This is a genomic window from Microbacterium arabinogalactanolyticum (assembly GCF_030268005.1).
GTDB lineage: Bacteria > Actinomycetota > Actinomycetes > Actinomycetales > Microbacteriaceae > Microbacterium > Microbacterium arabinogalactanolyticum.
On sequence record NZ_BRZC01000007.1, the window covers coordinates 167,470 to 224,575 of the forward strand.

At 70.4% G+C, this 57,106-nt stretch carries 50 protein-coding genes (2 of these 50 running past the window's edge); 19 read left to right on the plus strand and 31 right to left on the minus strand.

Annotation, left to right across the window (positions count from 1 at the left end):
- Positions 1–665 carry the 5' portion of a TatD family hydrolase gene (locus tag MIAR_RS12255; protein ID WP_285636246.1) on the minus strand. It extends 211 nt beyond the left edge of the window, so 665 of the gene's 876 nt are visible here — the first part of the coding sequence; the start codon lies at positions 663–665; its stop codon lies off the left edge, out of view.
- Between the two features lie 3 nt (positions 666–668).
- Complete coding sequence (gene metG, locus MIAR_RS12260; protein ID WP_285636247.1) at positions 669–2,246, minus strand: methionine--tRNA ligase; 1,578 nt, start codon at positions 2,244–2,246, stop codon at positions 669–671.
- 270 nt (positions 2,247–2,516) lie between these two features.
- On the opposite strand from metG, the gene MIAR_RS12265 reads away from it, so the two are divergent.
- The gene (locus MIAR_RS12265; protein WP_285636249.1) at positions 2,517–2,843 is read left to right on the plus strand and encodes a hypothetical protein; all 327 of its coding nucleotides are present in this window, start codon (positions 2,517–2,519) and stop codon (positions 2,841–2,843) included.
- Here the strand turns inward: MIAR_RS12265 and MIAR_RS12270 are convergent.
- Together MIAR_RS12270 and rsmI are read right to left on the minus strand one after the other, a co-directional pair.
- Positions 2,800–3,408 (minus strand): class I SAM-dependent methyltransferase, encoded by a 609-nt coding sequence (locus MIAR_RS12270; RefSeq protein WP_285636252.1) that lies wholly within the window; start codon positions 3,406–3,408, stop codon positions 2,800–2,802. The genes MIAR_RS12265 and MIAR_RS12270 overlap by 44 nt on opposite strands.
- The gene (gene rsmI / locus MIAR_RS12275; RefSeq protein WP_285636254.1) at positions 3,405–4,220 is read right to left on the minus strand and encodes a 16S rRNA (cytidine(1402)-2'-O)-methyltransferase; all 816 of its coding nucleotides are present in this window, start codon (positions 4,218–4,220) and stop codon (positions 3,405–3,407) included. The genes MIAR_RS12270 and rsmI overlap by 4 nt, the downstream gene beginning before the upstream one ends.
- 48 nt (positions 4,221–4,268) lie before the next feature.
- Between rsmI and MIAR_RS12280 the strand changes: the two genes are divergently transcribed.
- Together MIAR_RS12280 and MIAR_RS12285 are read left to right on the plus strand one after the other, a co-directional pair.
- Positions 4,269–5,834 (plus strand): dolichyl-phosphate-mannose--protein mannosyltransferase, encoded by a 1,566-nt coding sequence (locus MIAR_RS12280; protein ID WP_285636257.1) that lies wholly within the window; start codon positions 4,269–4,271, stop codon positions 5,832–5,834.
- 3 nt (positions 5,835–5,837) lie between these two features.
- Positions 5,838–6,056, plus strand: coding sequence for a hypothetical protein (locus tag MIAR_RS12285; protein ID WP_285636260.1), 219 nt, complete (start codon positions 5,838–5,840; stop codon positions 6,054–6,056).
- 12 nt (positions 6,057–6,068) lie between these two features.
- Here MIAR_RS12285 and MIAR_RS12290 read toward each other — a convergent pair whose 3' ends face one another.
- The 9 genes from MIAR_RS12290 to MIAR_RS12330 all read right to left on the minus strand — a co-directional run bounded on the left by MIAR_RS12290 (position 6,069) and on the right by MIAR_RS12330 (position 15,176).
- A complete protein-coding gene (locus tag MIAR_RS12290; protein ID WP_285636262.1) occupies positions 6,069–6,992 on the minus strand; it encodes a DUF808 family protein in 924 nt (307 codons plus the stop codon).
- A gap of 58 nt (positions 6,993–7,050) precedes the next feature.
- Entirely contained in the window at positions 7,051–8,466 is a 1,416-nt protein-coding gene (locus MIAR_RS12295; protein WP_285636265.1) for an amino acid permease, read from the minus strand.
- A 172-nt stretch (positions 8,467–8,638) separates the two neighbouring features.
- Complete coding sequence (locus MIAR_RS12300) at positions 8,639–8,986, minus strand: GntR family transcriptional regulator (protein WP_285636268.1); 348 nt, start codon at positions 8,984–8,986, stop codon at positions 8,639–8,641.
- Entirely contained in the window at positions 8,983–9,897 is a 915-nt protein-coding gene (locus MIAR_RS12305; RefSeq protein WP_285636272.1) for a hypothetical protein, read from the minus strand. Before MIAR_RS12305 ends, MIAR_RS12300 begins: the two co-directional genes overlap by 4 nt.
- A 259-nt stretch (positions 9,898–10,156) precedes the next feature.
- Entirely contained in the window at positions 10,157–11,992 is a 1,836-nt protein-coding gene (locus MIAR_RS12310; protein ID WP_285636275.1) for a thioredoxin domain-containing protein, read from the minus strand.
- Positions 11,993–12,032: 40 nt separating this feature from the next.
- Positions 12,033–12,605, minus strand: a complete 573-nt coding sequence (gene msuE, locus MIAR_RS12315; protein ID WP_285636277.1) for an FMN reductase — start codon at positions 12,603–12,605, stop codon at positions 12,033–12,035.
- Positions 12,606–12,715: 110 nt separating this feature from the next.
- Positions 12,716–13,552: an aldo/keto reductase gene (locus MIAR_RS12320; RefSeq protein WP_285636280.1), complete on the minus strand. Its 837-nt coding sequence runs from the start codon at positions 13,550–13,552 to the stop codon at positions 12,716–12,718.
- Between the two features lie 62 nt (positions 13,553–13,614).
- Complete coding sequence (locus MIAR_RS12325) at positions 13,615–14,547, minus strand: nucleoside hydrolase (RefSeq protein WP_285636283.1); 933 nt, start codon at positions 14,545–14,547, stop codon at positions 13,615–13,617.
- 26 nt (positions 14,548–14,573) lie between these two features.
- Entirely contained in the window at positions 14,574–15,176 is a 603-nt protein-coding gene (locus MIAR_RS12330; RefSeq protein ID WP_285636286.1) for a TetR family transcriptional regulator, read from the minus strand.
- A gap of 168 nt (positions 15,177–15,344) precedes the next feature.
- Between MIAR_RS12330 and MIAR_RS12335 the strand changes: the two genes are divergently transcribed.
- From MIAR_RS12335 to MIAR_RS12345, 3 genes are all read left to right on the plus strand, one after another.
- Positions 15,345–16,130 (plus strand): SDR family NAD(P)-dependent oxidoreductase, encoded by a 786-nt coding sequence (locus MIAR_RS12335; RefSeq protein WP_285636289.1) that lies wholly within the window; start codon positions 15,345–15,347, stop codon positions 16,128–16,130.
- A gap of 106 nt (positions 16,131–16,236) precedes the next feature.
- Positions 16,237–20,247 (plus strand): ATP-dependent RNA helicase HrpA, encoded by a 4,011-nt coding sequence (gene hrpA, locus MIAR_RS12340; protein WP_285636292.1) that lies wholly within the window; start codon positions 16,237–16,239, stop codon positions 20,245–20,247.
- A gap of 41 nt (positions 20,248–20,288) precedes the next feature.
- Complete coding sequence (locus MIAR_RS12345; RefSeq protein WP_285636295.1) at positions 20,289–21,233, plus strand: quinone oxidoreductase family protein; 945 nt, start codon at positions 20,289–20,291, stop codon at positions 21,231–21,233.
- 19 nt (positions 21,234–21,252) lie between these two features.
- Here the strand turns inward: MIAR_RS12345 and MIAR_RS12350 are convergent, their stop codons facing one another.
- The 6 genes from MIAR_RS12350 to MIAR_RS12375 are packed head-to-tail and all read right to left on the minus strand — an operon-like array spanning position 21,253 to position 27,575.
- Entirely contained in the window at positions 21,253–22,365 is a 1,113-nt protein-coding gene (locus MIAR_RS12350) for an LLM class flavin-dependent oxidoreductase (RefSeq protein ID WP_285636298.1), read from the minus strand.
- Position 22,366: 1 nt separating this feature from the next.
- Positions 22,367–23,188, minus strand: a complete 822-nt coding sequence (locus MIAR_RS12355; protein ID WP_285636301.1) for an ABC transporter ATP-binding protein — start codon at positions 23,186–23,188, stop codon at positions 22,367–22,369.
- The gene (locus MIAR_RS12360; RefSeq protein ID WP_285636304.1) at positions 23,188–24,126 is read right to left on the minus strand and encodes an ABC transporter ATP-binding protein; all 939 of its coding nucleotides are present in this window, start codon (positions 24,124–24,126) and stop codon (positions 23,188–23,190) included. Before MIAR_RS12360 ends, MIAR_RS12355 begins: the two co-directional genes overlap by 1 nt.
- The gene (locus MIAR_RS12365) at positions 24,119–25,003 is read right to left on the minus strand and encodes an ABC transporter permease (protein ID WP_285636306.1); all 885 of its coding nucleotides are present in this window, start codon (positions 25,001–25,003) and stop codon (positions 24,119–24,121) included. Before MIAR_RS12365 ends, MIAR_RS12360 begins: the two co-directional genes overlap by 8 nt.
- On the minus strand, positions 25,000–26,058 hold the full coding sequence (locus MIAR_RS12370) for an ABC transporter permease (protein ID WP_285636309.1): 1,059 nt from the start codon (positions 26,056–26,058) through the stop codon (positions 25,000–25,002). The genes MIAR_RS12365 and MIAR_RS12370 overlap by 4 nt, the downstream gene beginning before the upstream one ends.
- 2 nt (positions 26,059–26,060) lie before the next feature.
- Complete coding sequence (locus MIAR_RS12375; protein ID WP_285636312.1) at positions 26,061–27,575, minus strand: ABC transporter substrate-binding protein; 1,515 nt, start codon at positions 27,573–27,575, stop codon at positions 26,061–26,063.
- 120 nt (positions 27,576–27,695) lie between these two features.
- Here MIAR_RS12375 and MIAR_RS12380 point away from each other — a divergent pair, with 120 nt between their 5' ends.
- The 9 genes from MIAR_RS12380 (at position 27,696) to MIAR_RS12420 (ending at position 38,828) form a co-directional block, all read left to right on the plus strand.
- Entirely contained in the window at positions 27,696–28,406 is a 711-nt protein-coding gene (locus tag MIAR_RS12380; protein WP_285636315.1) for an alpha/beta hydrolase, read from the plus strand.
- Complete coding sequence (locus tag MIAR_RS12385) at positions 28,403–29,695, plus strand: O-acetylhomoserine aminocarboxypropyltransferase/cysteine synthase family protein (protein ID WP_285636318.1); 1,293 nt, start codon at positions 28,403–28,405, stop codon at positions 29,693–29,695. The genes MIAR_RS12380 and MIAR_RS12385 overlap by 4 nt, the downstream gene beginning before the upstream one ends.
- Positions 29,696–29,733: 38 nt before the next feature.
- Entirely contained in the window at positions 29,734–30,789 is a 1,056-nt protein-coding gene (locus MIAR_RS12390; RefSeq protein WP_285636321.1) for an LLM class flavin-dependent oxidoreductase, read from the plus strand.
- A gap of 28 nt (positions 30,790–30,817) precedes the next feature.
- Positions 30,818–31,834, plus strand: a complete 1,017-nt coding sequence (locus tag MIAR_RS12395; RefSeq protein WP_285636324.1) for a Gfo/Idh/MocA family protein — start codon at positions 30,818–30,820, stop codon at positions 31,832–31,834.
- 2 nt (positions 31,835–31,836) lie between these two features.
- Positions 31,837–32,745 (plus strand): NYN domain-containing protein, encoded by a 909-nt coding sequence (locus tag MIAR_RS12400; RefSeq protein WP_285636327.1) that lies wholly within the window; start codon positions 31,837–31,839, stop codon positions 32,743–32,745.
- Positions 32,746–32,875: 130 nt separating this feature from the next.
- Entirely contained in the window at positions 32,876–34,666 is a 1,791-nt protein-coding gene (locus MIAR_RS12405) for a glycoside hydrolase family 3 protein (RefSeq protein ID WP_285636329.1), read from the plus strand.
- 25 nt (positions 34,667–34,691) lie between these two features.
- Complete coding sequence (locus tag MIAR_RS12410) at positions 34,692–35,987, plus strand: exo-beta-N-acetylmuramidase NamZ family protein (protein WP_285636331.1); 1,296 nt, start codon at positions 34,692–34,694, stop codon at positions 35,985–35,987.
- On the plus strand, positions 35,987–37,750 hold the full coding sequence (locus MIAR_RS12415) for a serine hydrolase domain-containing protein (RefSeq protein WP_285636333.1): 1,764 nt from the start codon (positions 35,987–35,989) through the stop codon (positions 37,748–37,750). The genes MIAR_RS12410 and MIAR_RS12415 overlap by 1 nt, the downstream gene beginning before the upstream one ends.
- A gap of 103 nt (positions 37,751–37,853) precedes the next feature.
- Positions 37,854–38,828: an epimerase gene (locus MIAR_RS12420; RefSeq protein WP_285636335.1), complete on the plus strand. Its 975-nt coding sequence runs from the start codon at positions 37,854–37,856 to the stop codon at positions 38,826–38,828.
- Here the strand turns inward: MIAR_RS12420 and MIAR_RS12425 are convergent.
- From MIAR_RS12425 to MIAR_RS12440, 4 genes are read right to left on the minus strand one after another with little or no spacing between them, the layout of a single operon-like run.
- On the minus strand, positions 38,811–39,194 hold the full coding sequence (locus MIAR_RS12425; RefSeq protein WP_285636336.1) for a PLD nuclease N-terminal domain-containing protein: 384 nt from the start codon (positions 39,192–39,194) through the stop codon (positions 38,811–38,813). The genes MIAR_RS12420 and MIAR_RS12425 overlap by 18 nt on opposite strands.
- 54 nt (positions 39,195–39,248) lie before the next feature.
- Positions 39,249–40,076, minus strand: a complete 828-nt coding sequence (locus MIAR_RS12430; protein ID WP_285636341.1) for a sulfurtransferase — start codon at positions 40,074–40,076, stop codon at positions 39,249–39,251.
- Positions 40,077–40,119: 43 nt separating this feature from the next.
- Positions 40,120–41,049, minus strand: a complete 930-nt coding sequence (locus tag MIAR_RS12435) for an aldo/keto reductase (protein ID WP_285636344.1) — start codon at positions 41,047–41,049, stop codon at positions 40,120–40,122.
- A gap of 25 nt (positions 41,050–41,074) precedes the next feature.
- Positions 41,075–42,037 carry an acyltransferase family protein gene (locus MIAR_RS12440; RefSeq protein ID WP_285636347.1) on the minus strand — a complete coding sequence of 321 codons (963 nt, stop codon included), beginning with the start codon at positions 42,035–42,037 and terminating at the stop codon, positions 41,075–41,077.
- A 98-nt stretch (positions 42,038–42,135) separates the two neighbouring features.
- On the opposite strand from MIAR_RS12440, the gene pgi reads away from it, so the two are divergent.
- Complete coding sequence (gene pgi / locus MIAR_RS12445; RefSeq protein WP_285636350.1) at positions 42,136–43,815, plus strand: glucose-6-phosphate isomerase; 1,680 nt, start codon at positions 42,136–42,138, stop codon at positions 43,813–43,815.
- A 40-nt stretch (positions 43,816–43,855) separates the two neighbouring features.
- On the opposite strand, the gene MIAR_RS12450 is transcribed toward pgi, so the two are convergent.
- From MIAR_RS12450 to MIAR_RS12485, 8 genes are all read right to left on the minus strand, one after another.
- Positions 43,856–45,142 carry a serine/threonine-protein kinase gene (locus tag MIAR_RS12450; RefSeq protein ID WP_285636353.1) on the minus strand — a complete coding sequence of 429 codons (1,287 nt, stop codon included), beginning with the start codon at positions 45,140–45,142 and terminating at the stop codon, positions 43,856–43,858.
- A gap of 112 nt (positions 45,143–45,254) precedes the next feature.
- On the minus strand, positions 45,255–46,445 hold the full coding sequence (locus MIAR_RS12455; protein WP_285636356.1) for a fatty acid desaturase family protein: 1,191 nt from the start codon (positions 46,443–46,445) through the stop codon (positions 45,255–45,257).
- An 85-nt stretch (positions 46,446–46,530) separates the two neighbouring features.
- On the minus strand, positions 46,531–48,237 hold the full coding sequence (locus MIAR_RS12460) for a hydantoinase B/oxoprolinase family protein (RefSeq protein ID WP_285636359.1): 1,707 nt from the start codon (positions 48,235–48,237) through the stop codon (positions 46,531–46,533).
- A 1-nt stretch (position 48,238) separates the two neighbouring features.
- Positions 48,239–50,287, minus strand: a complete 2,049-nt coding sequence (locus tag MIAR_RS12465) for a hydantoinase/oxoprolinase family protein (protein WP_285636362.1) — start codon at positions 50,285–50,287, stop codon at positions 48,239–48,241.
- Between the two features lie 114 nt (positions 50,288–50,401).
- A complete protein-coding gene (locus tag MIAR_RS12470; protein ID WP_285636366.1) occupies positions 50,402–51,385 on the minus strand; it encodes an ABC transporter permease in 984 nt (327 codons plus the stop codon).
- Positions 51,382–52,908 (minus strand): sugar ABC transporter ATP-binding protein, encoded by a 1,527-nt coding sequence (locus MIAR_RS12475; RefSeq protein ID WP_285636369.1) that lies wholly within the window; start codon positions 52,906–52,908, stop codon positions 51,382–51,384. Before MIAR_RS12475 ends, MIAR_RS12470 begins: the two co-directional genes overlap by 4 nt.
- Positions 52,909–52,912: 4 nt before the next feature.
- Positions 52,913–53,950: a sugar ABC transporter substrate-binding protein gene (locus MIAR_RS12480; RefSeq protein ID WP_285636372.1), complete on the minus strand. Its 1,038-nt coding sequence runs from the start codon at positions 53,948–53,950 to the stop codon at positions 52,913–52,915.
- Between the two features lie 34 nt (positions 53,951–53,984).
- Complete coding sequence (locus MIAR_RS12485) at positions 53,985–54,305, minus strand: putative quinol monooxygenase (protein WP_285636375.1); 321 nt, start codon at positions 54,303–54,305, stop codon at positions 53,985–53,987.
- Positions 54,306–54,524: 219 nt separating this feature from the next.
- Here MIAR_RS12485 and MIAR_RS12490 point away from each other — a divergent pair, with 219 nt between their 5' ends.
- The 3 genes in view from MIAR_RS12490 to MIAR_RS12500 are tightly spaced (each overlapping or abutting the next) and all read left to right on the plus strand, a layout consistent with a single transcriptional unit that may run on beyond the window.
- Positions 54,525–55,814 (plus strand): hydantoinase/oxoprolinase family protein, encoded by a 1,290-nt coding sequence (locus MIAR_RS12490; RefSeq protein WP_285636378.1) that lies wholly within the window; start codon positions 54,525–54,527, stop codon positions 55,812–55,814.
- The gene (locus MIAR_RS12495) at positions 55,798–56,880 is read left to right on the plus strand and encodes a DUF917 domain-containing protein (protein ID WP_285636381.1); all 1,083 of its coding nucleotides are present in this window, start codon (positions 55,798–55,800) and stop codon (positions 56,878–56,880) included. The genes MIAR_RS12490 and MIAR_RS12495 overlap by 17 nt, the downstream gene beginning before the upstream one ends.
- A protein-coding gene (locus MIAR_RS12500) for a helix-turn-helix domain-containing protein (RefSeq protein ID WP_285636384.1) crosses the window boundary here: on the plus strand, positions 56,877–57,106 show its 5' portion. The gene runs 1,276 nt beyond the window's last position; 230 of the gene's 1,506 nt are visible here — the first part of the coding sequence; its start codon is at positions 56,877–56,879; its stop codon lies beyond the right edge, outside the window. Before MIAR_RS12495 ends, MIAR_RS12500 begins: the two co-directional genes overlap by 4 nt.

The window sequence follows — 57,106 nt, forward strand, 5'->3', positions numbered from 1 at the left end:
CGCAGGTTCTGCGCGTTCTTGAAGGTGATGTTGCCCGCGAAGGAGAGCCAGTACCCGGCGTCCGCCGCGGTCCTGGCCATCGCCTCGTCACCAGAGAAGCAGTGGAACACGGTGCGCTCCGGCGCCCCGACGCGGGCGAGGGTCTCCAGCACGTCGTCGTGCGCGTCGCGGTCGTGGATCTGCATGGCGATGCCGTGCTTCTTCGCCAGCGCGATGTGCGCCTCGAAGGACTCGTGCTGCGCGGGGCGGCCATGTTCGTCCGTGCGGAAGTAGTCCAGCCCGGTCTCGCCGATCGCCCGGGTGCGCGGGTGCGCCGCGAGCTCGTCGATCACCGCGATCGCCTCATCGAGGCGCCCGTCCTGCTGGTAGGTCGGCGCGTCGTTCGGGTGGATAGCGACGGCCGCGAGCACGCGCGGATCGGATGCCGCGGCATCCACCGCCCACCGCGAGGACTCGATGTCGCCGGAGGCCTGCACGACGCCGGCGATCCCGACGGCGCCCGCCCGATCCAGCTGCTCGCGCAGCGAGAGCGGTTCGACGCCGTCGGTGATCTCCAGGTGGCAGTGGTTGTCGTACACCGGGACCGTGAGCGGCTCCGGCGCCGCCGGGTAGCTCAGGTCCTTGCGCCCCTTCGTGGAGCGCTCGCGCACGTAGGTGTCGGCCATGCTCTACGCGGTCTGCTCCACGCGCGGGAACAGCGGCGCGAGCGCCGACACGGTGGTGCCCGGCTTCAGCGCGCCCCAGGCACCGGCCTCGCGGATCGGCTGCGCGGCGAGCGCACCCAGGGAGTCCTCGACGCCCAGCGCCTCCCACAGCTTGCCTGTCGACTGCGGCATGACCGGCGAGAGCAGCACGGCGAGCGCCCGCAGGCCCTCGGCGCAGGTGTACAGCACGGTGCCGAGGCGCGCACGCTGAGCCTCGTCGCGCGCCAGCGCCCACGGCTCGTTCTCCGTGATGTAGCCGTTCAGCGCGTCCACGATCGTCCAGATCGAGTGGATCGCCTCGTCGATGCGGAAGTGGCCGATCGCGGCATCCGCCTTCGACGCGGCATCCGCGACCGTCTTCTGGATCGCGAGGTCGGCGTCGGTGTAGTCGGATGCCTCCGGGACGACGCCATCGAAGTACTTCTCGATCATCGCGATCGTGCGCGACGCGAGGTTCCCGAAGCCGTTCGCGAGCTCTGCCTGGTAGCGGGCCGACAGGTCCTCCCACGAGAACGAGCCGTCCTGGCCGAACGCGATCGCCGAGAGGAAGTAGAAGCGGTACGCGTCCGAGCCGAACACGTCGGTGATCTCGGTGGGCGCGATGCCGGTGAGCTTGGACTTCGACATCTTCTCGCCGCCGACCAGCAGCCAGCCGTGCGCGAAGACGCCCTTGGGCACCTCGAGCCCCGCCGCCATCAGCAGCGCGGGCCAGATCACGGCGTGGAAGCGCAGGATGTCCTTGCCGACGACATGGTACGCCGGCCAGCGCCGGTCGAAGGTCGACTCGTCGGAGCCGTAGCCGACGGCGGTGACGTAGTTGAGCAGGGCGTCGACCCACACGTAGATGACGTGCGACTCGTCCCAGGGCAGCGGAATGCCCCAGTCGAACGTGGAGCGCGAGATCGACAGGTCCTTCAGCCCCTGGCTGGCGAACGACACGACCTCGTTGCGCGCCGAGTCGGGGCGCACGAAGTCGGGCTCGGTCTTGTAGAGCTCTAGCAGGCGGTCCTGGAACTCGCTGAGCTTGAAGAAGTAGTTCTTCTCCTGCAGCAGCTCGAGCGGCTTGGAGTGGATCGCGCAGACCTTCAGGCCCTCGAAGGGACCGGTGCCGTCGACGATCTCCGACTCGGGCTTGAACTCCTCACAGCCCACGCAGTACAGCGCCTCGTACTCGCCCGCGTAGATGTAGCCCGCGTCGTACAGCTTCTGGAAGAACACCTGCACGTTCTTCTCGTGCCGCTCCTGCGTGGTGCGGATGAAGTCGTCGTTCGCGACGTCGAGGGTCTTCAGCAGCGGGAACCAGCTCTCGCCGACCAGCTTGTCGACCCACTCCTGCGGGGTGACGTTGTTCGCCGCGGCGGCGCGGAGCATCTTCTGACCGTGCTCGTCGGTGCCGGTCAGCATCCAGGTGTCGTCCCCCGCCTGGCGGTGCCAGCGCGCAAGAGTGTCCACGGCGACGGACGTGTAGCCGTGGCCGATGTGCGGCACGTCGCTGGGGTAGTAGATCGGCGTGGTGATGTAGAAAGACTCGCCTGCGGGCATGGGATCGATTCTAGGCGGGAAGCGGGAGCGGGATTGTCGTGTGACCTGCTGTGCGGAGGCCGGGGGCCGGACGCGGGCATCCGGACGTTCCCTGCGCTCGCAGAGCGGGTGCCCCTCCCGCTGCGCGGGTCCCTCCCCGATGCTCGCTCCGGGAACGTCCTCCTGCCCTGTTCGTGGGGGCAGACGCTCTGGCCGGGCTGCCCTCGGCGTGCGGAGGGGGTGAGAAGGTGGGCAGCTCGCGCGGAGAAGTGCACTACGCGCGGACGGAAGGTGACGATTCGGCCGCTCCTGGTGCACATCTCCGCAGGAAGCGCACGCGGGTGGGATGCTGTGGGCATGGATGCCGGGGAGCGGACGGCGCTGTGGCTGTGGATCGTGCTGGTGATCGTGGCGCCCGTCATCGCGATCCTCACGTTCGGCGTGCAGGTCGGGCGGTGCGAGGATCCGCATCCCGGTTCGGACGCGGGCAGCTGCGCGCTCGGTCCCGCAGTGGGGATGCCCGGTGCGATCCTCATCGCTGCGGTCTGCGTGGCGCTGTTCACCCTCGCGGTGATCAGAATCGTGCTGCTGTCACTGCGCCGTGCGGGCGTGCGCTGACCTCATCGGGCATTCGACCGCGACGCTCGACGGCTGTGACCGTGAAACCCGCACCTTCGAGGAGCGCAGCCAGGGACTCGGCGCTCCAGAAGTACGCGGTCGTGACGGCGTGCGGGAAGGGCTCGCGCGAGACGCCGTCGAAGAAGCCGATCAGGATGCTGCCACCGGGGACGAGCACGCGGGCGAACTCGGCGAGGATCGCGGGGAGCTGCTCGGGCGGCGTGTGGATCAGCGAGTACCAGGCGAGGATCCCGCCGAGCGAGGCATCCGGCAGCGGAACCCGCTCGAACGATCCGTGCAGGAACTCGAGGTGCGGGTTCCGCGCCCGCGCGTGCGCGATGAACTGATCGGAGAGGTCGATGCCGAGGACCTCGTGCCCGCGATCGTGCAGGAACCGCGTCCACAGGCCCGGTCCGCAACCGGCGTCGAGGATGCGCCCGGGAACGGCATCCGCCCATCGGCCGATCTCCTCGCGATCCCGTTCTGCGAGCTGATCCACCTCGCCGATGAGCGCGATGTACTCCGCGGCCCTCGCGTCGTACGCACCCCCGATGACGTCGCTCATCGGGCGGCGAGGGCGGCCTGGTAGAGGTCGCGGGAGCTCAGGCCGGTCGCTGCGGCGACCTCGGCGCAGGCGTCCTTGAGCCGGATGCCGGATGCCACCAGTGCCTGCACCTGGGCGACGGCGGCCTCGGCGGAGACGGCGACGGGCGTCGCTCCCGACACGACCACGACGATCTCGCCCTTCACGCCCTGCTCGGCCCACTCCGCGAGCTCGGATGCCGTGCCCCGGCGCACCTCCTCGTAGAACTTGGTGAGCTCGCGGCACACTGCGATGCGCCGGTCGGCGCCGAAGGCGGCGCCCATGTCAGCGAGCGAGGAGGCGAGGCGCGACGGCGACTCGAAGAACACCATGGTGCGGGGCTCGGAGGCGAGCGCCGACAGGGTCGAGCGCCGCTCCCCCGGCTTGCGCGGCAGGAAGCCCTCGAAGGTGAAGCGGTCGGTGGGGAGTCCGGAGATCGCCAGCGCCATCAGCACCGCACTCGGCCCGGGGATGGCGGTCACCGTCACGCCCCGCTCCACGGCGGCGGCCACCAGCCCGTAGCCGGGGTCGCTCACTGCGGGCATCCCGGCATCGCTGACGACAACGATGTCCTGCTCCTCCGCAAGCGCGGCGAGCTCAGCGGCCTTGTGCTTCTCGTTGTGGTCGTGCAGGGCGATCAGCCGCGGCCGGTTGTCGATCTTCAGCGCCTGCAGCAGCCGCTGCGTGGTGCGGGTGTCCTCGGCGGCGACGATCTCGGCGTTCTCGAGAACCTCGATCAGGCGCCGGGACGCATCGCCGAGGTTGCCGATCGGGGTCGCCGCCAGGATGATCACCCGATCAGCTTATGCGGGTGGACGGACGGGATTGCCTAGGCTGATCAGGTGACATCGCCCGCATCCCTGCTGCCGCCGCTGGACGATCGTGCGACGCTCTGGGAGCGGCTGCGCGACCGCGCGATGGGGAACCCTTCGACGGCGCGGATGCTGGGCTGGCTCACGCCGCTGCTGATCACGCTGCTCGCCGGCGTGCTGCGACTGGTGAACCTCGCCCATCCGCACCAGATCATGTTCGACGAGACGTACTACGTCAAGGACGCCTGGTCGCTGTGGAACCTGGGCTACGAGGCGAAATGGGGTGACAACGCCGATGCGCATCTGCTGACCGGCGACGACTCCGCGATGCAGACCGCGGGTTCGTTCGTGGTGCATCCGCCGCTGGGCAAGTGGATCATCGCGCTGGGTATCGCCGCATTCGGCCCTGGTTCCAGTCTGGGCTGGCGGCTGACGACCGCGATCCTGGGCACGCTGACCGTGCTGCTGGTGTACCTGATCGCGCTGCTGCTGACCCGGTCCCGCACGGTCGCCGCGATCGCCGGCGGACTGCTCGCGATCGACGGGCTCGGGATCGTGATGAGCCGCATCGCGCTGCTGGACGGCATCCTCGCCTTCTTCGTCATGCTGGGCGTGCTCTTCGTGCTGCTGGACCGGCGGCGCACGATGCCGCTGCTGGCGATGATCGGCTCAGGCCGCGATCCCGACGATCCGCCGCTGATGAACGGCCCGGTGCTGTGGGCGCGACCGTGGCTGATCGCAGCCGGCGTCGCCTTCGGGGCATCCGCGGCGGTCAAGTGGTCGGGCGTGTACGCGCTGGCCGCCTTCGGTCTGTACGTGGTCGTCACCGATGCGCTCGCGCGGCGACGGGCGGGCGTCGCGCTGTGGCCGACGGATGCCGTGTTCCGGCAGGGCGCGGCCTCCTTCGTCCTCTCGGTGGGCCCTGCACTGGCGACCTACCTGGTGGCCTGGACGGGATGGCTGGTCACCTCGGGCGGGTACGGCCGGCAGGCGGATGCCGATCCGCTGGTCGCCCTGTGGAAGTACCACGAGGCGATCCTCACGTTCCACGTCGGGCTGCACAGCCCGCACCCGTACGCGAGCCCGGCGTGGCAGTGGCCGTTCCTGCTGCGACCGACCGCGATCTGGGTCGGCGACAAGCCGACGGGCTGCGGCACCGACCACTGCATCGCGGTGATCTCCTCGGTGCCGAACCCGCTGATCTGGTACGCGAGCATCGCCGCCGCGCTGTACCTGCTGTACCGGTTCGTGCGCGGGCTCATTGAGCGCAAGCCCGTCGGCCCCGCCCTGACCCTCCCGCTGGTGGGACTGGTCGCGACGTACGTGCCGTGGCTGCTGGTCGGCAACCGCACGATCTTCCAGTTCTACACGATCGCGATGGTGCCGTTCCTTGTGATCGGGCTCGCGGTCGCACTGCGAGAGCTCGCAGGCCGGAAGGATGCTCCACTGCACCGCCGGCAGGCCGGTCAGCGCACGGTCGTCGTGTATCTGTGCGTCGTCGTGCTGGTGTCGGTGTTCTACTACCCGGTGTGGACGGGCATGAGCGTGCCCTACGAGTTCTGGCTCATCCACAACTGGCTGCCGGGCTGGATCTGAGCCATGTCCGCACCTCACGGCTTCGAGCATCTGGTCCGCGGCGATGAGGTCGTGATCCTGCATCACGGCATCCGCGCGGCCACCCTCCGGGGTGCGAGGGCGGCCGACTTCCTGGCGCGGATCGACGCCGAGGATCCCCAGCTGCTGATGGCGCGCCTGACCGGGAACTACCAGCGCGGCAACGAGCGCGCCGCCCGCCGGCATCCGCGCAATCAGTCCTGAGCCGGGCAGCGCTCAGTGCGCGGCGGACGCGTCCTCCGGCGCACGGTGACCCTCGTCCAGGCGCGGCTTCTTCCCCAGCATCCGCCCGACGCCGAGCACGACGCCGACGACCACCAGGCCGAGCAGAAGACCGGCGACCGCCGACACCGCCGTGTCGCCGACCCAGGCGACGACCGCGCCCAGCGGGGCGAGTAGCTCGTCCACGCCGTGCAGCAGGTCGGCCGGCCAGTGCAGGCCGACCTCGCCGAGGTTCACGATCGCGAGGTGACCGCCCACCCAGAGCATCGCCACGGTGCCGACCACGCTGATCACGCGGAACACCGCCGGCATGGAGCGCGCGATCCGCGCCCCGGTGTGGCGCACCCGGCGTACCGGGCTCTTCGCCATGCCGAGCCCGATGTCGTCGATCTTCACCAGCAGGGCGACGGCGCCGTACACCACGCCGGTCATGATCAGCGCGATGACCGCCAGCACGCCGAGCGTCTGCCAGATGCCGAGGTTCTTGTCCAGGCTCGCCAGCGAGATGAGCATGATCTCGGTGGAGAGGATCAGGTCGGTGCGGATCGCTCCCCAGACCAGCCGGTTCTCGTCGCGCTCCCCCTCATCGCCGTGGCCGTGGCCGAATCCGAACCACTCCAGCACCTTCTCGGCGCCCTCGAAGCAGAGGTACGTGCCGCCGACGATGAGCAGGTACGGAAGCACCCCCGGCGCGAACGCGGTGAGCAGCAGCGCGATGGGGATGATCACGATGAACTTGTTCGCGATCGACCCGAGGGCGATCTTGCCGACCACCGGCAGCTCGCGCGCTGGGGTGAGCCCCTGCACGTACTGCGGTGTGACGGCGGCATCGTCGATGACGACGCCGGCCGCCTTCGCGGATGCCTTGACGGCAGCGCTGAGGATGTCGTCGACGACGGCGAGCAGGCCTACGGACATGCGGTCCCCCTGGGGATCGTGTGGGTGGCCGGCGGTCGTGCCGGTTCGACTGGCAAGGCTACCGGGTCGGCGGATGCTGCTCCGTCAGCGCCCTCGGCACGCCGGGGCGGGAGGAGCCGCGGGTCAGTCGTGCGACCACCAGCAGCACCGCAGTCAGCCCGATCGTCAGCAGCAGCTGAAGACGGGCCTTCTGGTCGATCATCGCCAGCGCGATGATCACGGCCAGCAGCACCAGGCACGCCCAGGACAGCACCGGGAAGCCCCACATGCGCATCGGCATCGCCTCGCCGTCGCGGTCCGCGCGCCGGCGCAGGATGATCTGCGAGATGGCCGTGGCCGTCCAGATGACGAGGACCGTCGAACCGACGATGTTCAGCAGCAGGGTGAGCACATCCTGCGGGATGGCCCAGTTGATGATCACCGAGACGAACCCGAAGGCGACGGAGGCCAGCACCGCCACGTACGGCACGCCCTTCGCACTGGTGCGGATCGCCGCGAGGGGCGCCAGGCCGCGCTCACCCAGCGAGTACACCATGCGGGAGGCGCCGTAGATGTTGGCGTTCATGGCCGACAGCAGCGCCAGCACCACGATCGCCGACATCAGCAGGTCGACCCCGGGCAGGTGCAGGGTGGCGAGGACCGCCGAGAACGGGCCGGCCTTCACATCTTTCGCGTCCCACGGCAGCACGGCGACGATCACGAAGATCGAGCCCATGTAGAAGATCAGGATGCGCACCATCACCTCGCGCACGATGCGGCGGATGTTGTTCGCGGGGTCGTCGGACTCGGCGGCGGCGATCGCCACGACCTCGGTCCCGCCGAAGGCGAACACCACGATGAGCAGTGCGGCCGCGATGCCGGTGATGCCGTGCGGCGCGAAACCTCCGTGGGCGACGAGGTTGCCGACACCGACTGCCGGGACGTTCGGGATGAGTCCGAGGATGGCGCAGGCGCCCACGATGAGGAACGCGATGATCGCGAAGACCTTGATCGCCGCGAACCAGAACTCGAACCGGCCGTAATTGCGCACGCCGAACAGGTTCACCGCGGTCAGCGCGGCGACGAAAACGAGCACCCACGCCCAGGCGGGGAATCCGGGAGTCCAGCCCTGCACGATGCCGGCCGCCCCTGTCGCCTCCGCAGCGATCACCACGACCAGCTGGATCCAGTACAGCCAGCCCACCGCACTACCGGCGCTGCGTCCCATGGCGCGCTGCGCGAACGAGCTGAAGGCGCCCGAACTGGGCCGCGCGGCCACCATCTCGGCGAGCATCGACATCACCAGGATGACGATCGTGCCGGCGACCAGGTACGACACGAGCACGGCGGGGCCGGCGATGCTGATCGCCTCGCCCGATCCCACGAACAGGCCGGCGCCGATCGCGCCGCCGAGGCCCATCATCGAGATCTGCCGACGCGTGAGGCCGGGATGCAGCCCCTGCGTCGTCGTCGTGATCGCGGGAACCTCGGTCATGGGGACCTCCTCGTCCGATGGCGCCACGACTCCGACAGCCGCTCGCTCCGAACGGCCACATTAGAACGATGTGCGGTCGGAAGCAATCTGCGCCGCGCTCGACGCGCACCTTGCGCGTCGCGGAGCATACCTGCCCACCCGCGCTGATCAGAATGCGAAGCGGACGGGTGGGTCAGACGGTGTGCCATGCCGCGCGGACGGCACCGAGCGCCTCATCGAGGCTGAGCCCGGCGGATGCCGCGACGAAGGCCTGCGCGGCGGCCCGCACGGCCTGCGGATAGGCGTGCCCGGCCCGTACCCGGGTGCCGCGGGCGCGGCTGGTCTCGACGAGACCCTCCTCCTCGAGCAGCGCGTAGGCCTTCGCGACGGTGCCGGCGGCGACTCGCAGGTCGCCCGCCAACTGACGGATCGACGGCAGCCGGTGGCCGTCGGCGAGCTCGCCGGAGCGGATGCCGTCGGCCAGCTGCGAGCGGATCTGCTCGAACGGCGCGAGGGGACCGGAGGGGTCGACCGTGATCATCGCACCGGCTCCGGAGCGCGGGTGAGCCTCTCGCCGATCGTGAAGGCGGTGAGCGCCGCGAGGGTCACGCTGATCAGGCTGAGGACGAGGAACAGGACGCCCAGGATAGACATCGCATTGCTGATGACCGACCAGACCACGGGCGTCACGTCCTCGATGACGGCGTTGCCCATCGTGGTGCCCGCCATCAGCATGATCCCGCCGAGTGTGAACAGCATGGCCCCCATCGCCAGCTTGAGGATGACGGACGCCGACGCCTGCCTCCACTGCACGTCGGCGTTCGCGTCTTCGGGTGCGGGGAACGCCGCCGCCGAGCCGATGCGATGCAGCGCCAGGACCACCGCTGCGGCGAGCACGCCGAGCCCGACGAGCGCGGGAATCCCGTAGAACCAGCCCGGATACGGGCTGGCGAGGCTGGACACGCCCTGGTCGCCGAATCCGATCGCCCGGGATCGGCCTTGATCATCCGCAACCGCGGTGAGTCCGCAGAACGCGACGACGGCGACGAACACCGCGCCGAGCTCAGCGAAGCCGTGCAGCCACCCCTTCGGGATCACCGTCAGCCAGGAGCGGCGCTCCAGTCCCGCCGAGCGGGACGCCCCGACAGGCACCTCGGCGACGCGCGGCGGTGTGAGGGCGTACAGCAGCAGCCCGGCAGCGCCGGCGACCGTGGACGCGGCGGCGAACGGCCAGCCCAGCAGTCCAGGGATGCTCAGGCCGCCGACCGCCACCGCGAAGAAGACCACGAGCGCGCAGGCGATGGCGAGCAGTGCCCGGCGGCGGGAGGCTGCGACCACCGGCACGATGTGCTCGGGCATCCGAGCCGTGCGTCGCCGGTGGGTGATGACCCACACGATGACGACGGCGACGACGACGCCGAGCGCATAGAGATTGACTGCGAAGCCTGCCATGACCCCACCTTTCGTGTACTACCGAGAAAGTACACGAAAGGTGCAGCGTGTAGCAACCTTCTGATACACGCGATCGTGCCCGCATCCGAGAACAGGCCGATTGCTGAAGACAGGACCGATCAGGCGGCAATCATCCTGTTCTCGGCAATCCTCCTGTTCTCGAGTGGGCTCGGCGGGCCGGCCTGGTCGGCGGGCTGGAGTGCCGGGCGGGGCCGGTTGCGCGACCTCGCACCGGGGTCAGCGCCCGGAGCTCGGTTCCTCAGCGCCCGGAGCCCGGTTCCTGCGCGCCCTTCGTCTCGCTGCGCTCGCTCAGGAGCCGCGGAGCGAGACGAAGGGCGGCGGGATCCGAGGTCGGCAGCCGGCACACGAAGTCCCGGCAGTCGTAGACCAGCCCGTCGGCAGCGTCCTTGCCCTCGAACAGCATGAATCCGGCATCCGCGAACGCCGCCGCCTGCGCCGGACTCACCACGGTCAACACATCCGCATCCGTCGCGCGCGCCGCGTCCGCGAGGGCGCCGTCGCGCGACGCGACGACGGCCACGACCTGCCGCGGCGGCTGAGCGAGACCCGCCGCGACGCGCAGGATGGCGCCGTGGGCGATCGGATGCTGCAGGGCGCGGCCCGCGACGCTCGCCACGAGCTGCTCGGCCTGCGCACGGTGCGCCTCGCCGGCGCCCAGCCGCCAGGCGGTGAGATGAGCGGATGCCAGGGCCGCGGGCCCCGAGGGGAGATCGCCGTCGCCGTCCTCGGCGCCCCGCACGATGCCCTGGCCGGCGAGCACCGGATCCGATGCGGCCTTCGTTCCCAGCACCTCGAGCGCGCGCGACGCCCAGGCCGTGTCGCCGGTCGCGAGCGCCAGCGCGAACAGCCCGTCGGCGAGCAGACCGAGATCGGCGGATGTCGCCACGGCATCCGCCGCGACGCCGTCCAGCGACGACCGGACGAGGTCCCCTGCCGCCGAACGGTTCACTCTCAGCACGTGCACGGCAGCCCCCGCGGCCGCGTCGACCCACGAGGCCTCCCCCAGCCGGGCGCCTGCCCGGGCGAGCGCCCCGATCACGAGGCCGTTCCAGCCGGTCAGCACCTTCCCGTCCACCGCCGGCGCCTCGAGGCCTTCGCGACCCGCCGCGTCCCGGCGGTAGTAGCCGCCCTCGCTGCGCTCGCCGTCGATCCACGACTCGGAGTCCTGCGCCGCGCCGAACGCACCGCCGTCGCGTCGCAGCACGTTCAGCAGGAAGCCCGCGATTCCTGCTGCGATGTCCGACCGCCCGGCGTCCAGCGCCACCTCCAGCAGCTGCGCGTTGTCGGTCAGCATCCGCTCGTAGTGCGGCACGGTCCAGTCCCGCTGGGTCGCGTACCGGAAGAACCCGCCGTCGACGGGGTCCCTCAGCTCGGACCCGGCCATCGCCGTGAGCGCTCGATCCACGGCTTCCGTTCCGTCTCCCGCCGGATGCTGCAGGAAACGCAGCGTCGTGGCCATCGGGAACTTCGGTGCGCCGCCGAAGCCGCCGAACAGGCGGTCCTCCCGCTCGGTGATCGTGCCAGCCGCGGCGCGCAGCGCACTGACGTCGGGGAGCTGCGACTCCGGCGCCTGCGCGGCTGCCCGCAGCGCGTCGGCCACGGCATCCGCCGAGGCGAGCACCTCGTCGTGCCGATCCGTCCACGCCTCGCGCACGGCCGTCAGCACGTCGCGGAAGGCCGGCGTTCCGCCGCGCGCCTCCGGCGGCCAGTAGGTGCCGGCGTAGAACGTTGCGCCCTGCGGCGTGGTGAACACGGTCAGTGGCCAGCCGAGGTTCTGCGTGAACGCGGATGCCGCAGCCATGAACGCCGCATCGACCTCCGGATACTCCTCGCGATCGATCTTCACGGCCACGAAGCCCTCGTTGATCTGCGCGGCCGTGGCCGCATCGGAGAAGGACTCGCGCGCCATGACGTGGCACCAGTGGCAGGTGGAGTAACCGATCGAGATCAGCAGCGGCACATCGCGGCGCACGGCCTCGTCGAACGCCTCGGTGCTCCACGGTCGCCAGTCCACCGGGTTCTCGGCGTGCGCGCGCAGATAGGGGCTGAGGGTATCGGCGAGCCGGTTGGTCATGGCACCCACGGTACGCCGCGGGCCCCGGACCGCGGGCCGGTCAGAACGCGGCGAGCGCGCGCGGGTCGGCGACCGGCGCGAATCCGACCAGCGGCAGCGCCCTCTCGGCGGCGAGCGCGATGCGGTCGAGGATCTGCGGCGACCGGATCTCGTAGCCGTCGAAGTCGGTGTTGCTGGCGTACACGCCCAGCGGCAGGGTGAGCGCCTGGAAGAAGGCGAACAGCGGTCGCAGCTGGTGCTCGAGGATCAGGGCGTGCCGTTCACCGCCGCCGGTGGCGGCCAGCAGCACGGGCTTGCCGACCAGGGCGTACTGGCCGATGAAGTCGAACAGATGCTTGAACAGCCCGGTGAACGAGGCGCGATAGACCGGGCTCCCCACGATGAGCAGGTCGGCCTCCTCGATCGCCTGCAGCTGCGCCTCCACCGCGGGAGGCAGGTCGTCGCGCCGCAGAGCACCGGCGAGCCCGGGCCCGATCTCGGTGAGCTCGATGATGCGCACGTCCACGTCGATCCGCTCCGCCACCGCGTCCGCGATGGCGCGCAGCAGAGCAGTGGTCTTGCTGGGCTCGTGCAGGGATCCGGAGACGGCGACGACGCGGTAGCGGGCTGGCATGCCTCCGACGGTAGTGAGCAGAACGCCCCGCGTCACGGGAAGCGACACGGGGCGTCATGCAGTCGAAACATGGCGTCATCCGGCGGGCGGCCGGGGACAGCGGGAGGAGGTCAGTTGACCTCGTCCGGGTGGGCGCTGACGCGGCCCGAGCCGTCGCCCGGGTCCATGGCGTCGATCGCGGCGATCTGCGCATCGGTCAGCTCGAAGTCGAACACGTCGATGTTCTCGGCCATCCGCTCGGGGCGCACCGACTTCGGGAAGACGATGAAGCCCTTCTGCAGGTGCCAGCGCAGCACGACCTGGGCAGGGGTGCGCCCGGTGGCCGCAGCAGCCGATGCCACCGCATCCGCGCCGAACAGGTCGTACTTGCCCTGGCCGAGCGGACCCCACGACTCGATGAGCACGCCGTGCGCGGCGGCCCAGTCGGTGATCTCGCGCTGCTGGTAGGCGGGGTGCAGCTCGATCTGGTTCACGGCGGGGACGACGCCGGTCGCCTCGACGATGCGCTCCAGGTGCGGGACGAGGTGGTTCGAGACGCCGATCGAGCGGGCGAGGCCGCGCTCGCGGATGCCGATCATCTTCTCCCAGGCGTGCACGTAGTCGTCCTTGGCCGGCGTGGGCCAGTGCACCAGGTACAGGTCGACCTGCTCGAGACCCAGCTTCTCGAGGCTCTCGGCGATGGCCTTGTCGGGCTCGTCGCCGTGGTGGCGGTCATTCCACAGCTTGGTGGTGATGAACAGCTCCGAGCGAGCGATGCCGCTCTTCGCGATGGCGGCGCCGACGCCCTCCTCGTTTCCGTAGATGGCCGCGGTGTCGATGTGACGGTAGCCGGCCTCGAGGGCCTGGCTGACCGCGCGCTCGGCCTCGTCGGCCGGCACCTTGAAGACGCCGTAGCCGAGCTGGGGAATGCTGTGTCCGTCGTTGAATTCAACCGTGGGAGTCGTCATGGCTCCAGCGTACGTGGTTGTGATGACAGGTGCGATGACGGAGTCCGCCCGATGCCGCGGCCTCAGGCGAGCGCGGCGACCGCCTCCTCGACGAGCGCCCAGAAGCGGTCCGGGTCGAGGTCCATCGCGATGGTCGCGTTGGGTTCCGCGCCCAGTGCGTCGATCAGGTCCACGCTCGTCGCACCGCGGGTGTGGGTCCCGTCGACCTCGATGTCGAGGTGAGAGCGCACCGTGGTCGCCACGGCCGGGTCGATGAGCATCGCCACGGTGATCGGGTCGTGCAGCGGCCCGTCGGGCATGCCCTGCGTCACCTCGTATGTGGAGCAGAAGAACTCCAGCAGCTCCGAGCCGAACGCCGCCGTGCGGGTCCCGATCCGACCGATGCGCTCGCGCACCTCGCGGGTGACGAGCGCCTGATGCGTGATGTTCAGCCCGACCATGGTGAAATCCACACCGCTGTCGAGAACCAGTGCGATGGCCTCCGGGTCGGTCAGGGCGTTGAACTCCGCGTAGGGCGTCGCGTTGCCTCGCGTCGTGGAGCCGCCCATCCAGATCACCCGCGCGATGCCGGGGATCAGGTCGGGGTGGTCGCGCACCAGCAGGCCGATGTTCGTCAGCGGCCCGGTCGCGACGATCGTGACGGGGACCTCGGATGCCGCGATCACATCGCGCATGAGCGTCTGCGCGTCCCGCTCGTCGAGCGGCACGGTCGGCTCGGGGAGCACGGGCCCACCCAGCGCGTTGGCGCCGTGGATGTCCTCGGCGGGGTGCAGGGAACCGGAGAGAGGGCCGGCCGCGCCGCGCGCGACCGGAACACCGTCGACACCCGCGACGGTGAGCGCGACGCGCGCGTTCAGCGTGGTGTGCTCCAGTAGGCCGTTGCCCCCGACCGTCGTGACGGCGCGCAGGTCGATCGCGGGGTTCGCGGCGGCGAGCCAGATCGCGAAGACGTCGTCGTGGCCGGGGTCGCAGTCGAGGATCACGGGAATGGGCATGGCATCCAGTATCCCGGCCTGGACCTCTATCGCGGCGCGAGGACGTCGAACGCGAGCCGCGCCAGCTGCGCCGGCGAACCGGCGCCGGTCGTGCCGGCCTCGGATGCCGCCCACTCCTCCAGCCCGATGCGGATCGCGTCGGTGGCGGCGACGGCGAGCAGCCGCGCGCGGAGCCGATCGGATGCCCATCCCTCGTGCTCGGCGATGATGCCGCAGATGAGCTCCTCGGAGTCGTGATTCACCCGATGCCACACGGCCCGCAGCTCGGTGTCGTCGGTCAGTGCGCGCAGGAGCGGCCGGATGCCGAGCATCTGCTCGGCGGCATCAGGTCCGTCGACGGTCAGCACCTCGTCGATCGCCGCCGAGATCGCGGCGCGGGCCTCGCCGTCGGCGGAGGCGAGCAGCTCCTGCCACCGCGCGGCCCCGATCTCGAGCACCGGGGCGACGGCCTGCTCCTTCGTGTCGAAGTAGCGGTAGAAGGTGCGCAGCGAGACGCCCGCCGCGTCCGCGATCTGCGCGGCCGTCACCTGCGCGACTCCCTGTCGGGCGAACAGCGCGGCGGCCGCAGCGGCGATGTCGTGCCGTGTCTGCGCCCTGCGGCGGGCACGCAGGCCCGGTTCCTCGTCCATGGTTCCGAGCGTACGGGAATAGTTGGACAATCTGTCCGTTGAATGCCAACATGGCACGTTGTGCCACTTAAGGCAATGAGCATCATGACGGATCCGATCCCGGACCCGCCGGGGGTGCCCGATCAAGATGACGGACCCGATCCTGGACCCGCCGAGGAAGGAATCATCATGAACCGCTACGAAGGTCGCCGCGCACTCGTCACCGGAGGCGGCTCCGGCATCGGCCAGGCCACCGTGCTGCGGATGCTGTCGGAGGGCGGCCGTGTCGTCGCCGCTGACGTCAGCGCCGCGGGCCTCGCCGACACGGTCGAGAAGGCCGGCGCCGACGCCGAGCGCCTCACCACCGTCGAGGTCAACATCGGCGACGAGGCATCGGTCAAGGCCGGGGTGTCCGCAGCCGTCGACGCACTGGGCGGCCTGGACGTGCTGGTCAACGCCGCGGGCATCCTGCGGTCCTCGCACACCGACCAGACGACCCTCGACCAGTTCCAGCAGGTCATCCAGGTGAACCTGGTCGGGACGTTCCTGATGATCCGGGAGGCGATCCCCGCCCTCCTCGAGGGCACCGACTCCGCGGTGGTGAACTTCAGCTCCACCTCCGCGATGTTCGCGCACCCCTACATGGCGGCGTACGCGGCCAGCAAGGGCGGCGTGCAGTCGATGACCCACGCCCTCGCCGCCGAGTACGCGAAGCGCGGCATCCGCTTCACGTCCGTGCAGCCGGGCTCGATCTCGTCCGGCATGACCGACGGATCCGGCCAGAGCAGGCAGAGCGTCGGTCCCGGCCTTCCCGAAGACGCCGACATGAGCCTGTTCATGAAGCTCGCCCCGGCCATCGGCCAGGGCTTCGCGGGCCCCGAGTCGGTCGCCGGCGTCGTCGCGATGCTGGCCAGCGCCGACGGCGCCTTCATCACCGGCACCGAGGTGCGCATCGACGGCGGAACGCACTTCTGATCCGCTCCCCCTCGTCTCGTCGCTGCGCTCCTCGCTCGGGGACCGGTGCTCAAGCCGGTTCCTGAGCGAGCGCAGCGAGACGAAGGGCGCGTTAGGCTGGAGGGCTATGTCCTCGCCCGTCATCGTGTATCCCCCGGAGCTGCCGGTCTCCGCAGCCCGCGGGGAGATCGCCGACGCGATCCGCGACCATCAGGTGGTGATCGTGGCCGGCGCCACAGGCTCGGGAAAGACCACGCAGCTTCCGAAGATCTGCCTGGAGTTGGGCCGGGAGCGCATCGCTCACACCCAGCCGAGACGGCTCGCAGCACGCACCATCGCCGAGCGTGTCGCCGAGGAGCTGCACGTCGAGCTGGGCGACCTGGTCGGCTACAAGGTGCGGTTCACGGACCAGGTGTCGGATGCCACGCGCATCGCGCTGATGACCGACGGCATCCTGCTGAACGAGATCCACCGCGATCGGTTGCTGCGTCGCTACGACACGATCATCATCGACGAGGCGCACGAGCGCTCGCTCAACGTCGACTTCCTGCTGGGATACCTGCACCGCATCCTCCCCGAGCGACCCGACCTCAAGGTGATCATCACCTCGGCGACCATCGACCCGCAGAGCTTCGCTGCGCACTTCTCGGATGCCGCCGGCGACCCCGCTCCGATCATCGAGGTGTCCGGCCGGACCTACCCCGTCGAGATCCGATACCGGCCGCTGGTGGACGACGCCACGACTCCGGAGGAATCCGACGAAACCAGCGGAGACCGGGCCGCGAGCCGGGGTTCGGCCAAGAATCTCCGGAGTTCTGGTGCGAACGGCGCGGAGCCGGAGGACGAGGTCACGGCCATCGTCGCGGCGCTGCGCGAGCTGGATCGCGAGGCGCCCGGCGACGTGCTGGTGTTCCTGCCCGGCGAGGCCGAGATCCGGGATGCCGCCGAGGCCGTCCGCGGCGCGTATCGCTCACAGGCCGCGCCTGTCGAGGTGCTGCCCCTGTACGGGCGCCTGTCCGCGGCCGAGCAGCATCGCGTGTTCGAGCGCTCGACCGTCGCGGGGCTGCGCCGCCGGGTGGTGCTGGCCACGAACGTCGCCGAGACCAGCCTCACGGTGCCCGGCATCAAGTACGTGATCGACACCGGTACGGCCCGCATCTCGCGGTACAGCGCACGCTCCAAGGTGCAGCGCCTGCCCATCGAGGCGGTGTCGCAGGCATCCGCGAACCAGCGCTCGGGCCGCGCGGGGCGCACCAGCGACGGCATCGCGATCCGCCTCTACGGCGAGGACGACTTCGAGAAGCGCCCGGAGTTCACCGAGCCCGAGATCCTGCGCACCTCGCTGGCCTCGGTCGTGCTGCAGATGCTCTCGCTCGGCTTCGGCGATATCACCGAGTTCCCGTTCCTCACTCCCCCGGACTCGCGCGGCGTCAAGTCCGCCCTCGACCTGCTCACCGAGATCGGTGCGGTCGACGTGACCCGTGGCGCAGCGCCCCGCCTCACGAGGATCGGTCGGGAGATCTCCCGGATGCCGATGGATCCGCGGTTCGCGCGGATGCTGGTCGCCGGCGCCGCCGCGGGCTCCGGCGTGCTGCGCGACGTCATGCCGATCGTCGCCGGCCTGTCCATCCAGGACGTGCGCGAGCGCCCCTCAGCGGATGCTCCGCAGTCGGTGCGGGACGAGGCCGACCGCATGCACGCGCGCTTCGCCGACCCGACCAGCGACTTCCTCTCGCTGCTGAAGCTGTGGAACCACCTGCGCGAGCAGCAGAGGGAGCTCGGCTCCAGCGCGTTCCGCCGGATGTGCCGCAGCGAGCACCTGAACTACGTGCGCGTGCGCGAGTGGTTCGACGTCCACCGCCAGTTGCGCACACTCGTGAAGGCGCCCAAGGACACCGCCGACGCGGGTGCCGCGCCCGCCGACGCGGATGCCCTGCACCGCGCGGTCCTCGCCGGCCTGCTCTCGCAGATCGGCATCCTGGATGAGCGAACTGCAGCCGGCAGCGCCAACAAGGACAAGCCGAAGAAGGGCGAGAAGCGCCGCATCGCGGAGTACCGCGGCGCCCGCGGCATCCGTTTCTCCATCTTCCCCGGCTCGGGTCTGCGCAAGAAGGCTCCGCAGGCCGTGATGGCCGCCGAGATCGTGGAGACCTCGCGCACGTTCGCGCGCACGGTCGCGGCGATCGACCCCGCCTGGGCGGAGTCACTCGCCGGCGACCTCGCCAAGCGGCAGGTCACCGAGCCGCACTGGTCGAAGGATGCCGGCGCCGCGGTCGCGTTCGAGAAGGTGACGCTGTTCGGCGTGGAGATCATCCCCCGGAGGCGCGTGCAGTTCGCGCGCATCGACCGCGCGGGCGCCCGCGAGCTGTTCCTACGCCACGCTCTGGTCGAGGGCGAGTGGGATCCGTCGCGCATCGACAAGAGGGTCAGCGCCTTCTGGCGCGCGAACGCCGAACTGCGCCGCCGTCTGGAGAAGCTGGAGGAGCGCGAGCGCCGCCGGGACATCCTCGCCGGCGACGAGACCGTGTTCGCCTTCTACGACCAGCGCATCCCGCACGAGGTGTTCGACGTGCGCTCCTTCGAGAAGTGGTGGCGCGACGCCCTCGCGTCCACGCCGAAGCTGCTCGTCATGCGCGAGAGCGACCTGCTCGAGGACGAGGACCGCGCCGACCAGTCCGAGTTCCCCACCCGCTGGACGCAGGGCGACCAGGTGCTGGGCCTCGCCTACCGCTTCGAGCCGGGGGCGGAGGACGACGGTGTGAGCGTGGTGCTTCCGCTCGCCCTGCTGCAGCAGATCCGCGACACCGGCTTCGACTGGCAGGTGCCCGGCCTGCGCGACGAGCTCATCACCGCCCTGCTCCGCGCGCTGCCGAAGGCGGTCCGCCGCCATGTCGTGCCTGCCGCGGACTGGGCCGCGAAGCTGGGCGAGCAGCTCGCCCAGGACGGCCCCGAGAACCACGCCGGCGTGCCCGAGCGCTCGCTCAAGGAGTCGCTGGCCCGGCTGATCCAGCCGATCGCGAACCAGCGCGTCGCGGCATCGGACTTCGAGGACGATCGTGTGCCGGGGCACCTGCGGATGAACTTCCGCGCGGTCGACGAGCGCGGGCGCGTCGTGGGCTCCGACCGGGATCTGGCGTCCCTGCAGCAGCGGCTCTCGGACCGTTCGCGGCAGAGCGTCGCGCGCTCGATCGCGCGTCCGGATGCGCCGGCGAAGGGCGCACGCAAGCCCGATGCCGCGTCCGTCGCCGCAGCATCCGCCCGCGGTCCGATCGAGCGCGACGACCTGACGGACTGGACCTTCGGGGACCTGCCCGACGTCCTCGACACGAAGGTCGCAGGTGGTGTGGTGCGCGGCTACCCCGCGATCGTGGACCGCGGCTCGACCGTGTCGGTGCGCCTGGAGGCGACGGTGGATGCCGCGGCATCCGCCACCCGCGACGGGGTGCTGCGTCTGGTGCTGCTGAACGTCCCCTCCCCCGCGTCGTACGTGCAGAACCACCTCACCTCGGCGGAGAAGCTGGCGCTCGCCGCATCGCCGTATCAGAACGTGGCTGCACTGATCGAGGACGCCCGCACAGCCGTCGTGCGCGGGCTCATCGAGGCCGAGGTGCCCGGCGGACTCATCCGCACCGAGGCCGAGTTCCGGCGGGTGCGGGATGCCGTCAACGCCGCCCTCGTGGACAGCCTGTTCGCGTGCGTGTCGCTGGTCGCCCGCATCCTGACGAAGAGTCGCGACGTGGAGCGCGGCATCAAGTCGCAGAACTCGCTCGCGCTGCTCGGCCCGCTGAACGACATCCGCTCCCAGCTGAGCGGCCTCATCCGCCCCGGCTTCATCTCCGCCACGGGGGTGGAGCGGCTCGCACATCTTCCCCGCTACCTCGACGGGATGCTGGACAGGCTGAAGACGCTCGCGAACGAGCCGGGCAAGGACCGCGCCCGTATGACCGAGTACGAGCGCATGGCGAAGGCCTTCGAGGACGCCGGCGGCACGATCCCGCTCGCATCCGACGCGCCGGCCGCCCTCGTGGAGGTGCGCTGGCTTCTCGAGGAGTACCGGGTGAGCGTGTTCGCGCAGCGCCTGGGCACCGCGCAGCCCGTCTCACCGCAGCGGATCATGAAAGCGCTCTCGGCTCGCTGAGAGATCGCCGCCGTCGCCCGAGGCCGCGTTAGCCTGGCATCATGGCTCGCGCGATCGTCCACACCGAACTCGGCTCCCCTGACGTCCTCCGGCTGGTGGAGGTGCCCGACCCCGTCGCAGGCCCTGGCGAGGTGGTCGTCCGGATCGAGGCCGCCGGCGTCAACCCGATCGACGTCAAGCAGCGCTCGGGGAAGCGCCCCCTGCCGCCGATCACCGAGCCGCGGCACGTCGGATTCGACGGCGCCGGGACGATCACGGCGATCGGCGAGGGCGTCACCGGCTTCGCGGTCGGCGAGCGCGTGGCGATCGGCGACACCCGGGGCACGTACGCCACGGCTCTCGCGGTGCCGGTGCACAACATCACCCGCCTGCTCGACGGCGTCACCTCGGCGGAGGGCGCCGCCCTCAGCATCCCGGCCGGCACGGCCTACCAGTCCCTGCGCTCGCTCGGCGTGCGCAAGGGCGACACGCTGCTCATCCACGCCGGCTCCGGCGCGGTCGGCCAGGCGGCGATCCAGTTCGCCGTGCTGTGGGGGGCCACGGTCATCGCGACAGCGAGTCCCGCGCGGCACGAGCAGCTCCGCGCACTGGGCGCGATCCCCGTCGCATACGGCGACGGTCTCACCGACCGCGTCCGCGAGGCGGCCCCGCAGGGCGTGACGGTCGCGCTGGACGGCGCCGGCACCGACGAGGCGATCCAGACCTCACTCGAGCTGGTCGCCGACCGGGCCCGGATCGCGACGATCGTGCGCGGACCGGATGCCGCCTCCTTCGGAATCCAGGCCTACTCCGGCGGCAGCCCCGACCCGCTCACCGAGGAGCAGCTGGCCTGGCGCCGCGAGGCCGTGGGCGTGGCGATCAACCTGATCGAGGCCGGCGACTTCCAGGTGGAGCTCGGTCCGGAGCTGCCTCTCGCCGAGGCGGCGCGTGCCCACGAGCTGATCGAGCAGCACGCCGCCACCGGCAAGATCATCCTGATCCCCTGAGTCCCTTCGCTGCGGCGCGTCAGGCGGCGGCGCGCTCCTCGTCGCGCAGACGCGCGCCCTCGCGCAGCAGCGGGATGAGCTCGCGGCCCCAGTCGCGCACGTCGCCCAGCGGGTCGAAGCCGCGGATGAGGAAGCGCGTCACGCCCAGGTCGTAGTACTTCAGCAGCGCCTCCGCGACCTGTGCGGGCGTGCCGACCGGGGCGGTGGAGTTGCCCGCCGGGCCCATCAGCTTGGTGATGCCCAGCCAGAGCCTCTCATCGTGCACGTCGCCGCGCTGCGCATGCTGCTGCAGCAGGTCCGCCGACAGAGAGCGCTGCTCGCGCCGCCGCGGGCTCGCGAAGGCGAGCGTGTCGCCGGAGCTCGCCCGGGCCTTGAGCTCCGCGGCCTCCGCATAGATGCGGTCGGCCTTCGCCCATGCCTCCTCCTCGGTGTCGGCGATGATCGGCCGCGTCGACAGGCTGAAGTCGACATGGCGGCCCGCCTTGGCCGCGGCCGCACGGATCGTGCGGATGTGCTCGGCGACGTCGGCGAGCGGCTCGCCGAACAGCATGTACACGTCAGCGCCGTTGGCGCCGACCTCGACCGCGCCTTCCGACAGTCCGCCGAAGAAGATCGGGATGCCCGCCTCGGTCGCCGGCTTGACAGCCGAGAACGCGCCCTCGAAGCGGTAGAAGTCGCCCTCGTAGTCGAACGGCTCCTCCGAGGTGAGGGTGCGGCGCAGCACCTCGATGAACTCGCCGGTGCGACGGTAGCGGTCGGACTTCTCACTGAAGTCGCCGTCCCGGCGCTGATCCGCCTCGCTGCCGCCGGAGATGTGGTGGATCGCGACGCGTCCGCCGCCGGTGAGGTGGTCGAGGGTGGCGAGCTTGCGTGCCACGAGGGTCGGCGCGACGAACCCCGGTCGGTGCGCGATGAGCACCTTGAGCGAGTCGGTGGCGTGCAGCGCGGCGGCGGCCACGGCGAAGCCGTCCGGCGAGCTGGCGCTGTAGCCGATCAGGATGCGGTCGAACCCCGCCTCCTCGTGGGCACGGGAGAACTCCTTCACGTAGGCGGGGTCGACGACCGGGCCGTCCACCGCCTTGGTCTCGGACCCTGCGGTCGTGGCGATCATTCCGAGCAGTTCGATGGGCATGTCAGCTCCTTGCGAGGGGTGCGGGTCGGTTGGGTCGGCGGATGTCGATCACGGGGACCGAATCGATGAGACGTCGGGTGTACGGATGCTGCGGCTTCGCGACGATCTGGGAGGTGAGGCCGTCCTCCACGATGCGGCCGTGGTGCAGCACGACGAGCCGGTCGCTCAGGGCGGCGAGCGAGCCGATGTCGTGCGAGATGACCAGCATCCCGAGCTGCTCGCCGCGGCTGCGGCGCAGGGCGATGAGGGCCTGCACGACCCGGTCCCTGCTGGCCGCGTCCAGCGCGCTGACCGGTTCGTCGAGCACGAGCAGGCGCGGCTGCACGACGAGCGCCCTGGCGATGGCGGCGCGCTGACGCTGACCGCCGCTGAGCCCGGCCGGCAGCCTGGTGAGCAGCTCGGCATCCAGGCCCACAGCCTCCACGGCGGCATCCACGCGATCGCGGGCCTGGTCTGCGGGGATGCGCGCGATGCGCAGCCCCTCCGCGATCGATTCGCCGATGCGGATGCCGGGATCCAGCGATCGCAGCGGGTCCTGGAACACGTACTGCACGGTGCCCGAACGGCGCCAGCGCCGCAGGGCGCCGCCGCGCAGTCGCGTGATGTCCTGCCCGTCCACGAGCACGTGGCCGTCCGCTGCGTCGACCGTGCGCAGCACGGCCTTGGCGAGCGTGGTCTTGCCGGATCCGGACTCGCCGACGATGCCGACCACCTGGCCGGCGCGCAGTCGCAGCGACAGCCGGTCGAGCACGCGCACCGGCCCGTAGTCGACGGACAGGTCCTGGAGCTCGAGCAGCGATCCGCGGCCTTCGTCGTGCGACATCACAGGAACCTCTCCAGTCCATAGGCCGCATGAGCGGCGAGCAGTGAACGGGTGTACGGATGCCCGGGCGCGTGCAGCACGCGCGAGGTCGCCCCGCCCTCGACGACGCTGCCGTCCCGGAACACCAGCACGCGCTCGCACACCTGTGCGACCACCGCGAGGTCGTGCGAGACGAGGATGAGCGCCAGCCCGCGCTCGCGCCGCAGCCGGGCCAGCAGCTCGAGCAGTTCGGCCTGCACGGTCACGTCCAGCGCAGTCGTGGCCTCGTCGGCGATGAGCACCGCCGGATCGGCAGCGAGCGCCATCGCGATCAGCACGCGCTGCAGCATCCCGCCGGACAGCTCGGCGACGCGCTGCCGCAGCACGAGGTCGACGCGGCGGATGCCGAGGTCGTCGAGCAGCTCCCGGGCGCGCGAGCGCGCCTGGGCCCGCGGCACGCCTGCCGTCACCCGCAGGGTCTCCCGCAGCTGGGCTCCGACCGGGAGCGCGGGGTTCAGGTAGGACGCCGGGTCCTGGAAGACGGCGCCGATGCGGGTTCCCCGCACGGACCGCCACTCCCGCTCGGACGCCGCCGTGAGGTCGCGCCCGTCGACCCGCACGCTCCCTCCTGTGACGGAGAGCCCCTCGGGGAGGATGCCCAGAAGTGCGCGGCAGGTGAGTGTCTTGCCGCTTCCCGACTCCCCGACGACTCCCAGCGCCTCCCCCGGTCGCACCGACAGCGAGACGCCGTGCACCAGTTCCGTCCCGTCGGCGGCGGCGATGACCAGCCCGTCGACGCCCGCGACGGCGGCGCGAACGGCCGATGCCTCGTCGAAAGACGGCGACAGGGGTTCGCGATTCCAGGACGCTTGCGCCTCTGGAGGGGCTTCCAGGGCCGTGCGTCCTTCAGAGGTGCGCTCCTCCTTCAGGAGGATGCGGGATCCCAGGGCCTCAGACATCGACGGTCTCCTTCCGGTTCGCGCCCGCCCGGTGACGCACCCGCGCCGCACCGGTGCGATCGCGTACGGCATCGGCGAGCAGGTTGAGCGCTCCGACGGTCAGCACGATGGCCAGCGCCGGGGCCAGGGGTCCCTCTGGTCGCTGGGCGAGGTAGCCGAGATCGCTGGCCAGCATCCCTCCCCACGTGGGGGCCGGAGGCTGCACGCCGATGCCGAGGAACGTCAGCGAGGCTACGGCGAGCAGCGCCGAGCCCAGCGCGCTGATGCCTGCGACGACCAGCGTCGGCGCCACCTGCCGCCAGGCGTGCCGGCCGAGCACCCACCAGGCCGATGCGCCCAGCAGGGTGGCGGCCTCGACGTACTGCGCGTCGCGCACCCGCAGCGTGGCGGCGCGCGAGATGCGGAAGAATCCCGGGGCGATCAGAAGCCCGATCGCGGTGGTCGCCTGCACGAGCCCGTTGCCGAGCAGGGCCGCGAAGACGATGGCGAACAGGATGAACGGCAGCGCCAGCAGCGCGTCGACGACCCGCAGTGCCAGCCATTCGGCCGGCCGTGGCAGGAAGGCGCTGAGCGCCCCGGGCAGGGCGCCGACGAGCAGCCCGATGAGCGCCGCGGCGAGCGCGCTCAGCAGCGACGCCGGCGCTCCGGCGAGCAGCCGCGACAGCACGTCACGACCGAGGTAGTCGGTGCCGAGCAGGTGCGCGGGCGAGGAGCCGTGCAGTGCGAGCGCGGTGTCCTGGGCGAGCGGGTCGTACGGCGCCAGTGCCGGGCCCGCCACGGCCAGCACGGCGACGACCGCGACCAGGCCGAGCGCGAGGCGCACGGTCCAGACACCGGAGCGCACAGGGCCCGAACCCATAGGGGCGGAGGAGCTCATGCGGCGTTCCTTCCGGTTCCGGTGCTGCGGCGGATGGCGAGGTTGATGACGACGCCGGAGACCACGACGACGGCGATGGCCACGAGCAGCACGCCCTGCACCACCGGCACGTCGCCCTGCAGGGCGGAGGTGTTCGCCAGGCGCCCGAGCCCGGGCATCCCGAAGATCACCTCGGTGATGACGGCGCCGCCCACGAGCCGCGGCACGTGCACGCCCAGCGCGCTGAGGGCGGGGGCGGTGGCGTTCGGCAGCGCGTGGCGGAACACGATCCGCGCAGGACTCAGTCCGTGCACGCGAGCGCCGATGACGTAGTTCTCGGTGAGCGCGCCCACCAGTGAGGTGCGCAGCTGCCGTGCGATGTCGGCTCCGGCGTCCAGGCTGAGCGCCACCGAGGGCAGCACCAGGCAGGCGAGCCAGGCGCCGACGTCCTTGCTCGGCGGCACGTAGCCTGCCACCGGGAACAGCGGGATGGCATGACCGAACAGCAGGATCAGCGCGATCGCGACGACGAACGCCGGAACGGTGGTGGCGATGCTGCTGAGCACGGTGACGACCCGGTCGAGGATCCCGCCGCGGTTCACCGCAGCGAGGATGCCGAGCGCGGAGCCGCCGACCAGCGCGCACAGCGTGGCCCCGGTCGCGATCGACAGACTCACCGGGAAGGCCTGCGCGATGCTCGTGGAGACCGGGATGGTGGTGAACCAGCTGGTGCCCAGGTCGCCGGTCAGCGCCGAGCCCAGCCAGTCGAGGTACCTCACGAGGAAGGGCCGGTCCAGCCCGAAGACGTGGTTCAGCCGGTCGATGTCGGCCTGGGTCGCGACCTCGCCCAGGGCGACGGCGGCCGGGTTGGACCCGGATGCCGCGCCCAGGGCGAAGGTCGCGAAGGTCGCGATCACGAACACCGTCGCCGCCGTGGCCGCGGTGGCGAGCACGCGGCCCGCAACGCGGAGCAGCGGATGCCGCGCCGAGGCGGCGCGCTCGGCATCCGAGCGCGTGGCGGGAGCCGCGCCGGCGGCGGGTCCCGTCTCCGTGCCCGGCTCGGTGACGACGGTCATGGTCAGCCCTTCACCTTGACGTCTTCCCAGCGCTGCACGTCGAGCCAGTGGCGGATGCCGGTGACCTTCGACGGGTGCGCGAGGATGCGCGGCCAGCTGAACAGGAACGTGTTCGGCTGCAGCTTCACACCGAGCTCGACGGCGTGCTGGATGCGCTTCTCGTACTCCGGGGAGTCCGTGGGCGTCGCCCGTGCGGCATCGATGGCCGCGGTGAGCTCCGCCGGCGTCTGCCGGCCGAGGTTCATCAGCCCCTCGGGCCCGTAGAGCACCTCGAGCGCCTGCAGCGGCGACTGCCGCCCGGAGAAGCTGTCCAGCACGAACGGATGGGTGCGCTGCACGTAGTTCTGCGAGATCGCCGTGGCGGGGAGCACGCTGAGCTTCACGTCGATGCCGGCTTTCGCCCACTGCGCCTGCAGCACCTCGGCGAGCGCCGTGTCGTCCTCGCTGAGCGCGAGCTCCAGCTGCAGCCCGTCCGGATGCCCGGCCTCGGCGAGCAGCTTCCTGGCCGCGGCGACGTCGTACGGGTACAGGTCGTCGAGACTCTTGTCGTGTGCGGAGTAGCCGTCCGGGAAGGGCTGCCAGTTCGGCGTGCCGCGACCGAAGTAGGCGGCCTTGATGAGGGCCTTGCGGTCGGTCGCATGGCTGATCGCCTGCAGCACGCGCTGGTCGTCGAACGGCGCGACCGTGCTGTTGACGTCCAGCGCGCGCACGGTGAGCGCCTTGATCTCCTCGACGTCCAGGCCCGCGCCCTCGGCCGCCTTCGCCTGCGAGGGCGGGATGATCGCGACATCCCACTGGCCGGTGTCGATGCCCGCGACCACGGTCGCGTCATCGGTGACCGGCACGACGTGGAACTGATCGATGAAGATGTGGTCGGCGTTCCAGTAGTGGTCGTTCTTCTGCAGATCGGCGCGGGCATTCGGGACGTACTCGGTGAGCTCGAACGGCCCCGAGCCCTCGGGCTGGGTCGCGAGCGAGGCGACGTCCTTGAACGCGGCCGGGTTCACGATGAAACCGGTCTTGCCGGCGAACAGGTAGGGCACCTGGTAGTCGGCCTGGTCCAGGTGCACGGTCACCGTGGTCGCATCCTTCACGTCCACCGAGGTGACGATGCGCAGCTGGCCGGCCAGGGTGGAGTTCTCCTGGTCGCGGCCGCGTTCGAGGTTCTCCTTGACCGCCTCCGCGTCGATCGGGCTGCCGTCGCTGAACTCGGCGTCCTTGCGCAGGTGGAAGGTGATGGCCGTGCCGTCCGCGCTGTAGTCCCAGCTCTCGGCGATGCCGGGGACGACTTCGCCGGCAGGGTCGAGCTGGGTGAGTCCGTCGTAGACGAGGGCGAGCGCGTGGGTGTCCCAGCCCGCGGTCGAGGTGACCGGGTCCCAGCTGGTCGGCAGGCGCCAGCCCCAGGTGAGCGAGGTGGTCTCCGAGGGTGTCGCACCCGCCGACGCGCTGCAGCCGGCCATCGCGAGGGTCGCGACGGCGAGCACGGCGAGGGCAGGGAGTCGGTTGCGTGAGGTCATGGCAGTGAAGCTAGGAGCGCGGGAGCCGGGACCACAAGCGATCTGAAGCGCGAGGTCACGGTACGCAACAGTTCGACATATCCGAGGCGCGCCCGAGCACCTGTCCCGAAGATGGGACGCATGAGTTCCGAGCCCGTCGCCGTCTTCACCCCGCCCTCCCGCGTCCGAGGGACGCTCGCGCTGGTCGCCGGGCGCGATGAGACCGCCGCGGTGTACCGCCGCTTCGGATCGCGCATCAGCGCCGACGGGTACGCCGTCGGCGTGTTCGGGACCGCGGATGCGGCCTCCGGCTGGCTCTCCGCACAGGACGACGCCCCTCACGTGCTGGTCGGCTCCGACACCGGAGCGTCGGCGGTGCTCACCGCGCTCACGCACGGCGATGTCGCGGACGCGGCGATCGTCGCAGGCGTCGTGGTCGACGCCGAGCGCACGCCCACGGATGCCGAGCGCACGGCGTGCCCGGTGCACCTCGGCGTCCTCGCAGAGCAGCACGGCACACCCTCCGAGGCCGACACGGTCTCCTCGCTTCCGGCGCCGGCGGACCTCGCCGCGATCGCCGTGCCGGTGCTGGCCGTGCACGGCGGGGCGGATCCCGTGTCGCCGTTCGCGCAGGCCGCGGCGGCGCTCGCGTCGATCCCGGACCTCGAGGTCGTCGAGACCGTGGACGGCCTGCACGACGCCCTGAACGACGCCAGCCACCGCAGCGTGGCCGCGAGCATCGTGCTGTGGCTGGAGCGCCTCCGCGCCGGCGACGTGCACGAGCCGGTCGTCCGCCGCGCCGTCCCCGCTCATGAGCCCGTCCCCGCTCACGAACAGGGGGCGGCAGCGTGACCGAGGGCTTCGCCACGACCCAGGTGCAGGGAGGCTACGCCGTCGGTCTCCCCTCGTTCAGCGCCGTGCCGCCCATCCACCAGACCGCGGCCTACGAGTTCTCCTCTCTGCAGGAGGCCGCCGATCTGTTCGCGCTGCGCAAGGCGGGCATCATCTACAGCCGCAACGCCAGCCCGACCCAGCAGATCCTCGAGGAGCGGGTCGCCGCACTCGAGGGCGGTGCGAGTGCCGTCGCCGTCGCATCCGGACAGGCGGCGGTCGCCGTGACCCTGCTCGCCCTCGCGGGTCGCGGCGGGCACATCGTCGCCGCCGATCAGCTGTACGGCGGCACCGTCGACCTGCTGCAGGACACGTTCGACGACTTCGGCATCCCGGTCACCTTCGTCGACCAGGACGATCCGGATGCCTGGCGGGCCGCCGTCACGCCGCAGACGAGGGCGCTGTTCGCCGAGACGGTCGCCAATCCGGTCGCGCAGGTGCTCGACATCCGACTGATCGCCGACATCGCCCATGAGGCAGGTGTCCCGCTCGTCGTGGACAGCACGGTGGGAACCCCCGCGCTGATCCGCCCGGGTGATCACGGCGCGGACTTCGTGGTGCACTCGGCGACGAAGTTCCTCTCCGGTCACGGCACCTCGCTGGGCGGGGTGGTCGTCGATCAGGGCACCTTCGACTTCGGCGCCGAACCGGAGCACTGGCCCCAGTTCACCGCCCCGTACCGGCGGTTCGGAGAGCTCGTGCTGTGGGAGCGCTTCGGGCAGGGGCAGGCGTTCGCGGCCCTGGTCAAGTCCAAATACGTGCACGACCTCGGGCCCTCGCTGTCGCCGTTCAACGCCTGGCAGATCCTGCAGGGCATCGAGACGCTCGACCTGCGCGTCGCCCGCCAGTCGTCGAGCGCGCTCGCGATCGCACAGCACCTGGCGCAGCATCCCGCCGTCTCCCGGGTGAACCATCCCGGCCTTGCGGACAGCCCGTGGCACGCCCTCGCGCAGCGCTACCTGCCCAAGGGGGCGCCATCGGTGTTCTCCTTCGATGTGGATGGCCCCGAGGACGAGGCGCCGGCGCGCATCGCCCGGCTGGTCGACGAACTGAACGTGTTCCGCCTGGTCGCGAACCTCGGCGATGCCCGCTCGCTGGTCGCGCACCCCGCATCCATGACGCATTCGCACCTGACCGCCGCCCAGCGTGCGGCGGCGGGCATCTCCCTGAACACCGTGCGCCTGTCGATCGGGATCGAGGATCCCGCCGACCTGATCGCCGACCTCGATCGCGCGCTCGCGATCGCCTGAACGCCGCACTCTGAACCCGAAGCACCAGGAGGACCCTCATGGCCATCGACCTCGGATACTGGACTCCCGTCTACGGCGGGTTCCTGCGCAACGTCCGCGATGAGGGCCGCATGGCCGCCACGTGGGACTACATCCGGGAGGTGTCGGTGAAGGCCGACCGCCTCGGCTTCCACACCACGCTGGTCCCGGAGCTGTACCTGAACGACCGCAAGGGCACGGATGCCCCGAGCCTGGAGGCGTGGTCGCTGTCCGCGGCGATCCTCGCCGCGACCGACCGCCTGCGGGTGATGACGGCGGTGCGCCCCGGGTTCCACCTTCCCGCCGTCCTCGCCAAGACCGTGTCCACCCTCGACAGCATCGCGCCGGGCCGGGTGGCGCTGAACGTGGTCGCGGCGTGGTGGGCGGAGGAGGCGCGGCAGTTCGGCGGAGTCTTCCCCGCGCACGACGCCCGCTACGCCCAGGCGACCGAGTTCGTCGAGGTGCTGAACGGGCTGTGGGAGAGCACGCCGTTCAGCTACCGCGGCGACCACTACGAGTTCGATGGCACGATCGTCGAGCCCAAGCCCTCCCGCCACCCGGTGATCTTCGCCGGCGGCGAGAGCGACGCGGGCCGGGAGGCGATCGCGGGATTCGCGGATGCGTACGTCATGCACGGCGGCACGCTCGACGAGGTGCGCACGAACGTCTCCGACATGAACGCCCGCTCCGAGCGCCTGCACGGCCGGCCGATCGCCGAGTTCGGGATGCCCGCCTACGTGATCGTGCGCGACACCGAGGCCGAGGCGCAGCGCGAGCTGGACCGGATCACCACGGTCGACCCGCACTCCCCCGGCTACGCCTCCTTCGAGCAGTTCCGGCAGAACTCGAACCTGTCGCTGGAGCTGTCCCGTCGCGAGTACTCGGTCGGCACGCGGGGCCTGCGCCCGAATCTCGTCGGCACGGCCGAGCAGGTCGCCGAGCGCATCGGCGAATACGCGGATGCCGGCATCAGCCTGCTGCTGATCCAGGCGTCCCCGCTGGACGAGGAGCTCGACCGCATCGCCGAGCAGGTCTTCCCGCTGGTGGAGCGGCGCTCGCTGGTCACTTCGGTCTGAGATCGGCGGCGCCCGATACGCTGATCCCATGACCGGTCTTCGTTGGGGCATCCTCGCCACGGGCGGCATCGCCGCATCCTTCGCATCCGACCTGCGCACTGCGGGACTCGACCTGCAGGCGGTCGGCTCCCGATCGCAGGAGTCCGCCGACGCGTTCGCCGCGCGCTTCGACATCCCGCGCGCGCACGCCTCCTACGAGTCCCTCGTCGCGGATCCGGACATCGACATCGTCTACGTCGCGACCCCGCATCCCATGCACCACGACAACGCCCGGCTCGCACTGGAGCACGGCAAGCACGTGCTCGTCGAGAAGGCGTTCACCGTTACGCGGGCACAGGCCGAGGACCTGCAGCGCCTCGCGGCGGAGAAGGGCCTGATCGCCATGGAGGCGATGTGGACGCGCTATCTACCGCACATGATGCGCATCCGCGAGATCATCGCCGACGGCACCCTCGGCGAGATCCGCTCGGTCATGGCCGACCACACGCAGAGCCTGCCCACCGATCCGGCGCATCGCCTGAACGCGCTCGAGCTCGGCGGCGGCGCGCTGCTCGATCTCGGCATCTACCCCGTCTCGTTCATCTGGGACGTGCTGGGCGAGCCGGTCACCATCCAGGCATCCGCCCGCCTGGTCGAGACCGGAGCGGATGCCGAGGTCGCGACGATCATGACGCACGCCGGCGGGGCTATCTCGACCAGCCTCTCCTCGTCACGCACGGCCGGACCGAACACCGCGACGGTGCTCGGCACGAGGGCGCGGATCGAGATCGACCGGGTCTGGTACTCGCCGACCTCGTTCCGGGTGATCGGCGCCGACGGCACCGTGCTGGAGGAGTACGCGTCCCAGGTCGACGGCCGCGGCATGCAGTACCAGGCCTTCGCCGCCGAGGGCGCCGTGGCCGCTGCGGCCCCGGCCGGAGGCGTGCTCGCCCTGCCGATCGCCGAGTCCGTGGCGATCATGGGCACGCTCGACGAGATCCGCCGGCAGGTCGGGGTCGTCTACCCTGGCGTCGACGACGCTGGTCTCGGCGCGGAGGCGCGCTGACCATGGCGGAGACGACCGGACGCGTCGCGGTCTACCTCGACTTCGACAACATCGTGATCTCCTGGTACGACCGGGTGCACGGCCGCAACGCCTACGGCAAGGACCGCCAGAAGATCACCGACGACCCGCATGACGCCGAGGTGGCCGAGCGGCTCAGGCAGGCGATGATCGAGGTCGGAGCGATCATCGACTACGCCTCCTCGTTCGGCACGCTGGTCCTCACGCGCGCCTACGCCGACTGGTCGTCGCCGGTCAACGCCGAGTACCGCTCGCAGCTGGTGGCCCGCGCGGTCGACCTGGTGCAGCTGTTCCCCGCTGCGGCCTACGCGAAGAACGGCGCCGACATCCGCCTGGCCGTCGACGCCGTGGAGGACATGTTCCGTCTGCCCGACCTCACGCACGTCGTGGTCGTCGCCGGTGACAGCGACTACGTGCCGCTCGCGCAGCGCTGCAAGCGACTCGGCCGCTATGTGATCGGGGTGGGCGTCGCCGGGTCGACGGCGAAGTCGCTGGCCGCGGCCTGCGACGAGTTCGCGACCTACGACTCGCTGCCCGGCGTGGTGCGGCCGAAGAAGGATGCCGCATCGAACGGCCAGGCGAAGGATGCCAAGGCGAAGGCAGATCAGAAGCCGGCGACCACCCGTCGCGCGAAGGCGACGACGAAGCCCGACGAGCAGGGCGAGGCGACGCTGCTGCTGGAACGCGCTCTGCAGCTCGGCCACGACAAGGCGGATGCCGACGAGTGGCTGCACGCCTCGGCGGTGAAGACCCAGATGCGCCGCATGGACCCCTCGTTCAGCGAGAAGGCGCTCGGCTTCCGCTCGTTCAACGACTTCCTCCGTTCGCGCGACGACATCGCGGAGCTCGAGGAGAGCGGGCACGAGCGGCTGGTGCGCCTGCGCGAGCGGTGACGCACCGTGCTCGCCCGGGGCACCGCCGCTCCGTCGACGAGCGAGAGGCTGTCCAAGAGCGAGAGGCGTTGCTAGGCTGACGGGCACGTCTGGGGACGAGCTGGGGACGAATCTCGATGAGGAGAACGTCATGCACAGAAGGCCCCTCCGCGCGGTCGCAGCCCTGACGGCAGCCGTCGCCCTGGCGATCACCGGCGCCCCGATGGCAGCATCCGCTGCCCCCGCGTCACCTCCCGGTCACGAGCGTGCGGCCGCGGCGTATGCGCAGACGACCATGGCGTCGATGACGCTGGAGCAGAAGATCGGGCAGCTGTTCATCCTGTTCGCCTACGGCCCGACCGCCACCACCGACGACCCGCGCAACACCGCCCTCTACGGCGAGGCGGACGCGGCCGACATCATCTCGGAGTACGAGCCGGGTGGGTTCATCCTGTTCTCGGCTCGCGACAACGTGACCGATCCCGTGCAGGTGGCCACGCTCGCGAACGGTCTGCAGGATGCCGCCCAGCACGCCGGCGCCGGCATCCCGCTGCTGGTCAGCACGGATCAGGAGCAGGGCATCGTCACCAGGATCGGCTCCCCGGCGACGCTCTTCCCCGGCAGCATGGCGCTGGGCGCCGGGCGCAGCGCGAAGGACACCCGCAAGGCAGCCGCCATCACCGGCCAGGAGCTCGCCGCGATGGGCATCCAGCAGAACAACGCCCCGGATGCCGACGTCAACGTCAACCCCGACAACCCCGTGATCGGCGTGCGCAGCTTCTCATCCGACCCCGCTCTCGTCTCCGAGCTCACCGCCGCTGCCGTGCACGGATATCAGGACGACGCCGGCATCGTCGCGACGGCCAAGCACTTCCCCGGCCACGGCGACACCGCCACCGACTCGCACACCGGCCTGCCGCTGATCACGCACACGCTCGAGCAGTGGCAGCAGATCGACGCCCCGCCCTTCAAGGCGGCGATCGCCGCGGGTGTGGATTCGATCATGACCGCGCACATCGTGGTGCCGGCGCTCGACGACAGCGGTGACCCCGCCACGCTGTCCAAGAAGATCGTCACCGGCCAGCTGCGCGACGCGCTCGGATTCCAGGGCGTGATCGTCACCGACGGCCTGGAGATGGCCGCCGTGCGTCAGAAGTACGGCGACGGCGAGGTGGCCGTGCGCGCACTCGAGGCCGGGGTCGACCAGCTGCTGCTCCCCGCCGCCCCGCAGGAGGCCTACCGCGCGGTCGAGGACGCGGTCGCCACCGGCCGCATCACGGAGCAGCGCATCGACGAGTCGGTCGAGCGCATCCTGAAGATGAAGTACGACCAGGGCGTGACGACGCACGCGAAGGTCGACACCGGCAAGGTGATGAACGTCGTGGGCAAGAACTCCAGCCTGCGCGCGGCGGAGAAGATCACCGACCGCACGACCACGCTGATCCGCAACGAGAACGGCGCTCTGCCCGTCGCCGTCGACGGCAAGAAGGTGCTGGTCACCGGCTACGGCGTGGTGACCGGACAGACGCTGGCCGGAGAGCTCACCGCACGCGGCGCGGACGCCACCGCGCTCTCGACGGGCACCGCGCCCACACAGGCTCAGATCGACCAGGCCGTCGCCGCCGCGCAGACGAGCGACGTCACGGTCGTGCTCACCAACGGCATGACGGCCACCAGCACGCAGAAGGCGCTGGTCGCCGCCCTGGATGCCACGGACAGCCACTTGGTCGTGGTCGGCGTGCGCAACCCGTACGACATCAACCAGCTGGGAGACGTCGACGACTACATCGCCACGTACTCCTACGCGGCGCCCGCGCTGACGTCGCTCGCGAAGGTCATCACCGGGGAGATCAGCCCCACCGGGAAGCTGCCCGTCGACATCTACTCGGCTGACCACCCGACGCAGATCCTCTACCCGTTCGGCCACGGGCTCACGTGGTGACCGAAGGACGAGGAGGAGAAGACTCATGAACATCAGCAGACGAGGACTCTTCGGCGCAGCGGGAGTCGCCGCGGCCACCGCCGCCGGCGCGGCCGTCAACAGCAGCGCCGCCGTCGCGGGCACCGTCCCGGCGGCGGCGACCGGCCGACCGGTGCGGGCCGGCGCCGACATCGCCGCCGGCGACAAGTGGCGCATCCTGTCCGGACGCAGGGTCGGCGTGATCACGAACCCGACGGGTGTGCTGGACGATTTCACCAGCATCGTCGACGACATGATCGCTCGGGGCGTCGACCTGCGTGCGGTCTTCGGGCCGGAGCACGGGTTCCGCGGCACCGCGCAGGCGGGCGAGGCCGAGGAGACCTTCACCGATCCGCGCACCGGGGTCACGGTGTACGACGCGTACGGAGCCACGGTGACGAAGCTCGCCGGCTTCTTCACGACCGCCGCCATCGACACCGTCGTGTTCGACATCCGCGATGTGGGCGTGCGCTTCTACACCTACATCTGGACCATGTGGACGGCGATGCAGGCGGCTTCCCAGGTCGGTGGCCTGCGCTTCATCGTGCTCGATCGTCCCAACCCGCTCGGTGGCCGCGCCCGCGGCCCCGTGCTGCAGCAGGGCTACACCTCCGGCGTCGGCCTGCTGGAGATCTCGCAGCAGCACGGCATGACGGTCGGCGAGCTCGCCCGGTTCTTCAACGCGACCTTCATGGAACGCGCCGGACAGCAGAAGCTGACCGACCTGCAGGTCGTGAAGGCGACCGGCTGGCATCGGCAGATGGTCGGACCCGACCAGGCGGACCGCTGGATCCCGCCGTCCCCGAACATGCCCACCCCGCAGACCGCGACGCTGTACCCGGGGACAGGGATGGTCGAGGCGACCGACTGGTCGGAGGGACGCGGCACGACCCGCCCGTTCGAGCTGATCGGCGCCCCGTACCTCGACCACCGCTGGGCCGAGGCGCTGAACGCACGGAACCTGCCCGGTGTTCAGTTCCGCGAGGCGTACTTCACCCCGATCTCCTCGAAGAACCAGGGCAAGGTGTGCGGCGGCGTGCAGGTGCACATCATCGACGCGGAGAAGGTCGACGCGATCGAGGTCGGCACGCACATGCTCGTCGAGGCGCGCAGGATCTACCCCGAGTTCGCCTGGCGCGGCGACGGCGGCCGGTGGATCGGCCTGCTCACCGGCTCAGGGCGATTCCAGCAGCAGCTGGAGGCCGGGGCGTCCGCGGCCGAGATCATCGCCGCCTGGCAGCCGGAGCTGCAGAGGTTCCGCGACGACACAGAACCGCACCTGCTCTACGGAGGGCCGCGCTGATGGCCGGCAGGAGACGGGCCACGGTCGCGATCGCCGGGCTGACCGCCGCGGGGATGCTGCTCACCGGCGGCATCGCGCCGGCGCTCGCGGACAGCGGGCCTTCCGACGCCCAGGGCAGGACCGGTCAGTTCGACACCCCCTACGCGGGTTTCATGAAGGGCTCCACGATGCTGCGGCACAGCACCCCTGAGGCGGTCCGGCTGGATCCCGCCCCGATCGAGAAGGCCTGGGCGGCGATCGACGGCTTCGCCGCCCCGACTGCTCCGGGCGCCAAGCCGATGTACGCGTCGGCGGTCGGCGTGATGGGCCACCAGGGCAGGATCGTCAGCGAGCATCACGTCGGCGACTCCCTGCTGTACGCGGACGGCACGACCAAGCTGCCCGAGGCACAGCGCATCGCCGCGCAACAGGACACCATCTACGACATGGCGTCGGTGAGCAAGCTGTTCACCTCGATCGTGATCATGCAGCTGGTGGAGGACGGCCTCGTCGATCTGGATGCGACCTACGGCAGCTACGTGCCGGAGTTCGCGAACGGCGGCAAGGAGACGATCACGATCCGGCAGATGCTCACGCACACATCGGGTCTCGTATCGTGGCTGCCGCTGTGGAGCGCGTACTCCGACAAGGATGCGCGCATCCAGGCGGTGATGGACGTGCCGGTGAAGAACCCGCCGGGCACCGTGTACGAGTACTCCGATCTCAACCTCATCTCGCTGGGCGTGCTCGCCGAGCGGCTGACAGGCAAGTCTCTCGACGTGCTGGTCGCGGAGGGCATCACCGCGCCGCTGAAGATGGTCGACACCGGCTACAACCCGGACGCGAGCAAGAAGCCCCGGATCGCTGCGACCGAGTACCAGACCTCCCCCGCCCGGGGCATGGTCTGGGGCTCGGTGCATGACGAGAACGCGTGGAGCCTGGGCGGCGTGGCAGGCCACGCCGGCATCTTCTCCACGGCGGCCGACATGGCGATCCTCGCGCAGACCATGCTCAACGGCGGTACCTACGGGGGCGAGCGGATCCTGTCCGAGGCGTCGGTGCGGGCGATGACCACCGATGAGAACACCGCCTTCCCCGGCGACTCCCACGGTCTCGGCTTCGAGCTGAACCAGCTGTGGTACATGGGCGGGCTCGGCGCCGGCTCCACCGCCGGGCACACCGGGTACACCGGAACGTCGCTGGTGATCGACTTCACGTCGCGGTCGTTCGTCGTGCTGCTGACCAACCGGGTGCACCCGAGTCGCACCTGGGGTTCGAACAATCCGTCGCGTCGTGCGATCGCGCAGGGCCTCGCCGAGGCCCTCGCCGTCTCGCCCCGCAAGGGCAGGACGGAGTGGTTCAGCGGCACCGAGGATGCCTCCGAGCACACGCTCTCGGTCGACGTGGCCGCCGACAGCGGAGTGTCGCTGTCGTTCGACGTGTTCGCCGATCTGGAGTCGAGCGACGTGTTCGCCCTCGAGGCGTCGCCCGACGGCGGGTCGACGTGGTCGCTCGTGCCGTACACGGTGCGCTTCAGCGATCGCGTCATCGAGACCGACGGCACGTTCGACAACCAGGGTCACCGCGATTGGGGCAGGGCCACGGCCACCCTGCCGGACGGCACCGACACGCTGCGCTGGCGGCTCACCACGGATGCCAACACGCAGGGCCGCGGCGCGTTCGTCGACGCGGTCACGCTGCGCGAGGGCCGGCGCGTCGTGCTCAACGGCGAGGCGGACGCCGCGGCGTTCACCGCGGACGGGTTCACCGAGGTCACCCGCTGACGGCAAGGGACGCGCCCCGCGGCATCATCGGATGCCACGGGGCGCGTCCCCGTCCCCGGAACAGTTTCTTGAACATGTTCAAATAACTGGCTAGCCTGGTTCCATGAGTGGAGATGTCGTCGGCGGAGGCAGAGTCGTGATCGGCGGGTCGACCGGGTTCATCGGCCGGCACCTGCAGGAGAAGTACCGCGCCGAGGGACGCGAGGTCGTCACGATCTCCCGCACCGGCGCTGATCTCGGATGGGCGGATCAGGCGGGCATCGACGCCGCCGTGGACGGCGCGAGCCTCGTCGTGGGACTGGCGGGCAAGAGCGTCAGCTGCCGGTACACGCCCGCGAACCGGGCCATGATCCTCTCCTCCCGTCTGGACACCACCGCCGTGCTCTCCACCGCGATCGGCCGGGCCGCCGCTCCCCCGCCGCTGTGGGTCAACTCGTCCACCGCGACGATCTACCGGCATGCCGAGGACCGTCCGCAGACGGAGGCCGACGGCGAGCTCGGCGCCGGATTCTCGGTCGAGGTGGCGAAGGCCTGGGAGCAGGCCCTGCTCGCCGCCGAGCTGCCCGCCACCCGCCGCGTGGCACTGCGCACGGCCATCGTGCTGGGCGACGGCGGCGTGCTCGGCCCGCTCCGCACTCTCGCGAAGGTCGGATTGGGAGGCACGCAGCTCGACGGCCGGTGGCCCGTGACCCGTGCCCGCCGCGCCGCGGGCACCGCGCACTTCCCGGGCGCCCGCGGCGGACGGCAGCGGTTCAGCTGGATCCACGTCGACGATGTCACGGGCATCATCGACTTCCTGGAGCAGCATCCGGAGCTCGACGGCCCGGTCAACGCCGCCAGCCCTCACCCGGTCCACAACAGGACGTTCATGGCAGCGGTCCGGCGTGCGCTCGGCGTGCGCTTCGGCCCGCCCGCACCGCGCTGGATGCTGGAGATCGGGGCGTTCGGTATCCGCACCGAGACGGAGCTGATCCTGAAGAGCCGGTGGGTGCTGCCGGGCAGGCTCGCGGCCGCCGGCTACGTGTTCCGGCATCCGGACCTGGATGATGCGCTGCGCGCGTCAGGCCTCGGGGCCTGAGTCGCCGCGCTCGCGCTCGCGCTTGCGCTTGGCGATCTCTGCGCGCAGCCGCTCCTCCTCGATCTCGCGCTCGAGATCGGCGAGCTGCTGCTCGGTGGTGCGCGTGTCGACGGGAATCGCGGGAGCGGTCGGCTGCGGCGGGTACGCGGTGCGATCGCGCGCGGGCCGCTGCAGGCGGATGCCGCCCTCGGGATACTCTCGCCCGATACCGAACCACAGCACGCTGCCGACGAAGGGCAGCAGGATCACCAGCAGCAGCCAGACGAACTTCGGCATGTACTTCACCTGCGAGTCGTCGCGCCGGATGATGTCCACCAGCGCGAACACCATCAGCGCCAGGACGAGCAGCGAGACCAGGTAACCCATGCGCTCAGAGTAGCCGACGCGGCATCTCTGCCGGGCGGCTGCGGCTGCGGCTGGTCACTCCTCGCCCGTGGCGACGGGAAGCCCGGGCGTGTTCGACCAGGCGCTCCACGATCCCGGGTACACCGTCACCTCACGCCCGGCGAGATCGCCGGCGAGCGCCAGCTGCGCCGCCGTGATCCCGGACCCGCAGTATGCCGCGATCGGCATACTGCCGTCGGCGCCCGCCTCGTCGAATGCCGCCGCGATCTCGGAGGCCGGCCGGAACCGCCCGTCCTCGGTGAGCATCCGCGCGATCGGCAGGTTGCGCGCCCCGGGAATGTGCCCGGGGATCGGGTCGAGAGGTTCGGTCTCGCCCCGGTAGCGCTCTCCCGCACGGGCATCCAGCAGGATGCCCGTCTGCGGCCAGGCCGCAGCACCCGCCGTGTCGATCGTGCCGGTGGCTCCGGGCGCGCCCAGCACGATGTCGCCCTCGGACGCCTCGACCTCACCGGTGGCGATCTCGCCTCCCGCCGCCTGCCAGGCGGGCCACCCGCCGTCCAGCACACGCACATCGTCGAGACCGGCGCGGCGGAGCGCCCACCAGGCCCGGGAGGCCGACAGCATCCGATGGTCGTCGTACACCACCACGGGCACGCCATCTCTGATCCCCCATCGCCGCGCAGCCTCGGCGAGCGCGGCGTCGTCCGGCAGCGGATGCCGTCCCTCACTCGGCTCGCCGTGGCGCGACAGCTCGTGCTCGACGTCGACGAACACCGCACCGGGGATGTGCCCGGCGAGATACTGCTCGCGTCCGTCGTCACGGCCGAGCTGCCAGCGCGCATCGAGCACGCGCACCTCGCCGAGCCGGTCCTTCAGTTCGGCGGCGCTGATCAGGGGGTTCATGTCGGGCTCCTCACTCGGGACGTCTCGCTCGCGGGACGGGCGCTCAGGGGACGATGTGGCCGGCGGCGCGGAACAGCTCGTACCACTCCGAGCGGCTGAGCTCGACATCCGCGCCCGCCGCGGCATCCGCCACGCGCTGAGGCGTGGTCGTGCCGAGCACCACCTGCATGTGCGCGGGGTGGCGGGTGATCCAGGCGGTCGCGATGGCGATCGGCTCGACCGCGTACTTCGCCGCGAGCCGGTCGATGACGGCGTTCAGCTCGGGGTGCTTCGGGTTTCCGAGGAACACCCCGTCGAAGAAGCCGGCCTGGAACGGGGACCAGCCCTGGATGGTGATGCCGTTGATGCGGCAGTACTCGACGATGCCGCCGCCGTCGCGGACGATGCTCTGCTCCTCGCCCGACATGTTCGCCGCGACGCCCTGCGCGATGATCGGCGAGTGCGTGATCGACAGCTGCAGCTGGTTCGCGATGAGCGGCTGGGTGACGGCGGTGCGCAGCAGGTCGATCTGACGCGGGGTGTGGTTGGAGACGCCGAAGGCGCGCACCTTGCCGGCGGCGGACAGCTCGTCGAAGGCCCTGGCTACCTCCTCCGGCTCCACGAGCGCGTCGGGGCGGTGCAGCAGGAGCACGTCGATGTGGTCGGTCTGCAGCGCCTTCAGCGATCCCTCGACCTGGGTGACGATGTGCTCGTACGAGAAGTCGAACATCTGCTCCGAGGGGACGATGCCGCACTTGGTCTGCAGGGTGATCTCGTCGCGCTCGGCGGCGCTGAGCCGCAGGGCCGAGGCGAACCGGTCCTCGCAGACGTGCATGGCGCCGCCGTAGATGTCGGCGTGATCGAAGAAGTCGATCCCCGCGGCGCGGGCGGTGTCGTACAGCTCACGCACCTCGGCGTCGGTCTTGTCGGGGATGCGCATCATGCCGGCGATGACCGCCGGGGCGGCTCCGGATCCGAACGGGACTGACTTCATGGTTCCTCCTGGGTTCACGCCAACGCTACCGCGCGGGGTCGGCCTGTGGCCGCCGCAGCCTGGCCTGTCCCGTGAGCCACGGCGACAGGGGCGTGCGCAGGGCGCCGAGCCCGATCACGAGCGGGATGAGCATCGCCGCGGCGAAGGTCGGCCACGCCGGCCACGGCGTCCAGAGGAACACCGGATGCAGCAGCACGATCGTCAGCAGCGGCAGAGCCAGCAGGGTGCAGACCTGTGAGAAGCGACCGGGCCTCACGACGCCCTCGGCCAGCAGGATCAGTCCGGTCGAGATGGCGGCCGACGCGATCAGCGACAGCGCCGGCGTGCCGTAGTCGCCCTGCTTGATGTCGATGAAGTCCGACAGACCGCTCGCCACGAGCGCGGCACCGGTCGCGATGAGCAGGATGCCTGTGAGCGCGGGCGCGCGCGCCCGGTCGCGCACGCGTCGCAGAGCGTCGCCGACCAGCAGGTAGATCAGGCTCGTGGCGGCCATGCCGATGCCGAGTGGGGTGTCCGAGAGCGCGGATCCCCAGATCCAGCCGGCGACGGCACCGGCGATGCCCAGCATCCACTGCAGCGCGAGCGGCAGGCGTTCGATCAGGCGCAGCAGGAGCGCGGTGAAGAACAGCGTGGAGATGAACCAGAGCGTGATGTACGGCATCCCCGCCACTCCGCCGCCGTACAGACCGCCGAGGAGGCGCTGCAGGGTGTCGGGGAAGCCCATGGACAGCAGCGCGATCGTCAGCAGGACGAACCCCGCCAGGTACGGCCGCGCGAGCGATCGCCAGCGCCGGGTCAGTTCGGCGCGGAAGGAGCGGCCGGGCTTCCACAGATACCCGGAGAGCACGAAGAACACCGCGACGTGCCAGGTGTAGAGCAGGTCGCCGGTCAGATCGCGGGTGAAGACATGCCCTGCGACGATCGCCCCGACCGCGATGATGCGGACGAGGTCGATCGCTCCCGACCGGTTCGGAATCGCCTCGAGCATGCGGCGACGATAGTCCCCGGGGATGTCCGTCTCATGTGCGCCGGCTGGGTTGCGACACGGAGGCGCGGATGCCCGCATCCGGCGCTAACGTTGCATGCATGACCGCTCCGATCGATGCGACCACCACCTCCGCCTGGGCCGAGCTCACGTCCCTCAGCACGGGCTTCTCCCCCGATCTGCGCGGCTGGTTCGCCGCCGACCCGGGCCGTGTCGAGAGGCTCTCGCTGCCGCTGGCAGACCTGCACGTCGACCTGTCGAAGAACCTCGTCACCGACGACATCCTCGCCGCGCTCGTGCGCCTGGCGGAGCAGACCGGCGTCGCCGAGCGCTACGCGGCGATGCTCGCCGGCGAGCACATCAACACCACCGAGGACCGCGCGGTGCTGCACACGGCACTGCGTCGTCCGGCGGGGGCGACGCCCGCGCTGGTCGTGGACGGACAGGACGTGGATGCCGATGTGCAGTCGGTGCTCGACGCGCTCTCCGCCTTCGCCGACCGCGTGCGCTCGGGCGAGTGGAAGGGCGTCACGGGCAAGAAGGTCACGCACGTCGTCAACATCGGCATCGGCGGCTCCGATCTCGGTCCGGTGATGGTGTACGAGGCGCTGAAGCCGTACGCGGATGCGGGCATCCAGGCACGCTTCGTGTCGAACATCGACCCCACCGACCTGGCGCAGAAGACCGCGGACCTCGACCCCGAGACGACCCTGTTCATCGTCGCCTCCAAGACGTTCACCACGCTGGAGACGCTCACCAACGCGCGCCTCGCCCGCGACTGGCTGTGGGCGGGGCTGTCGGCATCCGGTGCCATCGGCGACGACGAGCAGAGCAGGACGGATGCCGTCGCGCACCACTTCGTGGCGGTCTCCACGGCCCTCGACAAGGTCGCCGCCTTCGGCATCGACCCGGCCAACGCGTTCGGGTTCTGGGACTGGGTGGGCGGCCGCTACTCGGTGGACTCCGCGATCGGTCTGTCGCTGGCCGTCGTGTTCGGCCCCGAGGTGTTCCGCGATCTGCTCGCCGGCTTCCACGCCGTCGACGAGCACGTGCGCACCACGCCGCTGGCGCAGAACGTGCCGGTCCTGATGGGGCTGCTCAATGTCTGGTACACGAACTTCCTCGGCGCGCAGTCGCACGCCGTGCTTCCCTACGCGCAGCAGCTGAGTCGCTTCGCCGCGTACCTGCAGCAGCTGACCATGGAGTCCAACGGCAAGTCGGTGCGCTGGGACGGGAGCCCCGTCACCACGACCACCGGTGAGGTCTTCTGGGGCGAGCCGGGCACCAACGGCCAGCACGCGTTCTACCAGCTGATCCACCAGGGCACCCGGCTGATCCCGGCGGACTTCATCGCCTTCGTGAACCCTGCCTATCCGCTGCAGGACGACGGCCGCGATGTGCACGGCCTGTTCCTGGCGAACTTCCTCGCGCAGACCAAGGCCCTGGCGTTCGGCAAGACGGCGGAGGAGGTCGAGGCCGAGGGCACCACGGGAGCGCTCGTGGCCGCGCGCACCTTCCCCGGCAATCGCCCGACCACGTCGATCTTCGCCGATGCCCTCACGCCGCGCGTCCTCGGCGAGCTGATCGCGCTCTACGAGCACATCACCTTCACGCAGGGCGTGATCTGGGGCATCAACTCCTTCGACCAGTGGGGTGTGGAGCTCGGCAAGCAGCTCGCCCTGCAGATCGCCCCTGCGATCGAGGGCGACGCCGATGCCCTGGAGGCGCAGGACGCATCGACCAAGGCCCTCCTGGCGTACTACCGGGCCCACCGCCGCTGAGGCAGGGCGCTCGGTCGCTGAGGCAGGGCGCCCGGTCGCATCAGTGGCCCTTGCCGTGTCCTGAGCTCCCCTGACCCTTCCCCGAGTTGTTGCCCGGGCCCTTGTTCGGGTTCGGCTGACTCGTCGTCGAGCCCTGCCCCGAGGTCGCGCCGGAGCTCGAGGTCGACGTCTGCTGCGCAGCTGGGTCGGCGGGGGGCGATGCTGGCGGAGACGTCTGAGGCGCATGCACGGCGATCCGGGCGGGCGATTCGGCTGCGGGCGCGACGCCGTGGAACCCGAGGAAGGCGATGAGTGACAGCGCCGCCGCCCCCAGCGCCGCGGCGACGGCGATCCGCGTCCGTCGGAAGCGCGGTGGCGGTACGACCGCGGCTGCGGTGTACGCCCGCGTCCGCCCGGTCGGCGCGTCGTCATCGGAGTTCGTCTGCACATCGCGGCGGGATGCCCGGGTGGGGGCCGGAGGGGCGGTGCCGATGCCGCCACCGGAGGTCTCGGTGCGTCGGATCGCCTCGGCCTCCGCTGCCACCTCGGCGGCCGAGGGCCGCTCCGCCGGATCGTCGCGTGTCATGCGTGCGAGCAGCGTTCGCCATCCGGCATCCAGTGATTCCGGAATGGCCGGACGCTCGGTCAGCCGCCGCAGCGCGGTCTGCACCCCACCCGCGACCGGGAACGCCGGCTCGCCGGTGAGCGCCTCGATCAGGACGAGACCGAGTGAGTACACGTCGACCGCGGTCGTCAGATCGGCGACGCGCACCTGCTCCGGCGCCATGTAGGCAGCGGTGCCGATGGCGATGCCCGGCGATGTGCGCCTCGGATCATCGACGTCGAAGGCGATGCCGAAGTCCGTCAGCTTCGCGGAGGCGTGATCGCCGGGGCGGGGTGCTTCGGGCATCAGCACGTTCGAGGGCTTGACGTCCCGGTGGATGATGCCGGCCCGATGCACGGCATCCAGTCCCGCTGCGAGATCGTGGGCGACCGAAGCCGCCTCGACTCCGGACAGCGGCCCGCCGATCAGTCGCGAGGCGAGTGTGGGGCCCTCGACGTACTCCATCGCCAGATAGTGCGGCTGCCCGGGATCGAGTCGCGCGTCGTACAGGGTGACCAGGGAGGGATGCTTCAGATTCGCCAGCAGCGCCACCTCGGTGCGGACCCGCTCCAGCGAGATGGGGGTCTCGTCGGCTTGACGCAGCAGCTTGATCGCCACTGTTCTGCCCAGCAGCAGATCCTCGGCGCGGTACACCATGGACGTCGCCCCTCGTCCCACGCACGCTTCGAGGCGATATCGACCGTCGAGCAGCGACTGCGTCGCCTGATCGTCGATGGCAGGCATCGATCACTCCTGAATCCTGCGGCTCGGGTGCCGCACGTCTGGAGACTCTAGGACGGCGTCGCGCGTTCGGCTTCCGCATTGACTGCGCGGCCGAGATCTGCAAGGAGCGGGATCACACCCGACGGTACTGGGCGGTGATCGGGCAGTCGAAGGGATCGCGTGCGGCGAGGCCGACCCGGTTCAGGTAGCGGACGACGATGCCGTAGGACTGCAGCACGGTCGTCTCGGTGTACGGCACGTCATTCGCCGCGCAGTAGTCTCGGACCACCTCGCGGGCGCGGGAGAGGTTCAGACGCGACATGCTCGGGAAGAGGTGATGTTCGACCTGGTAGTTCAGGCCGCCGAACAGCCAGGTCGCCCACCAGCCGCCGGTCACGTTGCGCGAGGTGCGCACCTGCTTCGAGAAGAAGTCGAGCCGCGCGTCCGGGGAGATGATCGGCATGCCCTTGTGGTTCGGGGCGAAGGAGGCACCCATGTAGACGCCGAACACGGCCAGCTGCACGCCCAGGAACGCGAAGGCCATCCCCACGGGAAGGAACAGGAACAGCGGCGTCAGCAGCAGAGCGAACCGCAGGGAGATGATGCCGATCTCGGTCCAGCGCCCCTTCACGCGACCGGGCGTGACCAGATGCACCACGCTCAGACGATGCAGGTTCAGTCCTTCCAGCGTGAGCAGCGGGAAGAACAGCCACCCCTGGCGCTGCGTGATCCAGCGGATGACCCCGCGGGAGCGGGCCGCGTCCTCGTCGAGGAAGGAGATCGTGTCGACCTCGATGTCGGGGTCCTTGCCGACCATGTTCGGGTTGCCGTGGTGCTTGGTGTGCTTGGAATCCCACCAGGAGTAGCTCATGCCGATGAGCCCCGCGAGCACGCGTGCGAGACGGAAGTTCGCCGGGCCCGACGAGAGGATCTGCCGGTGCGCGGCCTCATGTGCGAGGAAGGCGACCTGGGTGAACAGGATGCCGAGCGCGGCCGCGATGAGCAGCTGGAACCAGCTGTCCCCCAGCAGGATGAAGCCGGTTGCGCATCCCGCGAAGCCGAGCAGCAGAGCGACCCCCACCAGCGTGTAGAACACCGGCGTGCGCCGCAGCAGGCCCAGATCGCGGATGACGTTCAGCACATCCTTGTAGGCGCGCGCCATCGGCGGGAACTCCGTGGTGCCGGAGTACGTCTGTCGGATGCGTCCCTGGGCGGGAGCGGTGGTCTTGATCGTGTCGACCTGAGCGAGTGAGATGGTGCTCTCCTGTCGATCGGAGCCCTTGAGCTTTGGAAGCCAAGGGCGGATGCCGATCGCTGTCCTCATGCTACGCGGGGCGATATGCAGCAGGCGGCATGTGCTCGGGGGGCGGTGGTGCGCCCGGAGACCCCGGACGCACCACCGCGGAGACTCATCGACCCCGGATCGCGGCCGTCGCCTTCTCGTCGACGCCGAAGTCGGCCGTCACTACCACGCCGTAGTCGCGTTCCGCCGAGCGGTGCGAGACGAATCCGTTTCGCACGTCGTGCGCGACGGCGACGGGATCACGGCGCAACGGGTCTCCGTACCCGCCTCCCCCGCCGGTCTGGTTGACGAGCACGTCGCCCGCTTCGAGCCGGTTGTAGCTGCCGCCCTGCACGACCTCGCGGTCGGTGCCGGGGTTGAGCACGACCCGATTCGGCTTCCCGACCGCGCCGCCGTCGATCGCCCACGGCTCCGTCTTCGTCTTGTAGACGAGGCAGATGCCGGTGGCTGGTGCTGTGAAGCGGTACGACCGGCTCACTCCGACCCCGCCGCGGTGCTCGCCTGCACCGCCCGTGTCGGCGCGATAGCCGTAGTGCTCGATGATCATCGAGGACTTCGCCTCGAGCACCTCGACCGGGTTGTTGCGGCATCCGGGCTCCGAGAGGTGCATGATCCCGTCCTCGCCGTCGTGGCGCGCGGTGCCGCCGAAGCCGACGGCTTCGTTGGTCGCCTCCTGCCACGGCTCGCCGGTGCGCGGGTTCACGCCGAGGCCCATCATGGAGCACACGTCGCCGCCCGAGCAGGCGGGCACGAGCTCCGGCATCCCCTGAGCCAGGGCCTTGAGGATCACCTCGCCGGCGAGGAGGCCGGTCCAGAGAGTGAACGTGGGCATCGGCGACACCGCGTGCATGACCGAGCCGGGCACGGTGACCACGCGCAGCGGGGCGAAGTTGCCCGCGACGACCGGGGAGTCCGGCGTCGTGAGCGACTTGAAGATCAGGCTGGAGAGCGCCTCGGTCTGCCCCGGCGGCAGGTTGATGGGACCCTCGACGTTCTCGGCGCTGCCGGTCCAGTCGACGACCATCTCCTCGTCGGACACCGTCACAGTGCACTGCAGCCTGACGAGCTCGTCCTTGTTGATCCCGTCGTCGTCGACGTAGTCCACTGCGCTCCACGTGCCCTTCGGCAGCTTCGCGAGCGCGAGCCTGGCGAGCTTCTCACCGTGCTCGTTGATGGTCGCCATCGCCTCGGTCAGCGTGCCGACGCCGTACTTGTCGGCGAGCTCCTGGGTGCGGCGCACCCCGGTCACGCACGCCGAGACCTGCGCCTGGATGTCGCCGATCGTGTGCTTCGGCATGCGGCTGTTGAACCGGATGATGTTGAACACGTCCTCGTTGCGCTCGCCCCTGCGATACAGCTTCGACGCGGGCAGCATCAGCCCCTCCTGCGAGCGGTCCGTGGAGTCGAGGACGTAACCGGGGTCCTTCTGGTTCAGGTCGGTCACGTGCACGCGGCACGAGGCGAAGCCGATCAGCTCGTCGTCCACGTGGATCGGGGCGAAGACGAGGGGGTCGAGGGTGTGGGCGCTCGACCAGTAGGGGTAGTTGATGATGAAGACGTCGCCGGGCTCCATGGCGTCGACGCCCAGGAACTCCATCGAGTGCTTGATGCCGGCGTCGTTGCCCCTGGTGAACACGGCGATCCCCGGTGCGTCGGCGACCACATCGCCGTTGGCGTCGTGGATGCCGATGCCGTAGTCGTGGATCTCGTAGACCACGGTGTTGTAGGCGGTGCGGCACAGGTTGCGCGCGACCTCCTCTGCAGCGGCCAGCAGGCCGTGCCTGATGATCTCGGTGGTGATGGCGTCGGCCACGTCAGGCTCCCTTCTTCGCGTACTGGATCGAGATGATGAGTTCGCCGTATGCGCCGACCTCGAGTCGGTCACCGGCATGCAGCACGGTCGTCGCCGTGTGCTCGGTCACGACGGCGGGACCCTCGAGGACATCGCCGGCCATGAGCTCCTCGCGCGAGACGAGCGCGTACTCCGCCGTCTCGTCGCCGTCGAGCACGACCGTGCGCGTCCGCAGCGCGGGCGCTCCTCCGTCGGGGCGGGGCGCCGCCTTCGGCAGATCGGGCTTGTCGACCACGCCCACCGCACCCAGGCGAAGAGTCGTCGTCTCGATGGGGTCGTCCATGGTGTGCCCGTACTGCCGCAGATGCAGCCGGTCGAACTCCGAACGGATGGCCTCGCGGGGATCGCTGCCGTCCTCGGGGTAGTCGACCGTGACCGAGTGCTCCTGGCCCGAGTACCGCACGGCGACCACCCGGTGGAAGATCATCCGGTCGTCGTCGAAGCCCTCGGCGCGCAGGGTCTCCCTCGCCTCCGCCTCCATGCCGGCGTACAGGGCGTCGGCCGCCTCGGCGTCGAGGTCCTCGAGCGCCTGCAGGCTCGTGCGCGAGTAGTCGTGCTGCACATCGGCCATCAGCATCCCGAGCGCCGAGAACGCCCCCTGTCCCGGGGGCACGATCACCTCGGGGATCCCGAGCTCGCGGGCCACGTCGACCGCGACGAGGCCTCCGCCGCCGCCGAACGACAGCAGTGCGAAGTCCTTCGGGTCGTGCCCGAGCTCGATGGTGATCGCGCGGACGGCGCCCATGATCTTGGTGTTCGAGATCTGCACCATGCCCCGCGCCAGCTGGGTGACGCTGAGCCCGAGGGCCTCGGCGATCGGGGCCAGCGATTCGAGCGACTTCTCGCGGTCGAGCGTGAGCTCACCGCCGAGCGGGGTGTCGGTGCCGAGGTAGCCGATGGCGAGGGCGGCATCCGTGAATGTCGGCTCCGTCCCGCCGCGGCCGTACGCGGCCGGTCCCGGCATCGCCCCGGCGCTCTTCGGCCCGACCTGCAGGGCGCCCGCCTCATCCAGGTAGCCGAGCGAGCCGCCGCCCGCGCCGATCGTATGGATGTAGAGCGACGGAGTGTTGATCGGAAGGCCCTCGAACTCCGCGCCGTGATAGAGGACGGGGTTGCCGTCCTGCACCAGCGAGGCGTCGAGGCTCGTGCCGCCCATGTCGATGGTGATGAGGTTCGGCCTGCCGATCAGCTTCGCGAAGGCGGCGGCGCCGACGACGCCGCCGGCCGGGCCCGACAGGATGAGGTTCACGGGCTGCTCGCGCGCCGCCGAGGCGGTCATCGCTCCGCCGCCCGAGCGCGACATGAGGAAGCGCCCGTCGAATCCGCGCCGCTCGAGCTCACCCTCGAGCGCCTTCAGGTAGCTGCGCATGATCGGCTTGATGTAGGCATCCAGCACCGCGGTGCTGGTGCGCTCGTACTCGCGGTACTCGCGGGAGAGCTCGTGCGACAGCGTGACCTCGACCCCCGGTGCCTCCTCCACGAGGATCTCGCGCATCCGGAGCTCATGCGCGGGGTTCGCATAGGCGTGCAGGAACGCGACCGCGACCGCGTCGTACCCTCGGCGCAGGATCTCGCGCGCGACCTCGCGCGCATCCTCGTCGTCGAACGGCGTCGCCACCGAGCCGTCGAACATGCAGCGCTCGGTCACCTCGAAGGTGTCGTAGCGCTCGAGCAGGGCCTCTGGCTTGCGATAGGCGATGTCGTACATCACCCGGCGGTCGGTGCGGCCGAGCAGGTAGACGTCGCGGAAGCCGCGCGTCGCGATCGTCGCGATGCGTGCACCGGTGCGGGTCAGCAGGGAGTTCAGGCCCAGGGTGCTGCCGTGATTGAAGGTCGAGACATCTGCGGGGTGCGCTTCGGCCTTCTCGAAGGCCGCCAGCACGCCGGCGGTCGGTTCGCTCGGCGTGGTCGGCACCTTCTCGAAGCGGAGCTCGCCGGTCTCGGGGACGAGTTTCACCACGTCGGTGAACGTTCCTCCGACGTCGATGGCGATTCGGACGTTCTCGGACATGACACGGTCCTTCCGTATTGGGGTCGTTGAGGGTTTCAGGGCAGCCTGCGGAGACCCGGGGTCGACCGGGCCGTTCGTCGCGGGTGCCGCAGGGGCGGAATGGGGAGAGGGTTGCTAGCGCTTGCCGCGGCCGGCCGCGGCGAGGCCGACGGCCGCGAGGATGATGAACCCGGTCACCATGTCCTTCAGCTGCGGGTTCAGGTTCAGCAGGTCGAAGCCGTTGCCGATCAGGGCGATGAGGAAGACACCGGCGACAGAGCGCCAGACGGCTCCGATGCCGCCGTAGATGCTCGTGCCGCCGAGGATCACGGCCGCGATCGCGCTCAGCTCGAGCCCGGCGCCGGCGAGCGGCTGTCCGGACGCGATGCGCGAGACCCCGATCGCCGCGGCCGTACCGGCCGCGAGCCCGCTGATCACGAACACCAGGACCCTCGTGCGGGCCACGTGAATGCCCGACAGCTCGGCCGCCTCCGCGTTGCCGCCGACGGCGTACACGCGACGGCCGAAGAGGGTCCGCGAGAGCAGGAACCACAGGATCGCGACCGCGACGATCATCACGAACACCGCGATGAAGATGCCGCCGACGCGGTTGCGCCCCAGAGCGGTGAAGCCCGGCGTCGTCACGGTGATCAGGCTGCCGCCGGTGATGAGCACCGCGACCGTCGTGAAGATCATCGAGGAGGCCAGAGTCGCGAGGAAGGAGTGCACCCGGAGTCGGGTGATGACGGTGCCGTTGAACGCGCCGAGGACGATGCCGATGAGGGGCGCCGCACCGAGGGCGAGCGCGACATCGCCCGTGCTCACCGCGAGCCATGCCGCCACGACGCCGGCCACGCTGTAGATCGCGCCGGTCGACAGGTCGAAGTTGCCCGAGATGATCACGAACGTCCCTGCGGCGGCGATGATCACCAGCGGAGCGTTCTGGTTCAGGATGTTGACGATGTTGCCGAACGTGAAGAACGACGGCGACAGCACGGCGAGCGCGACGAGCACGGCGACGAGCAGGAGCAGGACCGCGTACTCGATGACGAGCTCCTTCGGCGAGAACTTCCTGCTGGCGCGGGTCCGCGTCACGGTGGTGTTTGCGGCCTCGGTCACGCTGCCGCCTCCTCTCCGGTGGTCACGTGGAAGAGCCGGAACAGCACGTCCTCCACGGTGGTCTGCTCGGGGACGATCTCCCCGAAGGTCTGGCCGTTGGAGACCAGGTAGGCGCGATGGGCGAGCTCCATGATCTCCTCGTGCTCCGACGAGATCAGGAGCACGCCGATGCCCTCCGCGGCGAGTCTGACGATGAGCTCGTAGATGGTGCGCTTCGCTCCGACGTCGACGCCTCGAGTCGGCTCGTCGAGGATGATCAGCTTCGGGTCCGCGGCGAGCGCCTTGCCGAGGAGGGCCTTCTGCTGATTGCCTCCCGAGAACCATCCGACAGGCAGCTCGATGTCGGGTGGCCGGATCTCGAGCGACTCCGCGAGCTCACGTGCCGTGCGCTTCTCGCTCCTGCGGTCGACGATCCCGCCCCGCGCGCGGGCCGGGAGACTCGCGAGACCGATGTTCTCGCGCACCGATCGCTGCAGGACGAGGCCGTCCTTGTGGCGGTCCTCCGAGACGAGCACGAGGCCTGCATCGATCGAGTGCTTCGGGGTCCGCCCGGTCCAGTCGCGGCCACCGAATCGGATCTCGCCGGAGACGACCTCGTCGAGGCCGAACACGGCACGGAGGCATTCGGTCCGCCCGCTGCCCACGAGGCCGAGCAGTCCGACGATCTCGCCGGGGCGCACCTCGAAGCTCATCCGCTCGACCCCGGTCGTGGTGCGGAGCTCCCGCACCGTGAGGAGCGGGTCGGATGCTTCGGGGAGCGGCGGACGGTCGGGGTACGCCTGCTCCATCTCGCGGCCGAGCATCGCGGTCACCAGATCGTGCTTCGACACCGAGGCCGCGTCGACCGTCGCGATCCGACGCCCGTCCCGCATCACGGTGATACGGTCGGCGACGCCGAGGACCGAGTCGAGGAAATGCGAGACGTAGATCACGCAGCACCCTCTGTCCCGGAGCGTCCGCATCAGCTGCTCGAGCTGCGCCATCTCGTGCGCGGTCAGGGACGAGGTGGGCTCATCCATCACGATGATCCGGGCATCCCTGGCGAGCGCCCGCAGGATCTCCACCTTCTGCTGATCGGCGATGCGCAGATCGCGCACCTTCTCCCCCGGGTCGAGGCCGAATCCGACCTGCGCGTCGAGCGTCGCGAAGCGCGCGGCGAGGTTGCGCCGCTCGATGCCGAAGCGGTGCTCCTCGACACCGAGGAAGACGTTCTGGGCGACGGTGAGGTCGGGGACGAGCGCCAGCTCCTGGGCGATCATCGCGATCCCCTGCTTCTGCGCGATCCCCGGGTTCCACCGGTCGACGGGGGCGCCGTCGACGACGACCTCGCCCCCGTCGGCCGCGTAGATGCCGGCGATCACCTTGCCGAGGGTCGACTTGCCCGCGCCGTTCTCTCCGACGAAGGCGTGGACCTCCCCGCCCCGGACGTCGAGCGACACGCCGTCGAGCGCCTGGGTCGCGCCGAACCGTTTGTCGACTCCCCGGAGTTCGACGAGAACGGGTCCGCTGGCAGCATCCTGCATCAGATCAGCCGTTCCACTCGCCGGTGAAGTCGGGCGCCGCTTCGAGGTCGTCCTTGGTCGCCATCGGGGGGAGGTCGACGAGCGTGTCGGCGTCGACGACGGCCTGCACCTTCTCGCCGCGCAGCCTGTTGATCAGCTGCTCGAGTGCGGCCTCACCCATGCTGACCGGGTAGTTCAGGTAGTCGTTCGTCCACTTCCCCTCGCGCACGGCCTTGACGGCCTCCGTCGTTCCGCCTCCGCCGGTGAGGAAGATCGACGAGGGGTCGATGCCGGCGTTCTCGAGCGCGATCTGCGCTCCCAGCGTCTGCTGGTCGGCGTTGCTGAGGATGCCGTTGATGTCCTTGTTGGCCTGCAGCAGATTCGACACCGCGGTGAGCGACTTGTCGCGATCATAGGCGCCCTCGACGGTGCCGACGATCTCGATGTTCTTGTGCGCGCCGAGGACGTCCTTCCAGGCCTTGATGCGTGCGACGTCGAGCGGAGAGTTCAGCAGTCCTGCCAGCAGGCCGATCTTGCAGGGGTCGATGTCCTTGCAGTACTCGACGACGGTCTCCGCCTGGCGCTTCGCTCCGGCCGACGGCGGCGAGGCCACGGTCGAGACGACGCCCTCGGTCTGCGGCTCCATCTTGTCGATGTCCGGTCCGATGGGGTTCAGCACCGACACCACGGGGATGTCGTTGCCCAGTGGGAAAGCCGCAGCCAGGCCCGGTCCGTCCTGGGGCACGACGATGACGCCGCTCGCCTGGCCGGTCGTCCCTGCGTTCTGCAACTGCGAGAGCTGGGTGTTGGCGTCGAACTGGCCGTCCTGGATCTTGGTCGTGATCGTGATGCCGAGCTCCTTCTGCAGCTCCTTCGCCTTCTTCTGCACCCCCTCGTACACGGCCTGGTTGTAGCCGTTCTGCGACGAGGAGGCGAGGAAGACGATCGAGAAGCTGTCGCCGTCGCCGCTTCCGCCGGGTCCGCCGTCGGAACTGCAGGCTGCGAGGGAGACGCCGAGCGCGAGCACGCCGGCGCCGGCGATGATCCGTGGGAGGTGCGTCATTGCATTCTTCTTTCGTGAGGGGTTCGGGTGGGATTCAGATCTCGGTTCTGGAGACGCGGTGGTCGACCTCGTAGAGGCGCCCGACGCCGATCCGTGCGTCGGCGAGCAGCGCCGACAGCTCGGGGGCGGTGCGCGCGCGGTTCGGGTGGTCCAACCACTCCTGGTAGGCGGCCTCGTCCGGCCAGACGGCGGTCACGATGATCTCGCCCGATCCGTCGACCGCCGTGGCGATCTCCGAGCTGAAGGCGCGGGTCAGGTCGAGTGACTCCTGCAGGATCGCCTCGCGGCGGTAGAGCTCCAGCACGGAGTCCGCCTGCGCCGGCGTCGTGTGCAGGGTCAGGACTGAACGGATCATCGGGTCTCGTACTCCATCGTCTCGATCGTCTGGGATGCCGCGTCGCGTCTGTCATCGTCGGGTTACGCGGCGCTGCTCCATGAAGGTATCCGCATCGCATCCCGCCCATCTGTGCGTAATGCACATTGCGGATGCCGCAAGAAATGCAAAAGAATGAAACTGCTGATGCGCGGCGGCTCTAGCGTTGCGTCCGGACAGAGGATCGCGAAGGAGCGGACGATGCGTGTCGGAGTGAGAGTGCACGAGCGGCGCGTCACCGCCGCCCTGCTGCACCCCGACGGTACGTATACGGCCGACGAGACACCGGTCCGCGCCGACGGAGTCGAGGCGTCCATCGACCGGCTGCTCGGACGGATCGCGCGGTCGGCGCCGACGGTCTCGTCGATCGCCTTCGACGTCAGCGACGCGCTGCACCTCTCCGAGGTCGCACCCCTCACCGTGGTCCGCATCGCGCCGAGGCCGCCCGTCGCGCTCGCGGATGAGCCGCGGGTCGGTGACGCACCGATCATCCATGTGCGCGGTGGTCATACGACGCTCGGCGAGGAGCTGGCGCCGTTCGACACGGCCGGCTTCCGCGCATCCGCCGCCGCGATCCCACCGGGGTCCCGCGTCGTGATCACGAGCGTCGGCGCACTCGTGAACCCGGCGCACGAGCTCGCCGCGGGCGAGATCCTTCTCGAGCTTGGCGGTCCGCTGAGCGTCGTGTTCTCGCACGCCTTCGCAAGCAACTCCTTCGCGACGCGGGAGCACACCGCGATCCTCAACGATGCCCTCGTGCCCGACGCCGAAGCACTCGCCACCGCGCTCGCGCTGGTCGCCGGCCGCAGGTTCCCCGACGCGCGCCTCTCGGTCACGAGGAATGACGGGGGCCGCGTGCCGTTGAGCAGGCTCCCCGCAGAGCCGATCCACTCCGCGTTCTCGGGCGCACCGGTGGATTTCCTCGGCGCTGCAGCGCTCTGCGGATTGGACGACGGCGATCTCGTGCTCGCGTCGGATGACGGCCTGGCGCTCGGGACGCTGCGCGCCGGAGCGCCGGCTGTGATCCCGCGCCTGCACTGGAAGGGAGCCCGCCTGTCGACCCAGGCCGCGCACCTGGTCCCGGCGACCGAGATCCTCCTGCACGGGAGGACCACGACCCCCCGCCTCGTCCGCGTCGCCGGAGCTCCGCTGCCGGGCTGGCTCGAGGGCGGTGAGGTCGTGGAGACGGACCACGATCTTCGCGCGCTGGGAGCCGCCTGCGCTCCGCTCTCCGATTGGGCGCTCGGCACTGTCGGCGCCGTGAACGCCGCGGAGATGGCGCACGAGCTGCAGGCGGCCGAGGCGCGCGTCCGGGCCAGGCTCGCGGCGTTCGGTGCACTCCCGTCTTCTGTGCGCATCCTCGAGTCGCAGCTCGTGGCCACGACCTACGAGCACGCCAGGGTGGTCTCGGTCCGCGTGCGCGGCGTCGCCGGGGATCCCGTCGGGGGTCTGCTCACCGGCAGGAGGGCGCGCCATGCGGCTCAGCGCTGAGGATGTCAGGCACCTGCGCACCGGTGCGCTCTTCCTCGCCTGCGCGGCCGATCCCGAATGGTGCGACGAGCAGCAGGATCGGATCCTCGCGCGGATGGAGGGCGGCGACACCGCCCCGGAGCTGCTCGGCGTCGAGGAATTCGACGAGGACGCCCTGGTGGCAGCAGTCGGGTTCGTGAACAACGGGCTCCCGCTCTCCGAGCTGCGCCCTGCCGGCGACGAGTTCGTCAGCAGCGTCGAACTGCTCGAGCGCGAGCTGGGGCGCCGCATCGAGGGACTGTTCCCTCTCGCCGCTGCGAACGTGAACTCGATGGTCCCGCTGCTGACCGGGATGCAACTCGACCGCCCGGTGGTCGACGCCGACCCCATGGGGCGGGTGTTCCCGCTACTGTTCCAGTCCGTGTTCACCCTCGCGGGGCTCCCGGCCGGCCCCCTCGCCGCGACGGGACCGGTCGGCGAGTCCGCGTTCCTGCGGGTGCGCGAGCCCCGGCGTGCGGAGCGCCTCGTCCGGGCGCTCGCCGAGGAATTCGGCGGCTGGTCGGCGACGGCGCTCTATCCGATGACGGCGAGGGATCTCGCCAGGACCGGAGTGCTCGGCAGCGTGTCGCGGATGGTGCGCATCGGCAGGATCCTGGACTCCGATGCGAGCGCGAGTGCGAAGCACCAGCAGCTCCGGCGCAGCGAGGGCGTTCGCCGGATCATCCGGGCGAGAGTCGCCGACGTCGCCGGGCTCTCGCGACCCGCTCCGGCGGGCGAACCGGACCACCCGTCGAGCGTCGTGCTCATCGAGGAGTCCCAGGGTCGCTTCGTGCAGCTGGAGATCCAGAACGAACTTCTTCTGCTCATGGTCGACGGCACGCCCGAAGCGGTCATCCCGGACATCATCACGATGCTGCATCCCGACGACGGCCGCGTCGCCAGCCTCGACGACCTGTGGGTCGGCAACACCCTCGACCTCGTCGTCCTCCCTGCCGCCGGCCAGTGGTACACACCGGAGGGCCGGCGTCTGGCGGCCCCGGAGACGCTGCACTCCCTGCTCCCCGACCGCGGAAGGGCCCCGAGATGAACCGATCCTCCGCGGGAGCCGTCGAGCTGCGCGACCTCATCGACACGCGCGATCTCGCCGGCCTCTCGGTGCTGCACCTCGTCTCGGGCCGCAGCCCCGTGCGTGATCTCGCCCTCGTCGCCGACTTCGAGGACATCAGTTCGGTCGGCCCCGACACCGTCGTGCTCCTCGCTCCGGGTGGCGCGCGAGGGGGCTGGATGATCTCGGCGGCGCTGCGCTACGCGTG

What these genes read in the sequence shown, in the direction of transcription:
- metG (WP_285636247.1), bottom strand. Translation starts at nt 2,246, where the DNA reads ATGCCCGCAGGCGAGTCTTTCTACATCACCACGCCGATCTACTACCCC.
- MIAR_RS12270 (WP_285636252.1), bottom strand. Translation starts at nt 3,408, where the DNA reads ATGAGCGACGTCATCGGGGGTGCGTACGACGCGAGGGCCGCGGAGTAC.
- MIAR_RS12285 (WP_285636260.1), top strand. Translation starts at nt 5,838, where the DNA reads ATGTCCGCACCTCACGGCTTCGAGCATCTGGTCCGCGGCGATGAGGTC.
- MIAR_RS12290 (WP_285636262.1), bottom strand. Translation starts at nt 6,992, where the DNA reads ATGTCCGTAGGCCTGCTCGCCGTCGTCGACGACATCCTCAGCGCTGCC.
- MIAR_RS12295 (WP_285636265.1), bottom strand. Translation starts at nt 8,466, where the DNA reads ATGACCGAGGTTCCCGCGATCACGACGACGACGCAGGGGCTGCATCCC.
- MIAR_RS12300 (WP_285636268.1), bottom strand. Translation starts at nt 8,986, where the DNA reads ATGATCACGGTCGACCCCTCCGGTCCCCTCGCGCCGTTCGAGCAGATC.
- MIAR_RS12305 (WP_285636272.1), bottom strand. Translation starts at nt 9,897, where the DNA reads ATGGCAGGCTTCGCAGTCAATCTCTATGCGCTCGGCGTCGTCGTCGCC.
- MIAR_RS12310 (WP_285636275.1), bottom strand. Translation starts at nt 11,992, where the DNA reads ATGACCAACCGGCTCGCCGATACCCTCAGCCCCTATCTGCGCGCGCAC.
- msuE (WP_285636277.1), bottom strand. Translation starts at nt 12,605, where the DNA reads ATGCCAGCCCGCTACCGCGTCGTCGCCGTCTCCGGATCCCTGCACGAG.
- MIAR_RS12320 (WP_285636280.1), bottom strand. Translation starts at nt 13,552, where the DNA reads ATGACGACTCCCACGGTTGAATTCAACGACGGACACAGCATTCCCCAG.
- MIAR_RS12325 (WP_285636283.1), bottom strand. Translation starts at nt 14,547, where the DNA reads ATGCCCATTCCCGTGATCCTCGACTGCGACCCCGGCCACGACGACGTC.
- MIAR_RS12330 (WP_285636286.1), bottom strand. Translation starts at nt 15,176, where the DNA reads ATGGACGAGGAACCGGGCCTGCGTGCCCGCCGCAGGGCGCAGACACGG.
- MIAR_RS12335 (WP_285636289.1), top strand. Translation starts at nt 15,345, where the DNA reads ATGAACCGCTACGAAGGTCGCCGCGCACTCGTCACCGGAGGCGGCTCC.
- hrpA (WP_285636292.1), top strand. Translation starts at nt 16,237, where the DNA reads ATGTCCTCGCCCGTCATCGTGTATCCCCCGGAGCTGCCGGTCTCCGCA.
- MIAR_RS12345 (WP_285636295.1), top strand. Translation starts at nt 20,289, where the DNA reads ATGGCTCGCGCGATCGTCCACACCGAACTCGGCTCCCCTGACGTCCTC.
- MIAR_RS12350 (WP_285636298.1), bottom strand. Translation starts at nt 22,365, where the DNA reads ATGCCCATCGAACTGCTCGGAATGATCGCCACGACCGCAGGGTCCGAG.
- MIAR_RS12355 (WP_285636301.1), bottom strand. Translation starts at nt 23,188, where the DNA reads ATGTCGCACGACGAAGGCCGCGGATCGCTGCTCGAGCTCCAGGACCTG.
- MIAR_RS12360 (WP_285636304.1), bottom strand. Translation starts at nt 24,126, where the DNA reads ATGTCTGAGGCCCTGGGATCCCGCATCCTCCTGAAGGAGGAGCGCACC.
- MIAR_RS12365 (WP_285636306.1), bottom strand. Translation starts at nt 25,003, where the DNA reads ATGAGCTCCTCCGCCCCTATGGGTTCGGGCCCTGTGCGCTCCGGTGTC.
- MIAR_RS12370 (WP_285636309.1), bottom strand. Translation starts at nt 26,058, where the DNA reads ATGACCGTCGTCACCGAGCCGGGCACGGAGACGGGACCCGCCGCCGGC.
- MIAR_RS12375 (WP_285636312.1), bottom strand. Translation starts at nt 27,575, where the DNA reads ATGACCTCACGCAACCGACTCCCTGCCCTCGCCGTGCTCGCCGTCGCG.
- MIAR_RS12380 (WP_285636315.1), top strand. Translation starts at nt 27,696, where the DNA reads ATGAGTTCCGAGCCCGTCGCCGTCTTCACCCCGCCCTCCCGCGTCCGA.
- MIAR_RS12390 (WP_285636321.1), top strand. Translation starts at nt 29,734, where the DNA reads ATGGCCATCGACCTCGGATACTGGACTCCCGTCTACGGCGGGTTCCTG.
- MIAR_RS12395 (WP_285636324.1), top strand. Translation starts at nt 30,818, where the DNA reads ATGACCGGTCTTCGTTGGGGCATCCTCGCCACGGGCGGCATCGCCGCA.
- MIAR_RS12400 (WP_285636327.1), top strand. Translation starts at nt 31,837, where the DNA reads ATGGCGGAGACGACCGGACGCGTCGCGGTCTACCTCGACTTCGACAAC.
- MIAR_RS12405 (WP_285636329.1), top strand. Translation starts at nt 32,876, where the DNA reads ATGCACAGAAGGCCCCTCCGCGCGGTCGCAGCCCTGACGGCAGCCGTC.
- MIAR_RS12410 (WP_285636331.1), top strand. Translation starts at nt 34,692, where the DNA reads ATGAACATCAGCAGACGAGGACTCTTCGGCGCAGCGGGAGTCGCCGCG.
- MIAR_RS12415 (WP_285636333.1), top strand. Translation starts at nt 35,987, where the DNA reads ATGGCCGGCAGGAGACGGGCCACGGTCGCGATCGCCGGGCTGACCGCC.
- MIAR_RS12420 (WP_285636335.1), top strand. Translation starts at nt 37,854, where the DNA reads ATGAGTGGAGATGTCGTCGGCGGAGGCAGAGTCGTGATCGGCGGGTCG.
- MIAR_RS12425 (WP_285636336.1), bottom strand. Translation starts at nt 39,194, where the DNA reads ATGGGTTACCTGGTCTCGCTGCTCGTCCTGGCGCTGATGGTGTTCGCG.
- MIAR_RS12430 (WP_285636341.1), bottom strand. Translation starts at nt 40,076, where the DNA reads ATGAACCCCCTGATCAGCGCCGCCGAACTGAAGGACCGGCTCGGCGAG.
- MIAR_RS12435 (WP_285636344.1), bottom strand. Translation starts at nt 41,049, where the DNA reads ATGAAGTCAGTCCCGTTCGGATCCGGAGCCGCCCCGGCGGTCATCGCC.
- MIAR_RS12440 (WP_285636347.1), bottom strand. Translation starts at nt 42,037, where the DNA reads ATGCTCGAGGCGATTCCGAACCGGTCGGGAGCGATCGACCTCGTCCGC.
- pgi (WP_285636350.1), top strand. Translation starts at nt 42,136, where the DNA reads ATGACCGCTCCGATCGATGCGACCACCACCTCCGCCTGGGCCGAGCTC.
- MIAR_RS12450 (WP_285636353.1), bottom strand. Translation starts at nt 45,142, where the DNA reads ATGCCTGCCATCGACGATCAGGCGACGCAGTCGCTGCTCGACGGTCGA.
- MIAR_RS12455 (WP_285636356.1), bottom strand. Translation starts at nt 46,445, where the DNA reads ATGAGGACAGCGATCGGCATCCGCCCTTGGCTTCCAAAGCTCAAGGGC.
- MIAR_RS12465 (WP_285636362.1), bottom strand. Translation starts at nt 50,287, where the DNA reads ATGTCCGAGAACGTCCGAATCGCCATCGACGTCGGAGGAACGTTCACC.
- MIAR_RS12475 (WP_285636369.1), bottom strand. Translation starts at nt 52,908, where the DNA reads ATGCAGGATGCTGCCAGCGGACCCGTTCTCGTCGAACTCCGGGGAGTC.
- MIAR_RS12480 (WP_285636372.1), bottom strand. Translation starts at nt 53,950, where the DNA reads ATGACGCACCTCCCACGGATCATCGCCGGCGCCGGCGTGCTCGCGCTC.
- MIAR_RS12485 (WP_285636375.1), bottom strand. Translation starts at nt 54,305, where the DNA reads ATGATCCGTTCAGTCCTGACCCTGCACACGACGCCGGCGCAGGCGGAC.
- MIAR_RS12490 (WP_285636378.1), top strand. Translation starts at nt 54,525, where the DNA reads ATGCGTGTCGGAGTGAGAGTGCACGAGCGGCGCGTCACCGCCGCCCTG.
- MIAR_RS12495 (WP_285636381.1), top strand. Translation starts at nt 55,798, where the DNA reads ATGCGGCTCAGCGCTGAGGATGTCAGGCACCTGCGCACCGGTGCGCTC.